48 protein-coding genes and 1 pseudogene (1 of these 49 running past the window's edge) are annotated in these 57,671 nt (G+C 70.7%); 28 read left to right on the forward strand and 21 right to left on the reverse strand.

The features are described 5' to 3' along the window. Window positions 1–615 (forward strand): hypothetical protein (locus tag M0R80_04975; protein ID MCK9458972.1); only part of this gene is annotated, 615 nt, incomplete at its 5' end. A gap of 85 nt (window positions 616–700) precedes the next feature. Next, entirely contained in the window at window positions 701–2,995 is a 2,295-nt protein-coding gene (locus tag M0R80_04980; GenBank protein ID MCK9458973.1) for a YfhO family protein, read from the forward strand. On the opposite strand, the gene M0R80_04985 is transcribed toward M0R80_04980, so the two are convergent. From M0R80_04985 to M0R80_05020, 8 genes are all read right to left on the reverse strand, one after another. Then, entirely contained in the window at window positions 2,992–3,744 is a 753-nt protein-coding gene (locus M0R80_04985) for a class I SAM-dependent methyltransferase (protein ID MCK9458974.1), read from the reverse strand. The genes M0R80_04980 and M0R80_04985 overlap by 4 nt on opposite strands. After that, on the reverse strand, window positions 3,741–4,499 hold the full coding sequence (locus M0R80_04990) for a glycosyltransferase (protein MCK9458975.1): 759 nt from the start codon (window positions 4,497–4,499) through the stop codon (window positions 3,741–3,743). The genes M0R80_04985 and M0R80_04990 overlap by 4 nt, the downstream gene beginning before the upstream one ends. A 75-nt stretch (window positions 4,500–4,574) precedes the next feature. Further along, the gene (locus tag M0R80_04995) at window positions 4,575–6,191 is read right to left on the reverse strand and encodes a hypothetical protein (protein ID MCK9458976.1); all 1,617 of its coding nucleotides are present in this window, start codon (window positions 6,189–6,191) and stop codon (window positions 4,575–4,577) included. Between the two features lie 74 nt (window positions 6,192–6,265). After that, a complete protein-coding gene (locus tag M0R80_05000) occupies window positions 6,266–7,408 on the reverse strand; it encodes an acyl-CoA dehydrogenase family protein (GenBank protein MCK9458977.1) in 1,143 nt (380 codons plus the stop codon). Window positions 7,409–7,421: 13 nt separating this feature from the next. Continuing rightward, window positions 7,422–8,201 carry an enoyl-CoA hydratase-related protein gene (locus M0R80_05005; protein ID MCK9458978.1) on the reverse strand — a complete coding sequence of 260 codons (780 nt, stop codon included), beginning with the start codon at window positions 8,199–8,201 and terminating at the stop codon, window positions 7,422–7,424. A 119-nt stretch (window positions 8,202–8,320) separates the two neighbouring features. Beyond that, window positions 8,321–9,457, reverse strand: a complete 1,137-nt coding sequence (locus M0R80_05010) for an ATP-binding protein (protein MCK9458979.1) — start codon at window positions 9,455–9,457, stop codon at window positions 8,321–8,323. A gap of 375 nt (window positions 9,458–9,832) precedes the next feature. After that, window positions 9,833–10,699 carry a nucleotidyl transferase AbiEii/AbiGii toxin family protein gene (locus M0R80_05015; GenBank protein MCK9458980.1) on the reverse strand — a complete coding sequence of 289 codons (867 nt, stop codon included), beginning with the start codon at window positions 10,697–10,699 and terminating at the stop codon, window positions 9,833–9,835. Then, on the reverse strand, window positions 10,696–11,538 hold the full coding sequence (locus tag M0R80_05020; protein ID MCK9458981.1) for a type IV toxin-antitoxin system AbiEi family antitoxin domain-containing protein: 843 nt from the start codon (window positions 11,536–11,538) through the stop codon (window positions 10,696–10,698). The genes M0R80_05015 and M0R80_05020 overlap by 4 nt, the downstream gene beginning before the upstream one ends. Before the next feature lie 135 nt (window positions 11,539–11,673). On the opposite strand from M0R80_05020, the gene M0R80_05025 reads away from it, so the two are divergent. The 8 genes from M0R80_05025 to M0R80_05060 all read left to right on the forward strand — a co-directional run bounded on the left by M0R80_05025 (window position 11,674) and on the right by M0R80_05060 (window position 25,471). Continuing rightward, window positions 11,674–13,134, forward strand: a complete 1,461-nt coding sequence (locus tag M0R80_05025; GenBank protein ID MCK9458982.1) for a PEGA domain-containing protein — start codon at window positions 11,674–11,676, stop codon at window positions 13,132–13,134. Window positions 13,135–13,149: 15 nt separating this feature from the next. Next, window positions 13,150–14,592, forward strand: coding sequence for an integrin alpha (locus M0R80_05030; protein MCK9458983.1), 1,443 nt, complete (start codon window positions 13,150–13,152; stop codon window positions 14,590–14,592). A 2-nt stretch (window positions 14,593–14,594) separates the two neighbouring features. Further along, a complete protein-coding gene (locus tag M0R80_05035) occupies window positions 14,595–16,025 on the forward strand; it encodes a sigma-54 dependent transcriptional regulator (GenBank protein ID MCK9458984.1) in 1,431 nt (476 codons plus the stop codon). Between the two features lie 202 nt (window positions 16,026–16,227). Continuing rightward, entirely contained in the window at window positions 16,228–17,664 is a 1,437-nt protein-coding gene (locus M0R80_05040; GenBank protein MCK9458985.1) for a glutamine synthetase family protein, read from the forward strand. A gap of 92 nt (window positions 17,665–17,756) precedes the next feature. After that, window positions 17,757–18,614, forward strand: coding sequence for a PEGA domain-containing protein (locus M0R80_05045; GenBank protein MCK9458986.1), 858 nt, complete (start codon window positions 17,757–17,759; stop codon window positions 18,612–18,614). Between the two features lie 115 nt (window positions 18,615–18,729). Next, window positions 18,730–22,086, forward strand: coding sequence for a serine/threonine protein kinase (locus M0R80_05050; protein ID MCK9458987.1), 3,357 nt, complete (start codon window positions 18,730–18,732; stop codon window positions 22,084–22,086). Continuing rightward, window positions 22,083–23,756 carry a phospholipid carrier-dependent glycosyltransferase gene (locus M0R80_05055; protein MCK9458988.1) on the forward strand — a complete coding sequence of 558 codons (1,674 nt, stop codon included), beginning with the start codon at window positions 22,083–22,085 and terminating at the stop codon, window positions 23,754–23,756. The genes M0R80_05050 and M0R80_05055 overlap by 4 nt, the downstream gene beginning before the upstream one ends. Before the next feature lie 155 nt (window positions 23,757–23,911). Then, complete coding sequence (locus tag M0R80_05060) at window positions 23,912–25,471, forward strand: hypothetical protein (GenBank protein ID MCK9458989.1); 1,560 nt, start codon at window positions 23,912–23,914, stop codon at window positions 25,469–25,471. Between the two features lie 33 nt (window positions 25,472–25,504). Here the strand turns inward: M0R80_05060 and M0R80_05065 are convergent, their stop codons facing one another. Next, window positions 25,505–27,085 carry a serine/threonine protein kinase gene (locus M0R80_05065; protein ID MCK9458990.1) on the reverse strand — a complete coding sequence of 527 codons (1,581 nt, stop codon included), beginning with the start codon at window positions 27,083–27,085 and terminating at the stop codon, window positions 25,505–25,507. A 127-nt stretch (window positions 27,086–27,212) separates the two neighbouring features. On the opposite strand from M0R80_05065, the gene M0R80_05070 reads away from it, so the two are divergent. From M0R80_05070 to M0R80_05085, 4 genes are read left to right on the forward strand one after another with little or no spacing between them, the layout of a single operon-like run. After that, window positions 27,213–28,145, forward strand: a complete 933-nt coding sequence (locus tag M0R80_05070; protein ID MCK9458991.1) for a bifunctional riboflavin kinase/FAD synthetase — start codon at window positions 27,213–27,215, stop codon at window positions 28,143–28,145. Beyond that, window positions 28,138–28,665 (forward strand): hypothetical protein, encoded by a 528-nt coding sequence (locus M0R80_05075; protein ID MCK9458992.1) that lies wholly within the window; start codon window positions 28,138–28,140, stop codon window positions 28,663–28,665. The genes M0R80_05070 and M0R80_05075 overlap by 8 nt, the downstream gene beginning before the upstream one ends. Further along, window positions 28,662–29,165 (forward strand): tRNA (cytidine(34)-2'-O)-methyltransferase, encoded by a 504-nt coding sequence (locus M0R80_05080; GenBank protein MCK9458993.1) that lies wholly within the window; start codon window positions 28,662–28,664, stop codon window positions 29,163–29,165. Before M0R80_05075 ends, M0R80_05080 begins: the two co-directional genes overlap by 4 nt. A gap of 3 nt (window positions 29,166–29,168) precedes the next feature. Then, on the forward strand, window positions 29,169–30,161 hold the full coding sequence (locus M0R80_05085) for a hypothetical protein (protein ID MCK9458994.1): 993 nt from the start codon (window positions 29,169–29,171) through the stop codon (window positions 30,159–30,161). Window positions 30,162–30,179: 18 nt separating this feature from the next. Here the strand turns inward: M0R80_05085 and M0R80_05090 are convergent, their stop codons facing one another. Beyond that, window positions 30,180–31,538: a hypothetical protein gene (locus M0R80_05090; GenBank protein MCK9458995.1), complete on the reverse strand. Its 1,359-nt coding sequence runs from the start codon at window positions 31,536–31,538 to the stop codon at window positions 30,180–30,182. 166 nt (window positions 31,539–31,704) lie between these two features. On the opposite strand from M0R80_05090, the gene M0R80_05095 reads away from it, so the two are divergent. Continuing rightward, window positions 31,705–32,883, forward strand: a complete 1,179-nt coding sequence (locus M0R80_05095; protein ID MCK9458996.1) for a DUF1343 domain-containing protein — start codon at window positions 31,705–31,707, stop codon at window positions 32,881–32,883. A gap of 16 nt (window positions 32,884–32,899) precedes the next feature. Next, window positions 32,900–33,658 (forward strand): SDR family NAD(P)-dependent oxidoreductase, encoded by a 759-nt coding sequence (locus tag M0R80_05100; GenBank protein MCK9458997.1) that lies wholly within the window; start codon window positions 32,900–32,902, stop codon window positions 33,656–33,658. A 3-nt stretch (window positions 33,659–33,661) separates the two neighbouring features. Here M0R80_05100 and M0R80_05105 read toward each other — a convergent pair whose 3' ends face one another. The 3 genes from M0R80_05105 to rnc are packed head-to-tail and all read right to left on the reverse strand — an operon-like array spanning window position 33,662 to window position 35,752. Next, entirely contained in the window at window positions 33,662–34,594 is a 933-nt protein-coding gene (locus M0R80_05105; GenBank protein ID MCK9458998.1) for a prolipoprotein diacylglyceryl transferase, read from the reverse strand. 13 nt (window positions 34,595–34,607) lie between these two features. Further along, window positions 34,608–35,036, reverse strand: a complete 429-nt coding sequence (locus M0R80_05110; protein MCK9458999.1) for a hypothetical protein — start codon at window positions 35,034–35,036, stop codon at window positions 34,608–34,610. Beyond that, a complete protein-coding gene (gene rnc, locus M0R80_05115; protein ID MCK9459000.1) occupies window positions 35,033–35,752 on the reverse strand; it encodes a ribonuclease III in 720 nt (239 codons plus the stop codon). The genes M0R80_05110 and rnc overlap by 4 nt, the downstream gene beginning before the upstream one ends. Window positions 35,753–35,854: 102 nt before the next feature. Here rnc and M0R80_05120 point away from each other — a divergent pair, with 102 nt between their 5' ends. After that, on the forward strand, window positions 35,855–37,057 hold the full coding sequence (locus tag M0R80_05120; protein ID MCK9459001.1) for a thioredoxin domain-containing protein: 1,203 nt from the start codon (window positions 35,855–35,857) through the stop codon (window positions 37,055–37,057). A gap of 12 nt (window positions 37,058–37,069) precedes the next feature. On the opposite strand, the gene M0R80_05125 is transcribed toward M0R80_05120, so the two are convergent. Beyond that, a complete protein-coding gene (locus M0R80_05125) occupies window positions 37,070–37,825 on the reverse strand; it encodes a hypothetical protein (GenBank protein ID MCK9459002.1) in 756 nt (251 codons plus the stop codon). A 98-nt stretch (window positions 37,826–37,923) separates the two neighbouring features. Here M0R80_05125 and M0R80_05130 point away from each other — a divergent pair, with 98 nt between their 5' ends. The 3 genes from M0R80_05130 to M0R80_05140 are packed head-to-tail and all read left to right on the forward strand — an operon-like array spanning window position 37,924 to window position 41,072. Further along, window positions 37,924–39,165, forward strand: a complete 1,242-nt coding sequence (locus M0R80_05130; protein ID MCK9459003.1) for an aspartate kinase — start codon at window positions 37,924–37,926, stop codon at window positions 39,163–39,165. Window positions 39,166–39,179: 14 nt separating this feature from the next. Then, on the forward strand, window positions 39,180–40,580 hold the full coding sequence (locus M0R80_05135; protein MCK9459004.1) for a sigma-54 dependent transcriptional regulator: 1,401 nt from the start codon (window positions 39,180–39,182) through the stop codon (window positions 40,578–40,580). Between the two features lie 9 nt (window positions 40,581–40,589). Beyond that, window positions 40,590–41,072: an isoprenylcysteine carboxylmethyltransferase family protein gene (locus M0R80_05140; protein MCK9459005.1), complete on the forward strand. Its 483-nt coding sequence runs from the start codon at window positions 40,590–40,592 to the stop codon at window positions 41,070–41,072. Here M0R80_05140 and M0R80_05145 read toward each other — a convergent pair whose 3' ends face one another. Genes M0R80_05145 through yedF form a run of 3 tightly spaced genes read right to left on the reverse strand, consistent with a single transcriptional unit; the run spans window position 41,073 to window position 43,415 of the window. Further along, window positions 41,073–41,744: a hypothetical protein gene (locus M0R80_05145; protein ID MCK9459006.1), complete on the reverse strand. Its 672-nt coding sequence runs from the start codon at window positions 41,742–41,744 to the stop codon at window positions 41,073–41,075. Then, the gene (selD, locus tag M0R80_05150; protein ID MCK9459007.1) at window positions 41,741–42,787 is read right to left on the reverse strand and encodes a selenide, water dikinase SelD; all 1,047 of its coding nucleotides are present in this window, start codon (window positions 42,785–42,787) and stop codon (window positions 41,741–41,743) included. Before selD ends, M0R80_05145 begins: the two co-directional genes overlap by 4 nt. Window positions 42,788–42,806: 19 nt before the next feature. Beyond that, a complete protein-coding gene (yedF, locus tag M0R80_05155) occupies window positions 42,807–43,415 on the reverse strand; it encodes a sulfurtransferase-like selenium metabolism protein YedF (protein ID MCK9459008.1) in 609 nt (202 codons plus the stop codon). A 118-nt stretch (window positions 43,416–43,533) separates the two neighbouring features. Between yedF and M0R80_05160 the strand changes: the two are divergent. Further along, a pseudogene (locus M0R80_05160) lies at window positions 43,534–44,397 on the forward strand (DUF4846 domain-containing protein). A gap of 3 nt (window positions 44,398–44,400) precedes the next feature. Here the strand turns inward: M0R80_05160 and M0R80_05165 are convergent. Further along, window positions 44,401–45,318, reverse strand: a complete 918-nt coding sequence (locus M0R80_05165; GenBank protein MCK9459009.1) for a zinc dependent phospholipase C family protein — start codon at window positions 45,316–45,318, stop codon at window positions 44,401–44,403. 114 nt (window positions 45,319–45,432) lie between these two features. Here M0R80_05165 and M0R80_05170 point away from each other — a divergent pair, with 114 nt between their 5' ends. The 4 genes from M0R80_05170 to M0R80_05185 all read left to right on the forward strand — a co-directional run bounded on the left by M0R80_05170 (window position 45,433) and on the right by M0R80_05185 (window position 49,873). After that, the gene (locus M0R80_05170) at window positions 45,433–45,777 is read left to right on the forward strand and encodes a hypothetical protein (protein ID MCK9459010.1); all 345 of its coding nucleotides are present in this window, start codon (window positions 45,433–45,435) and stop codon (window positions 45,775–45,777) included. Between the two features lie 36 nt (window positions 45,778–45,813). Beyond that, complete coding sequence (locus M0R80_05175; GenBank protein MCK9459011.1) at window positions 45,814–46,083, forward strand: hypothetical protein; 270 nt, start codon at window positions 45,814–45,816, stop codon at window positions 46,081–46,083. A gap of 145 nt (window positions 46,084–46,228) precedes the next feature. Next, complete coding sequence (locus M0R80_05180) at window positions 46,229–47,170, forward strand: DUF4388 domain-containing protein (protein ID MCK9459012.1); 942 nt, start codon at window positions 46,229–46,231, stop codon at window positions 47,168–47,170. Between the two features lie 72 nt (window positions 47,171–47,242). Further along, entirely contained in the window at window positions 47,243–49,873 is a 2,631-nt protein-coding gene (locus tag M0R80_05185) for a TonB-dependent receptor (protein ID MCK9459013.1), read from the forward strand. On the opposite strand, the gene M0R80_05190 is transcribed toward M0R80_05185, so the two are convergent. From M0R80_05190 to M0R80_05200, 3 genes are read right to left on the reverse strand one after another with little or no spacing between them, the layout of a single operon-like run. After that, complete coding sequence (locus tag M0R80_05190) at window positions 49,874–50,203, reverse strand: type II toxin-antitoxin system RelE/ParE family toxin (protein ID MCK9459014.1); 330 nt, start codon at window positions 50,201–50,203, stop codon at window positions 49,874–49,876. Continuing rightward, entirely contained in the window at window positions 50,200–50,466 is a 267-nt protein-coding gene (locus M0R80_05195; GenBank protein ID MCK9459015.1) for a type II toxin-antitoxin system Phd/YefM family antitoxin, read from the reverse strand. The genes M0R80_05190 and M0R80_05195 overlap by 4 nt, the downstream gene beginning before the upstream one ends. A gap of 58 nt (window positions 50,467–50,524) precedes the next feature. Then, the gene (locus tag M0R80_05200) at window positions 50,525–55,336 is read right to left on the reverse strand and encodes an ATP-binding cassette domain-containing protein (protein MCK9459016.1); all 4,812 of its coding nucleotides are present in this window, start codon (window positions 55,334–55,336) and stop codon (window positions 50,525–50,527) included. A gap of 80 nt (window positions 55,337–55,416) precedes the next feature. On the opposite strand from M0R80_05200, the gene M0R80_05205 reads away from it, so the two are divergent. The 3 genes in view from M0R80_05205 to rimO are tightly spaced (at most 31 nt apart) and all read left to right on the forward strand, a layout consistent with a single transcriptional unit that may run on beyond the window. Then, window positions 55,417–56,139, forward strand: a complete 723-nt coding sequence (locus M0R80_05205) for a glycosyltransferase family 2 protein (GenBank protein MCK9459017.1) — start codon at window positions 55,417–55,419, stop codon at window positions 56,137–56,139. Then, on the forward strand, window positions 56,130–56,498 hold the full coding sequence (locus M0R80_05210; GenBank protein MCK9459018.1) for a DUF2304 domain-containing protein: 369 nt from the start codon (window positions 56,130–56,132) through the stop codon (window positions 56,496–56,498). The genes M0R80_05205 and M0R80_05210 overlap by 10 nt, the downstream gene beginning before the upstream one ends. Before the next feature lie 31 nt (window positions 56,499–56,529). Further along, window positions 56,530–57,671, forward strand: the 5' portion of a protein-coding gene (gene rimO, locus M0R80_05215) for a 30S ribosomal protein S12 methylthiotransferase RimO (GenBank protein ID MCK9459019.1). Its footprint extends 196 nt past the window's final position; the window shows 1,142 of its 1,338 coding nt (coding positions 1–1,142); the start codon lies at window positions 56,530–56,532; its stop codon lies beyond the right edge, outside the window.

Genomic DNA, 57,671 nt, shown 5'->3' on the forward strand with positions numbered 1-57,671 from the left:
GACGCGGACACGGACACGGACACGGACACGGACACCGATACCGACACCGACACCGACACCGACACGGATACCGATGTCGACGACATGATCGAGGACTTCGAGACGGGGACGTGGCCTTGGTCACCGTGGGTCGTCGAGACCGCGGGAGGGACCGTGGGCACGACCTACGCCCACGACGGCAGCCGGGGCATCACCGACCCCGACTGGCACTACCGGACCGACACCTCCTTCGGAACGACCACCGGCGATATCCTCTCGACGTGGGTCATGGCTTCCTCGATCGGGCGCGCGTACATCGGCTTCTGCGCCTCCTCGGCGGGCGCCTACTCTCTCGTCGTCGCCCCGAACACGAGCGCGCTCATGTTCCAGAACAACGCCTCCTGGGACTACGCCGATGTGGCGACGGCCGCGCATTCCTACACCGGCGGCGCCTGGCACAAGGTCGAGATCGAGGTCACGGGTGCGGGCCAGTTCCAGGGGAGGCTCTACTCCTCGGACGGCGCCACGCTCCTGACCGCGGTGAGCTACTCCTTCGGAAGCTGCGCCCTGACCGGGGTGGCGATCCGTTCTTTCGACGGCATGTACATCGACACGATCGTCCACACGCACTTCTGAGGCGGGCCGCCCGTCTATTGCGGCACCGCGCGCGGCCGATGGCGCGGCCTTGAACGCGCGGCGGTTTTCGTGCGAGGCTCCGGTCGTGTCGATCATCAGAACGAGACCATGGGCCGGCATCGTCGGCGCGCTGTGTCTCGGCCGGCCGAGGCTCTTTTCGCGCTACCGAGTGGATTGGATCGTCCCCGCCGCCCTGTACTCGGCGTTCATCCTCTTCGTCTTCCGCCGCGTGTTCTTCCCGGGCGACGCGAGCCAGGTCTTCTTCGGATGGGACACGCTCAACTCCTATTGGCCCGACTTCGCCTACCGTTTTCGAGCTGTCTGGCGCGGCGAGTTTCCGCTCTGGAACCCGTACGAGCTCGGAGGCATGCCGTTCGCGCTGAACACCCAGACCATGCTCTTCTACCCGCCGAGCTGGCTCCTGGCGGCGTTCGCGCTGCCGGACGGGAGGCTCTCGGTGTGGGGCCCGCAGCTCTTCGTCGCCTTCCATTTCCTCGTCGCCGCGCTCGGCGCGCATTTCCTGGCGCGCCGGATGGGGGCCGGCCGGATCGCCGCCTTCGTCGCCGGCGTGACGGTGGTCCTGTGTGCGCCCGTGCTCACGCACCGCAACTCCAATTTCCTGTACCCGCTGGTGTGGCTGCCGTGGCTCGTCATCGCGATCGATCGCCTGCTGCGGTGGCCGAGCAGGAAGGCCGCGCTCGGCGTCGCCGTCGCCGGGATCCTGGCCGGATCCGCGGCGAACCCGCCCGGCGTGTTCGACGTCGTCTGGGCGTGCGGGCTGTTCGCGGTTGCGAGCCTCTCGTGGCTCGCTCTGAGGCGCGCGCTCGAGAAGGACCGCCGCGAGGCCCTCCGCCACGGCAGGTGGCTCGTCGTGTGGGGCGCCGTCGCGATCGCCCTCGTGCTCTCCTACCTGGCGATCACCTACCTGCCGGTGCTCGACCTCCTCGGGCAGAGCGGGCGTGCCCAGCGCGGGATGGCCTATTCCCTCGACAGGGCGCTGCGGTTCGAGCACCTGCCCGGCCTCTTCAACGCGCGCCACCCCCAGACCTGGTGGTTCGATCTGTTCGTGGGGATCGTTCCCCTCGTGGCGCTGGGTCCGGCGCTGCTCATCAAGCCCGACAGGCGGGCGTGGATCCTCGCGGCGCTCTCCGCGCTCTCCGTGTGGGTCGCGATCGGCGAGGAGGGCGGGCTGCTGCGGCCGGCCCTCGATCACCTGCCGGGGTTCACGTTGAACCGGAAGGCGTACCGCTACGCGGCGGTGCTCGGGATCTTCGCGGGCCCACTGGCGGCGCGGGGCTTGAGCATGGTCTTCGAGGTGGTGAGGACCCGTGGCAAGGTCGGGCCGTTCGCGTCGCGCGCCCGGAACCGAATCTACGCGGCGGCGACCGTCGCCCTGGCGGCGGGGCTCGTCCTCTGGTTCGCCCCCGGCGTTCCCGAGAAGGGACCGCAGGACGCGATCCTGGGAGCCAGGCTGGTCCGTTGGGAGGCGCTCGGCGTCTGCGCCCTGCTCGGCCTGGGGCTCGCGGCGCCGCGGCTGGGTGCGCGACTCGCCGTCGCGTTCCTGGTCGTGATCGGGGCGACGCAGGCCGCGCATCTGTACTGGTCCGCTGCCGACCGCTTGGCGCTCACCCAGCCCTTCGAATCGGCGTCGGAGCGCCGGCACATGCGGGAGCTGCCGACGACGAGCCCGAGCTGGCGCCTGGGCGTCCAGGGGCCCCCGCGCGTCGGGTTCGGGAGCCGCGAGCTCCTGCGCTACGCCGGCGGCTACCAGATCCCCATGCAGATCGACCGCCACAAGTCGTTCATGAGGTGGGCGAAGACGACCCCCGAGCGGCTCCGGCTGTTCAACGTCCGCTACCTCTTTTCGAAGAGACCGCCGGGCAGGGGCGCGAGGCCGATCGGCGGGGGGCTCTGGGAGATCGACGGCGCCGTGCCGCTCGTCGCCGTCTACGGTGCTGTGGAGCGCATCCCCGACGGCCAGGCGCTCGGGAGGTGGGAGGCGGCCGAGCGGCGAGGCCTCGCGCTGGTGGAGGAGCGCGACTGGATCGCGCCCCTCGACGGGCTGACAGGAGAGGGCGGAAAACGCACCGCGGGCGGCTTGGAGAAGTACTCGTCGAACGAGATCGTCGCGACCGTCGACTCCGGGGCGCGCGGGCTCGCGGTGTTCAACGAGGTCTACTTCCGGGGATGGCGGGCGTTCGTCGACGGCCGCGAGTCGCCCGTCGTCCGCTGCAACCACCTGCTCCGCGGGGTCGCCGTCGACCGCGGGAAGCACACCGTCGTCCTGCGCTACTGGCCCGAGCGCTACGGGTGGCTCGTCGGCCTGCTGATCCTCTCCGTGCTCGGACTGGGGGCGCTCGCCGTCGTCCGGCGGGTCTAGCCTTCGGCTCTTTCGAACGACGCGATCAGGAGGCAACCGAAGGGGACGGCGACGCGCCGTTCCATCCTCTCGATCGCGCTCGCGAGCCGCCAGCTCACCCCCGCGACCCACGGCGAGAGCAGCAGGACGGTGCGGCTCTCCAGCTGCCTGAACCCTCGGCCCTCGCACAGCCGCCTGAGCGACGACGGCGCGTAGCCTGCGACGTGCTGCTCGCCCGCCATTCGCGGGGCCAGCCGCAACATGTCCATCGCCTTCTCCACGAGCGGCCACGGGCTGCGCGCGTTGGGCGTCGAGACGACCAGCCGCCCGCCGGGCACGAGCAGGCCGCGGAACAGTTCGAGCGCCCGCTCCGCCTGGTGCCCGTAGATGTGCTCGACGACCTCCAGGAAGGATATCCTGTCGAACCGCCGCGCGCCGAAGTCGATCTCGTCGAGCGCGCTCCGGGTGAAGCGGAGGCCGGGGTTCGAGTACCTCTTCTTGCAGAACTCAATCGCGGCCTCGTTGGCGTCGACCCCGGTCACCTCGATCCCGCCGCGCTCGGCGACGAGGTTCGCGAACACCCCCGAGCCGCAGCCCACGTCGAGGACCCTGTCCCCGCGCTCCGGCGCCAGGAGCTCCATGGAATGCGCGAAGCGCGTCTGGTGCCAGAACCTCTGCGGCGCCACCGCGCGATACGTCGCGTTGTCCTGGTAGCCGCCCTCGATGGTGACCGTGTCCCCTATCCTGCGCCCGGCGGAGCGGCCGCTCATGATCTCACCCTCTGCCTGTACCTGCCCCTGAGCTGGTTGAGCCAGATGGTCCCGACGTCCCGCACCATGACCAGCCCGTCCGAGAGGACGTTCACGCTCGACGTGTCGTTGCACTCGAGGGTGACGGGGACGCGCTTGATGTCGTAGTTACGCTTCAGCGCGACGTAGAACAGCTCGACGTCGAAGGCGAACCTGTCGATCCGGGCCACGCCGAACAGATCCTCGGCGACGGCCGCGCGGAACCCCTTGATGCCGCACTGCGTGTCGTACCAGCCGCCGACGGTGAAGCGGCCGACGAAGCCGGAGTAGAGGTGGCTCGCCGCGTTCCGGAGCGCGGAGACCTTCGCGTAGTACGAGGACCCGTCCAAGGTCCGATCGCCCGCGACGACGTGGAACTCCTTGACGTCCAGGTACCACAGCATCTTCTCGATGATCTCGTGCCCGTACGGGACGTCCGCGTCGGTGAAGATGCGGTACGCGCCCCGCGCCGCCAGCATCCCGGCGCGAACGGCGGCCCCCTTGCCGCGATTTTTCGGAAGCGCGACGCACCGCGCACCGAGCTTTTCTGCGACGGCCGCCGTCCGTCCGCCGTCGTCGCTCCCGTCGTCGACGACGACGATCTCGTACGCGAGCCCGAGCCGGTCCAGGTAGCGCATCAGGTCCGGGACCCGTCTCTCGATCACGTCCGCGCTCTTGAAGGACGGCAGGACGAGGCTCAGCGCGACGCCGTCGCCGGGCGGGCTCATCTCAGGCATGCCGCATCATAGCAACAGATGAGGTCATAGCACCACTCCGAGAGGGCCGAAGAGCGCCGGCGGACCCTCCGATCCTCAAGGCGCCAGGTGCATCACGACGGGGTTCAGCATGGCCTTCTCCTCGGCCGGAACCCGGAACGGCTGGTTCCACATGATCTCCGAGAGATCCGCCCCTTCGGGCGAGATGGTGCCCAGGAAGTTGACCACCTCGCGGTCGCCGAAGAAGCCCTCCACCGCCGCACGCGCGTCGTCGTCGTCGATCTCTTCCAGCGCGCTGGGCAGGATCAGGGCCGCCTGCACCTCGGCGGCGATGCTCTGTTTCCAGAAGGCGACGGGACGCGTGGTGTCGACCATCGTGTTCACGTGATGGAACTCCAACAGCAGCTCCTCGCCGCCCACGGTGACGATCTCCCCCTGCCAGAACAGCCGCGCCCGGGCGGGGGAACAGACCATGTTCAGGTCGAGCAGCTCCAGGCCCAGCTCTGTGCCGCTGACCGAGAGCGTGCCGGCGAGGGGGAAGTCGGCCGGCTCTCGCGGATTGGAAACGCCGCCCTCGTCGAGGAAGGGCCCCTGGATCACATTTCCCGTCTCGTGGAAGATCCAATTCTCGTCGTAGATGCGCTTCTCGAAATAGCCGTCGATCTCGCCCATCGTGCCTTCCACCCGCAGGACACGGGCGGCGTTGCCCTGCCCGTCCTGGAAGATGGTGATGCGCGGCGTGATGCGGCCGGGCGGATCCGGCTGCGGGCGCCAGCTTTCCGCCGGCAGCTTGCGGGTCGTGCCCGAGGCGCCCTCGATGACGTAGGAGTACGTGAGGAGGCTGTTTTCGCCGCCGGTGTCGAAGTCGTACAGGCGGGTGTAGAGCCGGCCCTGCTCGCCCACCAGGAACATGGTGGAGGCGCTGGCGGAGATGTTGACGGCCCGGAAGGTGCCCCGCTCGGGGCCGCAGATCTGGCGGCTCCAGTCCTCCGGCAGCCACCAGTCGTTGAAGTGGATGTCGTAACCGTCCTCGGACAACCTGTAGAGGTGGGCGACACCCGCCCCGACGCCGTGCTGGGTGCCGTTGGTGTCCTCGTAGTGATCCACTCCGAAGGGGTGCGAGTCCGCCACCGACCATCCGCAGCGGGTGGAGAACTCGGCGCTCAGGCCCGGGCCGTTCCCGAGCAGGCCGCCCCAGGCGTCGGTCCAAATGATGTCGGACGAGATGTCGGTGGTCATGTCGGTGCCGCGGTAGAAGTGCTCCGCGTCGGACAGGGCCGTCAGGTGCACGCCGTCGCAGGTGATCTCCTCCACGGCGACGGGGACACCGAAGTTGTCGAGGTCTCCGCCTTCGGGCTTGCCGCCACCGCTCGTCAGGATCCAATCCCCCGGCGGTTGGCCCTGCTCGTCGTTGGGCTTGACCCAGATGGCGCCGTCCCGCAGGACGACATACCAGCGGAGATTGAACGACCTCTTCTTCTCCCGGAAGATCACCCGGTCGGGGAGCTCTCCCGGCTCCTCCTGGATCAGATCGCCGCAACCTACGACCGGCGGTTCGTCGGTGCTCGAATCCGAATCCGTGTCGGTGTCTGTGTCCGCGTCCGAGGAGCCGGTGCCTCCATCGGGCTGCTCCCCCGTCCCCGCGGGATCGCCCTGGCAGCCGCACAGCGTGACCAGCGCCAAGGACAGCGAGATGAGGTGCGTCAGCCGCATCGCCGCTCCCCCTCCTCGTCGGATCGTCACGTCGCGTTCACCGCGACGGCTCGCGCCGCCATCGAGCACGCCCTCTACTTCTTCAAACAGTTGCTCGCGATGACGATGCGCTGGATCTCGCTCGTGCCCTCGTAGATCTCGCAGATGCGCGCGTCGCGGTAGTGGCGCTCGGCGGCGTACTCGGTGGTGTAGCCGTAGCCGCCGTGGATCTGCATCGACTGGTGCGCGACGAAGGTCGCGGTCTCGGCCGCGAACACCTTCGCCATCGCCGACGCCTGCGAGAACGGCTTGTGCGCGTCCTTGAGGTACGCCGCGTGCAGCGTGAGCAGCCGCGCCGCGTCGAGCCGGGTCGCCATGTCCGCGATCTTGAACTGGATCGCCTGGAGCTTCGCGATGGGCTGGCCGAACGCCTGCCGCTCGTTCGCGAACGCGATCGCCTCCTCGAGCGCCGCGCGCGCGATGCCGAGCGCCTGCGACGCGATCCCGATGCGCCCCGCGTCGAGCGTGGTCATCGCGATCGTGAACCCCTGGCCCTCGGCGCCGAGCAGGTTCCCCGCCGGGATGTGCGCGTCCTCCATGAAGATCGAGCTCGAGTGCGACGCGCGGATGCCGAGCTTGTGCTCCTTGGGCCCGGCCGAGACGCCCTTGCCGTCCATCGGCACGATGAACGCCGAGATCCCCTTGTGCTTCTTCGCCTTGTCCGTGAACGCGAAGATGATCGCGGTCTGGGAGTTCGGCGCGTTCGTGATGAAGTTCTTCTCGCCGTTCAGCACCCACTCTTCGCCGTTCCGCACCGCGGTCGTCTTCATCGACGACACGTCGGAGCCCGCGCCGGGCTCGGTGAGCCCGAAGCAGCCGAGCTTCTTCCCCGACGCGAGCGGGACGAGGAACTCCTTCTTCTGCTCCGGCGTGCCGTACTTCGAGAGCGGGTCGCAGACGAGCGAGTTGTTGACGCTCATGATCACGCCGGTGCCGGCGCACGCCCGGGAGATCTCCTCCATGGCGACCACGTACGACACGTAGTCCATGGCGCCGCCGCCGTCCTCCTCCGGGATGGCGATGCCCATGAACCCCATCTCGGCGAGCATCGCGATCTTCTCGGCCGGGAACGTGCAGTCGGCGTCGAGCTGCTTGGCGATCGGATCGAGCTCGCGCACCGCGAAGTCGCGCGCCGTGTCGCGGACCATGATCTGCTCTTCGGTGTATTCGAACTTCATGGCCGATCCCTCCTCACGCGTTCTTGAACGCCGGCTTGCGCTTCTCGACGAACGCCTTCATGCCTTCTTTCTGATCCCCGGTGCCGAACAGCGCGGCGAACGCCTGCTTCTCGAGCTCGAGCGCCGCGTCCAACGAGAGATCCACGCCCTTGTTCATGACGCGCTTGGCCGTCGCGATCGCGAGCGGGCCCTTCGAGATGAGCAGCTGCGCCTTCTCGCGCACCTTCGCCATCAGCTCGTCGGGCTCGTAGAGCTCGGCCACGAGGCCGATCCGCTTCGCCTCCTCGGCGTTGATGACGTCGCCCGTGTAGATGAGCTCGCGCGCCTTGTTCATGCCCACGGTCCGCGCGAGCCGCTGCGTGCCGCCGAACCCCGGGATGATCCCGAGGCTGACCTCGGGCTGGCCGAACTTCGCCTTGGTCGACGCGTAGACGAAGTCGCAGGCGAGGGAGATTTCGGTGCCGCCGCCGAGCGCGAACCCGTTGACCGCCGCGATGACCGGCTTGTCGAGCGCCTCGAGGCCGTTCAGCACCGCGTGGCCGAGATCGCCGAACTTCATCCCGTCGCGCACGGAGAACCCGCTCATCTGCGCGATGTCGGCCCCGGCGACGAACGACCGGCCGGCGCCCGTGAGGATGACGACCTTCGCGGCCGCGTCCTCCCGGATCCGCGCGATCGCGTCGGCCATCTCGACGAGCACCTGCATGTTGAGCGCGTTCAGGACGTCGGGCCTGTTGATGGTGATCGTCGCGATCCCCTCGCTCACCTCGTACAGGATGGTTTCGTACTTCATGGCGGCTTCCTCCTTGGGGCGTGCGGTTTTCCTGGACGGCGCCGAGCGTATCGCCGAACCCGGGCGCGGAACATGGGGAAGATCATGTGCCCCGCCGCGCCACCGCCTCTCGAAAACCGTCAACCCGGGACGAGGCCGCCGACGGACGCGGGCGAGCCGATCCTCCACTCGTCGGTCAGCGCCGGCAGCTCGGGGCCGCGGTGCGCGAGCGACACGACGACCCCCGGCTTCCAGTTCGCGCCGCGGATCTTCTCGAGGCGCGGCAGCTCCCGCGCCGAGGGCTGTCCCATCTTGACCTCGATTGGTTGGACCGCGCCCCGGGCCTCGACGAGGAAATCGATTTCGCTCCCGTCCTTGGTTCGGAAGAAGTGGATCTCGCCATCGACGAGGCGATTCGAAAACGATCGGAGAAGGTTCGCGAACACGTGCGTCTCGAACAAGGCGCCGCCCATCGGCCCGAGCCGCGCCATCTCCGGATCGCGCCACCCGGCGAGGTACGCGGCGAGCCCGGCGTCGAGGAAGTACAGCTTCGGGCTCTTCACGAGGCGCTTCGACCGGTTCTCGTGGTAGGGCCGGGCCAGCCTGACGACGAAGCTGTCCTCCAGCAGCCCGAGCCACTCCTTGGCGGTGACCGCGCTCACGCCGCTCGCCCGACCGAGCTCGTCGTAGTTCACCAGCTGCCCGGTCCGCAGCGCGCACACCTTGAGGAACAGCTCGAACTCGCGCCGCTTCTGGATGCCGAGGAGCTCCCGGACGTCGCGCTCGACGTACGTGGCGACATAACTCGAGAGATAGAGCGACCGGCTCTGCTCGTCCGAGGCGCCGTGGAGCGCGGGAAACGCGGAGCCGCACAGCGCCTCGAAGTAGGGCGCCGGGGCGGCGGACTCGACCCCTTTCTCCGCGTCGGTGAGGCCGTGGAGGCTCAGGATGGCGACGCGGCCGGCGAGCGTCTCGCGCACGCCGTGCATCACCTCGAACGACTGCGATCCGGTGATCCAGATCGAGCCGGGCGCGGCCCCCTTGTCCGCAATCGACTTCACCGCGCTGAGGAGCGAAGGCGCGTACTGGATCTCGTCGACGGCGAGCGGCGGCTCGAGCTCGCGGCCGAACAGGATGGGATCGGCGTTCGCGCGCTGCCGCGTCGCGAGGTCGTCCAGGTCGACGAAACGCCGTTCCGGCTCCGCGTGCCGACGCAGGAGAGAGCTCTTGCCGACCTGCCTCGGCCCGAGCAGGAGCCAGACCGGAAACAGCCGCAACGCAGGCGGTGTTTCCGTGAAAAGACGCGATATTTCTCTTTCAATCCATTTGGTTGGCATTTCCAAACCTTAGTTTGGATTAGCCAGAACGTCAAGTTGTCCGCGCGTTGACGAGGAGCTCGAAGAGCGCGTGGACGTCGAGGATGCGGGTCGGCAACCGGCGGGACGTCTACCGCGGCGTTTGAGCGCCGAGTGGTCGTTGTCGAGTGGCCGGGTGGCCTTCATTCCCCTCCGTCGGCCCCGGCGTCGGGCGAGGTGCAGCCGGACTCCGGGCACACGTGCCCGTCGGCATCCATCATGCCCGCTTCGAGCAGGTCGCAGACGATCAGCGAGTCGCCCCACATGCGTGGAGTCGCGTTATGGAAGATGGTGAACTTACAGCGCGAGAAGCGCTTCGAGGCGCTCGCGCGTGTCGGAGAACACCCTCTCGACGTCCGGCAGCTCGGGCACGAACTGGCCGACCGTACGCGCCCATGTCGCGCGCACCTCCTCGAGCAGCTCGGGATTGAAGACGTCGGCAACGGACGCGATCGCCACCTGCCTGTGCGCGCACTTGCGGGGAAGGATCGCGGAGACCTTCGCCCAATCCACGCGCCCGTCTTCCAGGCGCGAGAGGTGCCACAGGTCGAAGAAATCGCGACCGCGCGATCGCGCCCAGCCGCGCGCCGCGAGCTTCGCCTGCGTCTGCCGCGTCGAGCGGAGCTTCTCGGCGCAGATCTCTTCGAGCCCGTACGTGCGGATCGCGACGGCGAGCGGCTCGTCGTAGCCGTGCCGCACGGGCAGCGCTGGGGCGGGGAGCAACACCGGCTCGTCGTGCGTGATCTCGATCTTCACCGGCACGAACGGTTGGCGCTGCCACGGGTACTGCACGCGAACGATGAACGCCTCCTGCCCGCCGGGGTGCGGATCGCGCTCCTCGTACCGCGCGACGCCTATCGCGATCGGCGCGAACTCGCGAGCGGCGCGCTCTGCCGCGCTCACCGCCGCACGGATCGTTCCTTCGAGCGCATCGCCGCGCGGGCCGCTCTCGGCCGAGAAGTCGAGATCCTCGGAGAAGCGGTAGCTCCCGAAGTGGACCTTCTTGAGCGCGGTTCCCCCCTTGAACACGAGCGCGTCGCGCAGCGTAGGGATGCCCGCGATCCCGTGCAGCACGTAGCTCTGCGCGTAGTCGACCTCGACGACGCGCTGGATGACGCCGCCTTGCTTCGCGGCTTCTTGCAGTCGCCGTTCGAGCGTCTTCATCGCTTCTTCCTCGACGTGTTCTCGATGAGCCCCCAACGCGCGTTGCGCTCACCTGTGCGGGGCCGCGTCGGATCGAGCGGACGATACCCCTTCATCGCCAGCGACGCGAGCGGCTCGACGATCGCGGGCGATGCGCCGAACTGTTCGAGCGCGAAGCCGACGCGCTTGGCGACCGAGATCTTGCCGTAGCGCAGCGCGTGGGCGACGAGGCGCTCGACGTCCAGCTCGTGGAGGTGCTCTTCGAGGATGCCGAGCCCCTCCGCGATCCCGCCGAAGCGGCGCGGGAAAGCGAAGCAGTCGAGCAACGCGCGTTCGCGATCGAAGATCCGCACGCGGGAGTCGCCGATCCACTCTTCTTCATCACCGAAGAAGTGGGCGGGGATCACGACGACGATCTCGAACTTCTGCCCTGCGACCTCCCACGTCGAAGGAGCGGCCTTCACCGCGCCGCGCATCGCCGGGGTGACGACGCGCTTGGGCGTGGTGACGGTGACGACGTGCGGGATCTGTTCGGTGAGCCCGTGGTGGTTGAGCGCCGCGTAGCCGCTCACCGAGCACGGATCGACGAGCGCCATCGCCACCGCGAACGGGTGCGCCTGGGCCATGCCGGGCAACCCCGGCGCGAGCGCGTACGAGCCGCGCTTGAGCCGTTGCACGAGCCCGGCGCGCGCCAGGCGGTGAAGCAGAAGCGAGAGGTACGACTCAGAGACCCCGACGCCGCGCCCCGCCTCTCGCGCTTCGTCGATCGTGAACGTCGACCGACCTTGTTCCGCGAGCGCGCGAAGCAACGCGACGCCCAGGCCCCCATAAGCGTTTTCGTTCGCAATCGACGCAGTCACTATTTTTTATTACTGCGTTAATTATCTTTAAGCAACCTAAAAAAGAAGATAAGCATAGACGGCGAAGCCGCCGTTTTTCCGTCGACAGAGGTGCCCCCGGTTGTCGAAACCGTCGGTTCGACGTAAGAACAGGGGATGATCGTGAGGATGACCTTCAAGCTCGCCGCGGTCGCGGCGCTCGCCGTGGCGCTCGCCGCACCGGCCGCGCTGGGCCAGCCGCGCGACAACCCGATCGAGCGGGCGCGCCACTGCATGGAGCTCGGCCAGGCCTCCTTCGCCGCGGGCGACTTCGCCGCCGCCGGGCGGCACTTCCTCGACGCCTACGCCGCCTCGCCGTTCCCGGCGTTCGTCTACAACGCCGGGCTCGCGGCCGAGAAGGGCGGCGACGGCGAAAAGGCGGTCGAGCTCTACCGGCGCTACCTCGCCGAGGAGCCGGGCGCGAGCGACGCGGCCGAGATCGAGCTGAAGATCCGCGCCCTCACCGCCGAGGCGCCCACGCCGATAGAGGCGGGCGAGGTGTCGCCGGGCGTGCAGGAGCCGCCGCCGGAGAAGCCGGAGGAGATGAAGTCGCTCATCACGGTGCGGACGAACCCGCCCGAGGCGAGGATCCGGATCCTCGACGAGGCGGGCGCCGAGGTGTCGTCGTTCGAGGGCACGTCGGCGAAGACCGTGGTCCGCGGCACCTACACCGTCGAGGCGAGCCACCCGGACTACCGGACCGTGCAGACGAGCCTGTCGGTCGCCCCGGGGCAGGTGTACATCGTGGTCGTCGAGATGAGCCAGGGGGCGTTCCTCGGGTTCCTGCAGGTCACGACCGACGAGCCGGGCGCCCAGGTGTTCGTCGACGACAAGGCGGCGGGCGCGGTCGGCACGACGCCGTGGGGCAACGTCCTGCCGCCCGGGAAGCACCGGATCTGGATCGAGAAGCCGGGGTTCGTGCCGGTCGAGCAGGAGGTCGAGGTCGCGGTCGCGGACAAGAAGACCGTGGAGATCGCGCTCGAGCGGCTGCCGTTCGGCGTGCTGCTCGTCAAGGCCAACGTCCCGGAGACGATGGTGTACTTCGACGGGCGGCTCCTCGGCCCCGCGCCGGTGGAGGAGGAGCTGCCGCCCGGCGATCACGCGCTGCGCGTCACCTCCGAGGGGATGAAGGACTACACGACGGTGGTGAGGATCGAGCGGGGCGCCACGACCAAGGCGCTCGTGCGGCTCAATCCGGAGCCGAGCCGCACGCCGGCGTGGGTCTCGCTCGGCTTCGCGGCGGCGCTGTACATCGGCGGCGGCGTGTTCGGCGGCATCGCGCTGCACCTCGACAAGGAGCTCGACGCGGATCGCAAGCGCGGCCGGCTCGCGGACGACGATCCGCGCATCACGAGAGGCTTCCTGTGGGCGCTCGGCTCCGACATCTCGTTCGGCCTGGGGCTGATCGTCACCGGCATGTGCGTGTACTACTTCGTGCGGGATTCGCTGCCGCCCTCCGAGGGCAAGGTCTTCGATCCCGTGGATCTGGGCGCGACCGCGCGATCGGGCCCGCGGCTCGCCGTGGCGCCGATCGTGACGCGCGACGGCGCGGGGCTCGCGCTCGCCGTGGTGTTCTAGCAGGGGAGGGACGCGATGAAGATGCAAATAACCGCCGCGCTCCTCCTCGTCGTCCTCGCGGGCTGCACGGCGCGCGACTTCTTCGGCTACAGGGACGACGCGCCGCTGCACGCGATCGCCCGGCCCGACGGCTACCCGTCGTCGCTGTTCGGCGCCCGGCTCGCGCCGACGTTCCTCCACGACGGCGACGGGTTCGCGGACTTCGTCGCGGCCTCGGCGGGGCGCACGACCCCCACGATCTTCTACAGGCTCTCGTCGAACGGGAACCTCGCGAACGTGAACGAGCCGTGGGACGAGTATCTCATGAACGACAAGGATGCCGCCGAGGACACGGGGAGCGGCGCCGCGCTCGCCGGCCTGCCGACCTGGGCCGATCGCGACGGGGGGGAGCTCGCGCTGATCACCGGGTGCGTCGCGATCGGCGAGGACGAGGCGGACAACGTCCACATCTACTGCATGCAGGACGGGACGGAGATCGATCTCCCGGGCACGGCGACCGGCGAGGTGAACGCCGACGAGTTCGGCCGCGCACTCGCCGCCATCCGACCCACGGGCGGCGCGAGCTGGCTCCTCGCCGCCGCGTCCCGGCGGTTCGTCACCGTGTTCAGCTCGGCCTCCGGGTGGGACAGGAGCGTCCCCATGTACCCGCGGTACGACGGAACGCTGGACTGGCCGATCGTCGCGATCGCGGCCGGGGCGCTCGCGGACGACCGCATCTTCGTCGCCGCCGCAACCCTGGACGCGGAAGAGGGCACGCCACCCCGTGTGCACCTGTTCCTCGAGGGCGCGCCAGCGAGCCGCGACTTCACCGAGGTCGCATGCATCAACCGGAGCGGCGAGGACGGCTTCGGCGGCGTCATGACCACCGGCGACCTCGATCGCGACGGCGACGACGAGCTGATCGTCTCGGCCGGACCGGCGGAAGACCGGACCGACGCCGTGTACGTCTATCGGGTCGGCGAGCTCGCGGCCGCGGCGCCGACCTGCAACAGCGAGGCCGCCGAGCCCGCGGCGATCGCGGTGCCCGGCGACGGGGCGCTCGACGTCTCCTGCCAGCCGGACGCGGCGTGCGAGTTCGGCGCGGCCCTCGCGGTGGGTGACCTCGCGACCGACGACGACGGGCCGGAGCTGATCGTCGGCGCCCCGGGCGCGAAGGTCGACGGGGTGCGCGGCGCGGGCGCGGTGTACGTCTTCCGCGGCGCGGATCTCGCGGCCGACGGGACCGCCGAGGTCGCCGGCCGCGTGGCCGATTCGGCCCCGGAGAAGGACCAGCGGTTCGGCGGCGGCGTGGCGGCGGCGGCGGTGGCGGGGCGGCAGGAGCTGATCGCCGGCGCGACCGGCAAGGGCAAGCTGTTCATCGCGTACTGCACGGGCGTCGGCGAGGACATCGAGGAGGGGGCGGACGTGACCCGCAACGCGAAGGGCAAGGTCGTGTCCACGCGCTGCCGCCCGAGGTGAGCATGCGCAGCGAGCCGTTACAGGTGCTCGTCGCCGACGACGAGCCGAACATGCGGAAGGTGCTCCGGGCGATGCTCGAGCACGACGGGTACGATGTCCACCTCGCGGAGGACGGCGCCGCGGCGCTCGGGATCCTCGCCGACCACCACGTCGACGTGCTCATCACCGACCTGCGCATGCCCGAGATCGACGGCATGGAGCTGCTCAAGCGCGTGCACGGCACGCGCGAGTCGATGCCGGTCATCATGATCACCGCGCACGGCACCGTCGACACCGCGGTCGAGGCGATCAAGCTCGGCGCGTTCGACTACATCACGAAGCCGTTCGACCGCAAGGCGCTGCGCGAGATCGTCGCCAAGGCCGCGAAGACGTGCGAGCTGCAGGAGAAGGAGGCGAGCCTCGAGCGCGATCTCACGGGCCGGTTCCGGATCATCGGGCGATCCAAGCCGATGGAGGAGATCTTCCAGATGATCGACCGCGTCGCCGCGACGCCGTCCACCGTGCTCATCACCGGCGAGAGCGGCACGGGCAAGGAGCTGATCGCCCGCGCCCTGCACGAGAACTCGGATCGCAAGGAGAAGCCGTACATCCGCGTCAACTGCGCGGCGATCCCGCCGACGCTCATCGAGAGCGAGCTGTTCGGCTACGAGAAGGGCGCGTTCACCGGCGCCGAGAGCCCGAAGCCCGGCCGGTTCGAGCTCGCGGACGGCGGCACGCTGTTCCTCGACGAGATCGGCGAGGTGTCGCTCGAGATGCAGGTGAAGCTGCTGCGCGCGATCCAGGAGGGCGAGTTCGAGCGCGTGGGCGGCGTGACGACGACCCGCGTCAACGTGCGGCTCATCACGGCGACGAACCAGGATCTGCGGGCGCGGATCGCCTCCGGCCAGTTCCGCGAGGATCTGTACTACCGCCTGAACGTCGTGCACATCCACCTGCCCCCGCTGCGGGAGCGCCAGGAGGACATCGGGCTGCTCGCCGAGCACTTCCTCGGCAAGTACAACGAGCGGCTGGGCAAGAAGATCGAGGCGATCGACGAGCCCGCGATGCGGTTCCTCGCCGGGTACCCGTGGCCGGGCAACATCCGCGAGCTCGAGAACGTGCTCGAGAGGTGCGTGCTCTTCTGCGACGACGAGGAGATCCGCACCGAGCACCTGCCGCCCGACGTGCGCGGCGCCGACGCCGTCGCGGGCGCGCCGGGCACGGCCTCGACGGAGGAGGAGCTGCGGATCGAGGGCGGGCTCAAGGATCAGGTCAAGGCCGCCACCGCCAGCCTCGAGAAGCAGTTCATCGTCCGCGCGCTCGAGCAGACCGCCCGCAACGTCACGCGCGCGGCGCAGCTCCTCAAGATCAGCCGCAAGTCGCTGCAGACCAAGATGAAGGAGTTCGGCCTGCGCGACGAGCCGACCGGCCCCTCGGCGGACCAGAAGAAGTAGGGATCCCGACCGCGTCACCCCGACCGCGATCAGCGGCTGAAGCGGCGGGCCGCGCGGGCGCCGTCGCGGCAGGGCGGCCCATGGTTGACCTTGAATTAATTGTTGCGACAGGTATTATGAATCTCGCACGAGATAATCTAAATGTTGCCCAAATTAACCTAAAAAGACTTCGGCGATACATACCGCCGATCGAGGTGTCGCCATGAACGAGCCGGTCCTTCGACGCTTCCTGGAGATCCCGTACAACGAGCTCGAGGAGCTGAACCTCGCGGCGAAGCAGCAGCGCCTGGATCGCGTGCCGATCGATGGGATCCGGGAGGAGCGGACCAGGTACCTGACCGACGAGAAGCGCATCAAGGCGGTCACCGTGTGCTTCACCGACCTCGAGGGGCGGCTGCACATGCTGGACTACGACAAGAAGTTCCTGCTCGGCTCGGTGGACAACCTGACGTTCGACGGATCCTCGATCCGGGGCTTCTCGCGGCAGAGCGAGTCGGACCTCCGGCTCCGGGTCGACTGGCGCTCGTTCTACTGGCTGCCCGCGGACATCTTCGGCCCCGGCAAGGTGCTGGCCTTCGGCGACGTCTTGTCCCGGGACGGGAGCCCGTACCCGGCCGACTTCCGCAGCACGCTGCGCCAGTACACCGAGACCCTCCTCGCGAAGAAGAAGCTCGTCTGCAACGCCGCGCCCGAGATCGAGGGCTTCCTCTTCAGGGGCCACGACGCCGAGCGGCGCTACCGCGAGACCGGCGGCTTCGAGTTCATCTCCACCGGGGGGTACTACCACTCGCTGCCGAACGCCCCGCTCCGGCGCTTCATCGACACCGCGGCCGAGGCGCAGCGCGCCATGGCGTTCGCGAACGAGAAGGACCACCCGGAGGTGGCGCCGTCGCAGTTCGAGATGAACTACGCGCACACCGAGGTGAACGTCGCCGCGGATCAGATCCAGATCTACAAGCTCCTCTGCCGGCAGGCGGCGCACAACCTCGAGATGACCGCCAGCTTCCTGCCCAAGCCCGTGGCCGGCGTCAACGGCAGCGGCATGCACTGCAACCTGTCGCTCGCCAAGGGCGGGAAGAACCTGTTCCATGACGGCAAGGGCCGGGACGGGCTGTCGGCGCTCGGCCACGACTTCACCCGGCGGATCCTCTCGAGCGGGCAGGAGATCTGCCTGATCCTCAACTCGAGCGTGAACGCGTACCGGCGGCTCGACCCGCGCTTCGAGGCGCCGAACCAGATCCGGGCGAGCGCCGTCGACCGCGGCTCCATGGTGCGCATCCCCCTCGGAAACGGCGGCTCGACGCGGATCGAGGTGCGCTCCGTGGGGCCGGACGGCAACCCCTACCTCGTGCTCTATGCGCTGCTGCGCACCGGGATCGAGGGCCCGTCGCTCGAGGAGCGCGACACGAAGCGGCCGCGCACGCGATTCCTGCCGGACAACATCTACGACGCGCTCCGGTACTTCAAGACGAGCGCGTGGATCAAGGAGCTCCTCGGCGGGGACGTCGCGGAGAGGTTCGCGGGCATCAAGCAGGAGGCGGCCGACAGGTGCCCGCGCGCCCTCGGGTCCATCGTGAAGGTGGCCGAGATCCAGTTCCACCACGAGGTGACGAACCAGTACCTCTGGAACCAGTTCTGAATCCGGGCCGCCGGCGCCCGGTTTAGAGCTTTTGGGCGGTCCGTCCGTATCGTCCTGGTGTTAAAATCACCGACAGCCGGAAAGGAGCTCCCATGAAAACTGCGCGCGCCATCGGGTTGGCCCTCGCGTCGCTGGCCCTCGTGTCGTTCGGATGTCGAGACGGGGCGCCGACGCTCGTCCTCAAGACCGCGCCGCCGGACGCGACGGTCGTCGTCGACGGGTACGTGCACCCGGGCGGGACGCCGCACGAGATCCGGTTCAAGGCGCCCGGGCGGTACCGACTCGAGGTGAGCCGCGACGGGTTCACGCCGATCGAGATGTTCGTCACGCTGGGCTCGGCCGAGCGGCGCGAGCAGGTCGTGGAGCTCATCGCGGACGACGCGCGCGTCGTGGACGACCGGCCGCTGCCGCCGCTCGATCTGCCGCCGTCGACCGCGGCGTTCACCGTGCGGATCACGTCGTCGCCGTCCGGGGCGGCCGTCGCGCTCCGCGATCCCGGAAGCCCGACCGTGCGCCGCGCCGGGGTCACGCCGCTCGCGGTCGACCTCCCGGTGATCGGTGCGACCGAGGTGACGCTGAGCTTGGCCGGCTACTCGACGCACCGCCGCCTCGTCGTGCCTCCCGCGGGGGGCGGCGAGGTGCAGCTCGACGTCGTGCTCGCGCGCGACGGCAGCGGGCTGAAGCCGCCCGTGTTCGACGATCCGCTGCCGCCGTACGCGCTCGATCCTCCGGACGCGAAGGGGTACGGCTACCTGTCGGTGCAGACCAACCCGTGGACCGCGGTGTACGTGGACGGCAAGGCGATCGGGAACACGCCGATCGCGGACTTCCGCGTCGCGACCGGGAGCCACGGCGTGCTCATGGAGAACCGCGACCTGGGCGTGCGCCGCAAGATCGAGGTGTTCGTCCGCGCGAACGAGCACGTCCGGCTGAGCGAGAACCTGAAGTAGAGCCCGAGTCCGTTTCCTCAGAACAGCATCCACAGGATCCCGCCGCGGCTCCCGATTGCGCGTTTTTCCCGCAGACGCTACCGTGGCTCGAAGCAGCCGCTCGCAGAGGAGGAACGTGACGGACGAGAGCGACAGGCCCGCGCGCGACCGCGCCGAGATCGCGACCGCGCCGACCGTCTCCTACGCGCCGGGCGACGCGCCGACGATCTCCATCGCGCCGGACACGAACGCGCCGACGATCTCGGCCAGCGTGGCGGCGGGCGTGCCGGGCGCCCCGGACGAGGAGGTGAGCGCCGAGATCCCCGGCCGGTACCTGATCAAGGGCGAGCACGCGCGCGGCGGGCAGGCGCGGGTGATGCTCGCCTTCGACGCCCACGTGGGGCGCGACGTGGCGTGGAAGGAGCTCCTGCCGGAGTGGCACGCGGACGACGTCGGCCAGACCGCGGCCGCGGTGTTCGCCCGCCGCTTCCTGCGCGAGGCGCGCATCACCGCCCGCCTCGAGCACCCGAACATCTGCCCGGTGCACGAGATAGGCCAGCGCGCGGACGGCCGCTACTACTACACGATGCGGCTCGTGCACGGCGAGACGCTCGCCCAGAAGCTCGAGCGCTGCGAGACGCTCGCGGATCGCCAGAAGCTGCTCGGACCGTTCTGGGACGTGTGCAACGCGATGGCGTTCGCCCACGAGCACGGGATCATCCACCGCGATCTCAAGCCGGGCAACATCATGGTCGGCGAGTTCGGCGAGACCGTCGTGCTCGACTGGGGGCTCGCCAAGGCCCGCGGCGTGGACGACGTCCGCAACACGGAGCTCAGGCCGCCCGTCGACGACCGGCGGCCCGAACCGGCGCGGACCACCTCCGGGTCGTGCGACGCGACGATCGACGGCTCGGCGCTCGGGACGCCCTGGTACATGAGCCCGGAGCAGGCGCGGGGTGCGGTCGAGGAGATGGACGAGCGCTCGGACGTCTGGGGCCTCGGCGCGGTCTTGTACGAGATCCTGACCGGGAAGCCGCCGTTCGACGGCGCCAACGTGATGGCGGTGGTGGCCAAGGTGCTCGCGGACACGGTGCGGCCGGTGCGCGAGCTGTGCCCGACCGCGCCGCCCGAGCTCGTCGGGATCGCGCAGAAGTGCCTGCAGCGCGACAAGGCCTTGCGCTACGGCTCGGCGCGGGAGATGGCGGAGGACGTCACGGCGTTCATGACCGGCGGCCGCGTCCGGGCGCACTCGTACACGTCGTGGGAGCTGCTCAAGCGGTTCGCGGCGCGCAACAAGCCGGCGCTCGTGGCGGCGGTCGCGATCCTCGCGGTGATCGTCGCCGCGCTCGTGGTGGTCGCCTTCGCCTGGCGGGGCGAGGCGGCGTCCCGTGATCGCGAGCGGGAGGCGCACCTGGCCTCGGAGTACAACCTCGCGCGGGCACACGTCCAGCAGGCGCAGCGCCTCGTCGGCGAGCAGCAGTTCCTCGCCGCCAGGGTCCACGCCCTGGCCGCGTTGCTGCACAACCCGATCCACCCCGGGAGCGCGAGCGCCGACCCGGAGTTCGGCGGCGGCGATCCGGCCGCGGATCGGCCGCGGATGGAGGCGCTCTCCGCGATCCACCGCACCTCGTACCGGCACATCCAGGAGCTCGAGCGCACGCTGCGCGCGCCCGGGGCGGTGCTCGGCGCCGCGCTCTCGCCGGACGGCGGCCGCGTGGCCGCGTGCGATCAGGACGGCTGGCTCACGGTCTGGAAGGTGGCCGGCGGCGAGGTGATCTTCCAGGAGCACGTCCTGCCCCAGCGCGCCAACGCCGTCGCGTACTCTCCGGACGGCGCGCGGATCGCCGTGGGCGGCGCGGCGGAGGCGATCCTGATCCGGGACGCGGCCACCGGGCGCGCGGCGGCCGAGATCCCCGCGGGCGGCGGCATCATCACCGCGCTCGCGTACTCTCCGGACGGCGGCCGGATCGTCTCGGGCCACGACTCGGGCGCGGTGCGGCTGTGGGACGCCGCGACCGGCGCGGCCGGGATCGCGATGCCCGCGCACACGGACGAGGTGCGCGGCATCTCCTTCTCGCCGGACGGGCGGCTCGTCGCGACGGGCAGCTGGGACAAGACCGTCAAGGTCGTCGATCTGGCCACGGGAGAGGCGCGCGTGACGCTCCCGGTGCCGGGCGACAGCGTCTACGCGGTGGCGTTCTCGCCCGACGGAAAGAAGATCGCCACCGGATCGTACGACGGCGCCACGCGCCTGTGGGACGCCGCCACCGGCGCGCCGATCTCGGCCATGGAGGCCGGGCGGGACGGCGTGATCGCGGTCGCCTTCTCCCACGACGGCCGGCTGCTCCTGAGCGGCGGGTTCGACCGCAGCCTGCGGCTGTGGGACGTCGAGAGCGGCTCGCTGCTCATGTCGGTCGAGGGCCACAAGGACGCGATCTACATGGTGGGGTTCACGCGGGACGGGAAGCGCCTGATCTCCGCGTCGCAGGACGGCACGGTCCAGGTGTGGGGGGCCAACGCGAGCGACGGGATCGTGCGCCTCCAGCACCCGGACGGCGTGTACGCGATGGCGTGGTCGCCGGACGGCCGCCGCATCGCCACCGGCGGCTGGGACCGCACCGTGCGCCTGTGGGACGCGAGGACCGGCTCCGAGCAGCGCGTCCTCGAGGGGCACACGGACGGCGTGACCGGCGCCGCGTTCTCGCCGGACAGCGCGCTCGTCGCGACGTGCGGCTACGACATGACGGCGCGCATCTGGGACGCGGCGACCGGGGAGCTGCGGCACGTCCTCGCCGGGCACACGGGACCGGTCGTGCAGGTCGTCTTCTCGCCGGACGGCGCGATCCTCGCGAGCGTGTCCCACGACAGGCGGGCGCGGCTGTGGGACGCCCGGACCGGCGGGATGATCGCGCTGCTCGACGACCACGGGGGGTTCGCCTACGGCACCGCGTTCTCGCCGGACGGCAGATGGCTCGCCACGACGAGCTTCGACCGCAAGGTGCGGCTGTTCGACGTGGCGGCGCGCAAGCTCGCGCGCGTGCTCGACGGGCACACGGACTGGGTCTCGGACGTGGCGTTCTCACCGGACGGCCGCCTCTTGATCAGCACGAGCAAGGACCGGACCGGCATCGTGTGGGACACCGCGACGTGGCGCCCGCTGCGGCGCCTCGTGGGCCACAAGCAGTGGGTCAACCGGGTCATCTTCGTGCCCCCCGACGGGCGGCGCGCGATCACGGCCGGCGACGACGGCTACGCGTTCCTGTGGGACGTCGAGACCGGGAACCCGCTGCTGCGGATCGATCCGGGGAGCGCGGTGGCGGACGTGGCGTTGAGCCCGGACGGGCGCGAGGTCGCGCTCGGCTACCCCGGCACCGCGTCGATCTACCCGCTCGTGCTCCCCGAGACCGGCGGCGACGTCGCGGCGCAGCTCGCCGCGGCGGAGCGGGAGGCCGGCGCCCAGCTCGACGGGTTCGAGCTGGTGGTGAAGGAGTGATCGTGCTCGGGGGTTCGGCTTCGAACCGCGTGATCGCCGCGGTCGAGATCGCCGTGTGCGTCATCGTCTTGGCCCTCGTCGTCCTTCTCGTCGGCGAAATGGCCTACGCGAGCTCGTTCTCCGTCGACAGCCTCGACGTCATGAGGGTGTTCAGCGACGACGAAACCGTGGCCGTTTCCCGCCTTATGAAGAATCTACACGAAGGCGATCTGGACCCTCGCGGGTTCTACAACTACGGATACGTTTACAACAGCCTCGGTTTCCTGGCGCTCAAGCTCACGTCTTCGCTTGGGCTCGCGGGCATCAGCGTTCCCTCGGTCGCGATCTGCCTTCGGCTGATCTCAATCGCGGCTTTCGCCATGTGCGGTGTCATCCTGTTCCTCACCGTGAAGGAGCTGGGGATGAGGAAGCACGTCGCCTTTGCGTTCTCCTTCCTTTTCCTCATTTTCAACGACTTCGTTCATTGGGGCTGGCACATCCACCCGGACGTGTTGCAGACGCTGTTCATCTTGCTGTCGGTCTACTCTTTGGTGAGGATCCGGGGTTACTGGCGCTCCATCGTCGTCTCCTCGCTGTTTCTCGGCTTGGCGTTCGGCACCAAGTACTCGGGGATTTTCGCCCTCCTCGTCCCGTTGGGTGTCGTCGTGTTGAGATCGCTGGACGCTTCGGCCGAGAGAGGGAAGTCGAAGGTGGTCGGGAGGATTCTGTTTTCGATCCTCCTGATCTGCGCCGTCTTCGTCGCGGCTTGGCTGTTGGCGAACCCTCATGTCGTAGAGAACCGCAGCGAGCTCATCAAAGATCTGCTCTACGAGAAAGGCCATATTTCGAGGGGACACAACGCGTCGTCGTCGACGGACGGGCTTCTCTGGCTCGGGGTGCTGGTCGGCGAGTCCTCCATTTGGGCCATTCTGCTTCTGGCGCTCGGATCGTTCGCCACCGTGTTCGTTTTGTCGCGCGCGGCTTACCGGCGAGCGAGGGATGACGTCGCGCGTGTCGAATCCAAAATGGATCGAGGGCAGGGATTCGTTTTCGTTCTGCTGATCTATTGCGTCGCCGCGATCGCTTATCTGTTCTTCTCGGTGAACATGCGGGCACCTCGATTCCTTTTTCACGTTTGGCCGGCGATCGTGGTGGTCAGCGCCTGGGGAACATCGAAATTATTGATGAATTACGGGGGGGGGGGGCGGTTCGTCGGTGCGGCCCTCTCGGTTCTCGTGCTTGTGGTCTGCGTTCCAATCTACGGGAAGGCTCTCAGACAGCTGGGTGATGAAGTCGATGGGAAGCAGCACAGCCAGTACATCGATGCCGGTCGATGGATGGAAGATCACTACGACCCGAACACGAAGATCTTGGCCGGCTTCTACAGCTACGTCCCGAAGGATCGCTTTCGGCGTGGAATCGTTTCCTATGTCGTGGACTTGAAAATGATCGAGAGAATCAAGCCCGACGTTATTGTGTACAACAAAGACATTCCCGGGAGATTCATCTGGAAAAAGGAGGGAACCGCGCTGGCGGACAGGGAGTTCGTCGAGCGGAAAATGGACAAGTCCGAGTCGCACCAGAAGGCGATGGCCTATCTCTTGTCCGAAGAGAGCGAATACCAGATAGTTTACGAGAAACCGGACATCATGATTTTCGAAAAGAAGAATTCCAACAGGCGCCTCCCTTGAGTCCCTTCCGTCCCTTGGGTCCCTTTGGTCCCTTGCAGCGGCGCAACAAAGAGAAGCGACACAAGCGACCCAAGGGACGGAAGCGCCCGCCGCCTTGCGCGAGCTCCCCGCGAAAGATACCTTCCTGGAAACGGCCTATTGCTCGGGGGAACCGAATGAACAACGGCGACGAGAACAACTTTTGCGGATCGCGGGATCGCGTTTCTCTAGTGTTCGCAGCGCTGCTCCTCGCGTGCGGCTGTTCCGGCGAAGGCGGCGCGGGGAGCGATCTCCCGACGACCGACACCATCGAGCAGTGGGGGATCACATGGACGTTCGATGACCCGGTCCCGTACGGGCAGTTCGCGAACGGCGACTACTGGGTCATCGGCCCGCTGACCGTCGAATCCGTGACGCCCGCGTTCGACGGCGCGCACCACGGGCTCGAGGTGAACCCCGCGGACATCGTCGCCCAGGGGTTCGACGCGCGCGTCGCGGACTTCGACGCGGCCCGCGTGCCCGCGCTGCCGTACGAGGCGCAGCCCGGCGAGTCGCTCGTCAAGGCGATCTCCCTCGAGCCGCTCGACGACGCGGCGTGCCGCCCGTGCCTGCGGACCGCGGCCGTGCTCACGGTGCTCGCCGAGGCGCCACCGGATCTCGGGGCGACGGTGTTCCGGCCGCCGTACTTCGGCGCGGGCAAGCCGCTCTACTCGACGAACGATCTGCGCCGGGAGATCTTGCCCGCGTACGCGCCCACGCCGAGCGCGCCGGCGCTGGCGGACGTCCTCGCCCGGTTCGCGCGCGTGCACCTCGAGCACAAGCAGGGGTGGACCGGCGCGTTCCTGCACCCGACCGAGAACATGGCCGAGTACGGCTCGAGCGTCTCGATCGAGAACGCGGAGGGCGCGCTCCGCCTCATGCTCGACGATCCGCCCGCGGACAAGACCGAGCTGCTCGTCGCGTACGTGCAGCTCGGCATCGACCTCTTCCACATGCTCGAGGGCGGGCAGACGTGGCCCGCGAACGGCGGCCACGGAGAGGGGCGCAAGCTGCCCGTCGCGTTCGCGGCCGCGCTCCTCGACGACGCGGCGATCCGGGACGCCGTGTCCGGCGCGGGCCCGGAGGCGTTCGGCGAGAACGGCGGGATGTACGACTCGGACGCCGCGGGCGGCGTGCTGTGGGGCCAGGGCGACTACAGCGAGGAGATGTACTGGCAGAACCTCGTGTTCGACACCGGCTCGCGCACCCTCTCGGACCCGTACCGCATGATCGACGGCGGCCACCGCCCGGGGTGGGGCTACCAGTTCTGCTGCACGACGATGCCTTACAAGGCGAATGCGACGGCCGCGATCCTCATGCCCGAGATCGAGGCGATGTGGAGCTTCGACCCGTTCTTCGGGTACGTCGACAGGTGGGTCGCCGCGGGAGCGTGGTCGCAGCCGGATCCGTGCGCGCCGCCGCGGGGCGTTTGCGCGGGCGGCGACAACCCGGGCGCCGCGTGCACCACCGCCACGGAGCCGCTCGTCTGCACCGGCGAGGAGGCGTTCTGCGACGCGTCCGCGAGCTGGGAGGCGGAGTACGGCGTGCTCTGGGGCCCGGACGGGGAGGGCGGCTGCATCCTCGACACGGACGAGAGCGACGGCACGGGCCGCTTCCCGCACCTGCACGGCACGAACGTGGACGACGGCTACTACCAGAGCGCCCTCGCCGAGGAGCTGTGGGACGCGTACCGCTGAGCGCCGCGGAGGCTACCCGCGAGCCCCGCCCCGTCACTCGAACGAGTCGCCGAACTTGGTGCCGCGCTTGCCTTCCTTGAGCGTCGCGCCGGCCGCGTCCTTGGGCGCGGGCGCCGCCGCGGTCGCGGGGGCGGGAGCGGCCTCCGCCTTCTTCGCGTGGGATCCCTTGGAGCCCTTCTTGGAGCCGGGCTTCTCCTCGGGCTGGAGCGAGACGGCGACCTCGCGATCCTCGGACGGCGCGATCATCGTGGCGAACGCCGCGTACCCCGGCGCCCGGACCTCGAGCTTCACGAGCGCGGCCTTCGGCTCCACGGAGAAGGGGTTCATCGGGACCGCGGCGCCGTCGAACAGGATCTCGGCGCCCTCGGGCGCGCCGACGACGTGGATGCTGACGACCCGCGACAGGGCGGGCTCGGCCGGGGGCGGCGCGGCGGGAGCCTCTGCGGGCGCCCCGACGGGAGCCGCGGGGAGGGCGACCGGCACGACCGGCGCGTCGGTCCCTTTGAGGAGGAAGAACGCCACGGCGGCCACGACGAGGAGCGCCGCCGCGACGAGCGTGCCGACAAGGGCCGGGCGGGGCCCCTTCTTCGCCGCGGTCCCGGACCAGGCGCCGGGTGTCGCCTTGGCCATCTGCGACAGCACGCGGGACGCGGACGAACCGCCCCCGCCGCCGACCGCGCCTCCGAGATCACCGCTCGCCACGCCGCCGTGCAGCTGCGTGCCGAGCACCGACATCCCGCTCTCGCGCTCCCGGTACGCCGCCAGCCCCTTGAACGCCTCGAGCATCTCGATCGCGGTCTGGCTCCGCGCGGCCGGGTCCTTCTCGAGCTCCTTGAGCACGAGCGCCTCGGCGTCGGCCGGGATCTCCGGGTTCAGCTCGCGCAGCGGCCTCGGTGCCTCCGTGAGCACGTGGATGAGCAGCGTGTTGTAGTTGTCGCCCGTGAAGGGGAGCGCGCCGGTCAGCATCTGGTACAGGATCACGCCCATCGAGTAGATGTCGGTGCGGTGATCCACGGCCTGATCGCCGCGCGCCTGCTCGGGCGACATGTACGCCGGCGTGCCGAGGAGCGACCCGGTCTGGGTGAGCTTGGTGCTCCCGGTCGTGCCGGAGAACTTCGAGATGCCGAAGTCGATCAGCTTGACCGTCGGCAGGCCTCCCGGATCGCGGCACAGGAAGATGTTCGCCGGCTTCAGATCCCGGTGGACGATCCCCTTCCCGTGCGCCGCGAAGAGGGCGTTGAGCGCGGGCTCCAGGATGCCGCACGCGGCCGCGAGGCTCAAGGGGCCGGTGCGCGCGAGCATGCCTTCGAGGTCCTCGCCCTCGAGGTACTCCATGACGATGTACGGCTCGTTCGCCGGCGTCACGCCGACGTCCATGATGTCGATGATGTTCTTGTGCCCGATCGCCGCCGCGGCCTGCGCCTCGCGATAGAAGCGCTTCAGCACCTCCTCGTTGGCGGCGAACTCGGCGTGCAGCATCTTGATCGCGACGCGCTTGCCGACGATCGCGTGGCGACCCTCGTACACCGCGCCCATGCCGCCGCGCCCGAGCAGCCGGTCCACCCGATACCTGCCGTCGAGCACCCGACCGGAGTAGTCTTCGTGTTCCGTCATCGCCTGCACGCTCGCTTCGAGGATACGGGTCGCGGGCCCGCTCCGCAAGGCGATCGTCGCGGATCCGCCCGGGCCACGCGGCCACGGCGGCGTTGACCGCGCCGGGGTCGGACCGTATGGTGGGCCGATGCGGCTCGCCCGACACTACCTCGATCTCGCCGGTCTCGGCGCCGCGAAGCGCGTCGTGTCGATCGGCAACTTCGACGGCGTCCACGTCGGCCACCGCGCGGTGCTCGCCGCGGCGCGGGCGGAGGCCGAGAGGAGGGGCGTCGAGCTCGCGGTGCTCACCTTCGAGCCGCACCCGGCCGAGCTGTTCGGCAGGGCGAAGCCGCGCATGCGGCTCGCGGATCCCGAGCAGAAGACCGCGCTGCTCGCCGCGTGCGGCGTCGATCTCGCCCTCTTCCAGAGGTTCGACGCGGAGTTCGCGGCGCTCTCCCCGGACGCCTTCACGGCCGAGGTGCTGGTGGGGGCGCTCGGCGCGGTGTGCGTCGTGATCGGCGCGGGGTTCCGGTTCGGCGCCGGGCGCGGCGGCGACTTCGCGTCGCTGCGGGCGGCGGGCGCGAGGCTCGGGTTCGAGGTGATCGCGGCGCCGCTCGTGACCGACGGGGGAGAGGGCGTCTCCTCGACGCGAATCCGCGCGGCGCTGCTCGCGGGAGAGGTCGCTTCGGCGCGCCGGCTCCTCGGGCGGCCCTACGCGGTGGAGGGCGACGTCGTGCACGGGCGCGGCGAGGGGGAGGGGCTCGGCTTCCCGACGGCGAACGTGGGCGGCGTCCGCGTGCTCTTGCCGCGGTCCGGGATCTACGCCGCCCGCTGCACGGTGCGCGGGGCGGTCCGGCCGGCGGCGGTGTACCTCGGCGATCGCCCCACGCTGGGGCACGGGCTCTCGCTCGAGGCGCACCTCCTCGACTTCGACGGCGATCTCTACGGGGACCGGATCACGATCGCGTTCGTGGATCGGGTGCGCGGCGACATGCGGTTCGACGACGTGGACGCCCTGCGCGCGCAGATGACGATCGACGTCTCGCGGATCCGTTCCATCTTGGAGGCCGACCGTGGCTGACCTGCTCGACGCGCGGGCGCCGTTCGACACCGCGGCGATGGCCGAGATCCTGCTCGGGCAGGGGCTCGTGCGCGAGGCCGCGGAGGTGATCGAGCGGCTCGGGCGCGGCCGCGGGGAGGATCCCCGCGTGGCGCTCCTCCGGGGGAGGCTCGCGGAGAAGCTGGCGCGGGGCGAGGCGGCGCAGGTGCGGATCCCGGAGACGGGCTCGGATCTCGTGGTGCTCGCCCCCGTGGCGGGGACGCTGCGCGTGACCTGGGAGCTCGGGGACGCGGGGCTCGCGATCGCCAAGCGCCGCGTGCGCTACTCCGGGCACGCGGTGATCCGCCTGTTCACGGCGACCGTGGGTCCGCGCGGCGTGCGCAGGGCGCTCGTCGACTTCGAGATCGAGCACAAGGCCGGGCGCGTCGATCTCGGCGGGCTGCCGCGGCCGGCGGTCCACGTCGCGGCGGTCGGGTTCCTCGGGCGCAACGGCGCGTTCGTGCCGCTCGCGCGCTCGGCGCCCGTCTCGGTGGCGCCGTGAAGATCCGCTTCGACCCCCCGGGCGATCCGTTCCACGTCGTGCTCGTGAACCCCGAGATCCCGCAGAACACGGGCAACATCGCGCGGATGTGCGCCGCGACCGGAGCCGTGCTGCACCTGGTCGGCGAGCTCGGCTTCGACACCGACGAGAAGGCCGTGCGCCGCGCGGGGCTCGACTACTGGCACCTCGTCCGCGTCGTCGAGCACGTCGACTTCGACGCGTGTCTCGCCGCGCTCGGCGGGCCGGCGCCGCTCCTCTTCGCCACCTCCGCGACGCGGAGCTACCTGGAGGCACCGTACGCGCCGGGCGCGGTGCTCGTGTTCGGCCGGGAGAGCGTCGGCCTGCCCGACGACCTGCTCGAAAGGTACGCGGAGCGGCAGTACGGCATCCCGATGCGCCGGGGGTCGGTGCGCTCCTTGAACCTCGCCAACGCGGTCGCGATCACCCTCTTCCGGGGGCTCGAGGCCGTCGGCGCGTTCCGCGCGCCGTTCCTGGAGTGAGCCGTGCGGCGGCTGTGCGCGCTCGTCGCTCTCACGCTCCAACCCGCGGGCTGCGGCGACCGGGCGCCCGCGCCCGTCGTGATCGCGCAGACGGCGCCCGCGGAGGCGTCGAACGGCGCGGCCGGGGGAGCGGTGGAGGTGCTCGTGGCCCGCGACGCGGCCGCGGCGCTCGCGGCGCTCCACGACGCGATCTCGGGCGGCGGCGATCCGTCCTCCCTCGCGGCGGCATACGCGCTCCGGCTCGGCGTCAAGCACGACCCCGACGCGGTCGCGGCCGCGATCCGGCGCGGCGCGGGCAGCGAGGACGATCTCGTCGCGGCGCTCTGCTGGCGCTGGCTCGCGAGGGGCGATCTCGGCGCGCCGCCGGCGTTCCGCGGCGGGAAGGACGCGGATCCCGCGGTCGCGGCGCTCGCGGCGGCCGCGTTCGTTCGGCTCGGGCTCACGCCCCCTCCGCCGCTCGCGGGGGCGCTCGGCCTGCCCGAGGGGGTGCCGGCGGATCGGGATCCGCCGCCGCCCGAGGCGCGCGTCGAGCTCTACACCCGCGCCGCGCTCCCGTACGACGACGGGCCGCTCGCGCTCGCGGTCGCGTTCGTCGAGGCGCGGCGGGAGCGGTGGGCGGAGCGCGGACCGGGGCGGGATCCCCGGTTCGCCGCGGCGGGGCTTCGCGCCGCGCTCGTCACTGCGATAGACGGCGACGCGGCCGCGCTCGCGCGCCTCGAGGCGACACCGCGGGTCGCCGATCCCCTGTACAGCGGGCTCGCCGCGCGGCTCGCGTCGCCGCTCGCGGGGACGCCGCTGCCGCTCCTGCGCGGCGCGATCGTCCAGGGGGATCCGCGGATCCGGATCGACGCCCTCCGGGCGCTCGCGATCGCGGCGCGGCCGCCGGAGGCCGGGGATCTCGGCGCGGCCGCGTCGGCGCTCTCGAGCGGCGATCCGGCGACGCGCGTCGAGGCGGCGCGGACGTACCTGCTGCTCGCGGCGCGCGCTACGGAGTGACGGGGTTCAGGGGTTCGATCAGTCGATCGGGGGCGGGTTGCAGCCGAACGACGCGCTCACCGTGGACCAGTTCAGATCCTTCAGCATGGCGCACGCCTCGGGGCACAGCTCGATCTCGGTGCACTGTTCGAGGGTGTATTCGTCGAGATCCTCGAGCTCCGCGTCGATCCCCAGCCAGCGCCAGCCGAACGGGCCGGTCACCGGGACCTCGCCCGTGCAGTCCGGGGCGTACATGAGCTGCACGTCGTCGCCCACCTCGACCGGGATGCCCTTCACGGTCACCTTGTCGCACGCCTTGGCCACGGGCGTGTACGGCGGCTCGGGCGAGCTCTCGGGGATGTCTTCCCAGGTGACCGTGAACGTACACGCGATCGCCTCGCCGGTGATCTCCTCGAGGGCGGTCGTCAGCGACGTCGAGTCCGTGGCCGGGTACCAGAGCTCCGGCGTCGCCGGGATGTCGATGGGGGCCTCGAGGCCCCCGCTCGCGTAGTAGGCGATCCCCTGCATGACGTCCTCGAACTCCGCCACGCCCGTGCCGACGCCGATGACGAACGTCTTGATGCCCTCCGCCGCGAGGTGGAGCGCGGCGTTGTACGCGCACACGTCGTCCAGGCACTGCTCGGGGAAGTAGACCTCGCCGCCGATGTCGGACGAATCGCACGAGCCGATGTCGCCGTCGGGGTTGCAGTTCGGCGCGCCGTCGGTCGCGAGCAGCACGAACTTCGGCTGGTCGTCGAGCTCCGCCGGGAAGCCGTCGGTGTAGTACTCGAGCGCCCACTCGAGCGACTTGCACGCCGGCGTGCCGCCGCACTGGCCCACCGCGCTGAGCGCCGCGTCGATCGAGTCGTAGTTGTCCGGGCCGACCGGGACGATCGGCGCGTCGAAGGAAGGCGTCGACTCCTCGTCGTTGGCCGGGACGCACTCGTTCTCGTGCCCCACGCCGCCGCCGGCCGGGCACGACATCGACGGGAACACCGCGAGGCCGAAGTTGATGAGCCCGGTTTCGGTCTCGGTCTCGACGATGTCGCGCAGCGCGAGCGCCGTGACCTCGGCGTAGGTCGCGTCGCCGATCTCCGACGAGAACATCGAGTGCGACCTGTCGAGCAGGATGAGCATGTTGATAGGGTTGTACTCGACCTCCCACGGGAGCTCGGCGCACTCGTCGGTGTCGCCGTCGGAGTCGCCGTCGGTGTCCGAGTCCGAATCGGAATCGGTATCCGAGTCGGTGTCCGAATCGGAGTCGGTGTCGGAATCGGTGTCGGAGTCGGTGTCCGAGTCCCCGTCCAGGGTTCCGCCGCCGCCGCCGTCGTCGCTGCAGGCGGGCGCGAGCGCCACGACGCAAAGCAACAAGCTCATGACCGTCAATGTTTTTGCCATTCTGTGACCTCCCTTGGACCCGAGCGCCGTTTCCGCGCGAACCGCGACGCGCCGCGCACCTTTGATCGAGAGTGTGCAGCCGTGCTGGATTTCGCTCACTTCGACATTTTAGTTTAAACTCATTGTCGGTTTTACGACAATCACAGAAAAAAAGGTCGGGCACCCGATGTCGCGCGTAACTCTCGGTATCGAAACGCTTCTTTCCCAGAAGAAATCCTGGATCGCCGGGCGTCGCCTCGGGCTGGTCGCGCACCCCGCGAGCGTGGACGGGCGGCTCGAGCACACCCTCGAGCTGCTCGCGGCGGCCGGGGCGGACGTCCGCGCGCTCTTCGGACCGGAGCACGGCTTCGCCGGCGAGGCGCAGGACATGGTCCCCGTGGGCGGCGAGAGCCGCGGGCCGAAGGGGCTGCCGCTCACGAGCCTCTACGGCGCGACCGAGGCGACGCTTTCGCCCGCGCCCGACAGGCTCGCTCGGCTCGACGCGCTCCTGATCGATCTCGCCGACGTCGGCGCCCGCTACTACACGTTCGCCTGGACCGCGGTGCTCTGCGTGCGCGCCTGCCACCGCGCCGGGATCGACGCCGTCGTGCTCGATCGCCCGAACCCGCTCGGCGGCGAGGCGATCGAGGGGGCGCCTCAGCGCGACGGGTTCCTCTCCTTCGTCGGCCTCGCGCCGATCCCGAACCGCCACGGCATGACGATCGGCGAGATCGCGCGGTTCGCGTCGCGCGCGGAGGGGACGTCGGATGCGCTCACGGTGGTCGAGATGGCGGGCTGGCGGCGCGGGATGTGGCTCGAGGACACGGGCGCGCCGTGGGTGATGCCGTCGCCGAACATGCCGACCCCGGACACGGCGCTCGTCTACCCCGGTGCCTGCCTGCTCGAGGCGACGTGGGCCTCGGAGGGCCGGGGCACGACGCGCCCGTTCGAGCTCGTCGGCGCGCCGGGGATCGCGCCCGAGGATCTCGCCCGGCGCCTCGAGGCGGAGCGGCTCCCCGGCGTGCGCTTCCGGCCGACCTCGTTCCGACCCACGTTCCACAAGCACGCGGGGCGCTCGTGCGGCGGCGTGCAGATCCACGTCACCGACCGGCGCGCGTTCCTCCCGTACAGGACCGGCGTCGCGCTGCTCGTGGCGCTGAAGGCCGTCGCCGGCGACGCCTTCGCGTGGCGGCGCGAGGCGTACGAGTTCGTCGCGGACGTGCCGGCGATCGACCTGCTCGCCGGGGGCGAAGAGATTCGGCTGGGCGTGGAGGCGGGCCTGTCGACCCGCGAGCTCGCCGCCACGTGGGAGGCGGGCGAGCGGCGCTTCGCGGACGAACGACGCGAATTCCTTTTTTACGCGTAACGGATACACTGGGGCCATGTCGGCGCCGAACCCCCTCAAGGACAAGGTCGCGGTCGTCACCGGCGCGTCGTCCGGGATCGGCCGGGCCGTCTCGTTCGCGCTCGCCAAGGAGGGGATGAAGCTCGCGATGGTGGCGCGGCGCCTGGACGCGCTCGTCGAGATGGAGCACGAGGTCGAGGCGCGCGGCGGCTCGGCGTTGGCGCTCGCGGTGGATCTGCGCGACGAGTCGCAGATCCAGTTCGCGTTCTCGGCCATCAAGCGCGAGCTCGGCGGGGTCGACGTGCTCGTCAACGCGGCCGGCCTCGGCCACAAGGCGCCGCTCGTGAGCGGATCGACGGAGCACTTCCGCGAGATGCTCGAGGTGAACGTGCTCGCGCTCGCCGTCGTGACGCGCGAGGCGGTCCGCGACATGCGCGAGCGGAAGGTCGCGGGCCAGATCGTCCACGTCTCGTCGCTCTCCGCCCAGCGCGTGCAGGCCGGCGCGGGGATGTACGCCGCTACGAAGCACGCGGTGCGCGCTCTCACCGAGGGGCTCCGGCAGGAGCTGCGCGCGCTCGACCTGCCGATCCGCGTCGCGTCGGTCAGCCCGGGCGACACGGAGACGGAGTTCGTGGCGCGGATGCTGCGATCGAAGCAGGCGGCCGCGGACGCGAGGCCCGCGTACAGGCAGCTCGACGCGGACGACGTCGCTGAGGCGGTGCTCTACATCCTCAGGACGCCGCCGCACGTCGCGGTGCACGACGTCCTGCTCCGCCCGATAGGCCAGCCGGACTGAGCGTCACGCCGCGCGGGACGCCGCGCGCTTGAAGTGGATCCAGAACCAGGCGCACAGCGCGAGCATGCCGAGCGCCACGAGCTGGCTCGTCGACAGCCCGAGCAGCCCGCCCCGCTCGTCGCGGCGGATGAACTCCACCGCGAACCGCGCGATCGCGTAGAGCGACATCGCGACGACGAACACCTGCCCGTCGAACCGCTTGCGGGGGTGGACCACGAAGTAGACGAACGCGGCGATGGCGAGCGCCGAGAGCGCCTCGTAGAGCTGGGTCGGGTGCACGGCGAGCGACTCGACGCGGTAGGTGTCGAGCAGCCCCTCCTGCCACTGCGCCCGCGACGCCGCGGAGCCGGGCGGGAAGCGCACCGCGAAGGGCAGCTCCGAGCGCGCGCCGAAGCAGCACGACGCGAGGAAGCACCCCATGCGGCCCCACACGAGGCCGAGCGAGATCGTGAACCCCGCCATGTCGCAGATCTTTCCGGCCGGCCAGCGGTGGCGCCGGATGAACCAGATCGAGAAGAGCGCCGCGGCGATGAAGCCGCCGTAGTACGCGAAGCCGCCGGCGGTGACGTCGAGCGCCGCGAGGCAGTTGCTCTGAACGGGGTGGCACACGCCCTCGGCCGCGTCCCACGCGCCGCGCAGGACCGCGGTGCACTCCCGCTCGTCCACGTGCCAGTCGACCTTCGACGGATCGAGGCAGACGTTGACGTAGTCCCAGAAGTGGCCGTCCGCGAAGATGTGGAGCAGGCGCGAGCCGACGATCCCCCAAAGGAACATCAGGATGCCGAAGTCGACCATCTTGCCGCCGTCGAGCCCGTTGCGCACGGCCCACCGCCGCGCGAGGAAGATGACGATGACGAAGCCGGCGACGAGCATGGTCGTGTAGGCCGGGAGCCTCAAGTCCAGGCCGAAAAGCGCGATGTCGAAGCCGGAGTGCATGCGGGACCGCTGCTCAGCAGCCGCGCCCGAGGCGGTAGAGGTCGAGCCCCGCGCGATCCGCGAGCTCCTCGAGCAGCTGCAGCTCCTTGCGCACGAGCTTCTGGAAGTGCCGGTACCGCTCCATCTTGCCCTCGGCGGCGTAGAACAGGGAGCGCTCGATGTTCTCGAGCACGAGCAGGAAGTGCGGGTGGAGCGTCGCGTACTCCTTCGAGGGGGTCATCTGCTCGGCCTCGGCCGCGTTCGCCGCCGCCATGGTGTGGGCGTACCTGATCAGCGCCCGATCCCCGAGGTGCTTGCGCGCGAGGTCGTCGATCCGCTCGGCGATCTCCATCATCGCGACGAACCGCGCCTCATACTCACGCTTCGTCTCCGCCCGCGCACCGGCGACCCAGGCGCCCGTGATCGCCAGCGCCAGCACCGCCGCAACCGCATGCCGCGTCATCGCTCGCCTCCCTCGGCCGCCGCTTCGCGCAGGGCGTTGCGCGCCGCGTCCTTCTCGGCCTCCTTCTTGCTGCGCCCCCGGCCGCGCGCGACCACCGCGTCGTCGAGCAGGATCTCCACCTCGAACTCCTTCTCGTGCTCCGGGCCGCTCGTGGCGACCACGTGGTACGACGGGGTCCCGCCGCCGCCCGCCTGCAGCCGCTCCTGCAGCACGGTCTTCACGTCCGGCCCCACCGCGCCGCTCGCCGCGTCCTCGAGCGCCTCGCCGAGCAGGCCGCGCACCGCTTCCTGCGCCGCGCCGAGCCCGCCGTCGAGGTACACCGCGCCGACCATCGCCTCGACCGCGTCCGCGAGGATAGACGGTTTCTCGCGGCCGTTGTTCTTTTCCTCGCCCCGGCCGAGCCGGAGCGCCTCCCCGAGGCCGAGCTCTCGGGCGACGCCCGCGAGCGTCGCCTCGTTGACGAGCGCGGCCCGCCACCGCGTGAGCTGGCCCTCGGACGCGCCCGGCGCGAGCCGCATGAGCGCGTCGGCCACGATCATCCCGAGCACCGCGTCGCCGAGGAACTCGAGCCGCTCGTTGTGCGACGCCGCCTCCGGGTGCTCGTTCTGGTACGACCGGTGCGTCAGCGCCTCCTCGACCAGGTGCGGGTCGCGGAAGGCGTGGCCGATCCTCGGGATCCCCGTTACGACCGGGTGCTCTTCTTCGTGCGTCGTCACCGCGCCGTCCCTCCGTCTCGTCGCACGGGAATACCCCAAACGAAACGATGTTTACAGAGTGTACGCCATCTACTATGGATTTGGCGCGATTTGGGACACGTCATGACCACGAACCCCGCCGAAGGCGGCGGCGCGACGGCGCCGCGCGGAAAGCCCCTCCTCGTCGCGATGCTCGTGCTCGCGGTGATCGGGACAGGAGTCGCCGCGCACCTGACGCAGATCCACTACTACACGCACACCGATCCGGCGTACCACTCGGTCTGCGCCGTGAGCGAGACCGTGAATTGCGAGACCGTGGCCGAGTCGACGTACTCGGTGTTCCTGGGCCTCCCGATTTCCGTCTGGGGGCTCTTCTGCTACGCGCTCGCCGCGGCGCTCGCGATCCTCGGCCTCGCGACGAGATCGCGCCTCCACCCGGCCTGGCCGCGGGGTGCGCTCTTCTGCCTGGCGGCTGCTGCGCTCGCGGGGTCGGCGATCCTCGCGTATCTCTCGTTCTTCCGGATCGACTCGATGTGCATCTTCTGCATGACGCTGTACGGCGTGAACTCCGCGCTGTTCGCGGTGGCGACCGCTCTCGCGGTGAAGAGCGGACGCTCGCCGGTCGCGCTCGTCGCCGCGGATCTCGCGGCTGCGCTCCGCCGCCCCGCCCAGGCGCTCGCCCTCGTCGCGATCTTCGGCGCCGGCGTCGCCGTGGCCGAGCTGCTCGTGCCGCCGTACTGGGTCCACCTCGGCTGGAGCGATCTGCCGGCGCTGCCGACCGGCGTCGACGCGGAGGGCCACCACTGGATCGGCACCGAGAAGCCGACCGTCATCGTGACCGAGTTCAGCGACTACGAGTGCCCGCACTGCCGCCGCGCGCACAGGAACGCCCGCCAGATGGCCGCGCGGTACCCGGACGCGGTCCAGCTCGTGCACCGCCACCAGCCGCTCGACCAGGCGTGCAACCCGGCGCTGGCCAAGCCGTTCCACAGGCGGGCGTGCGAGTTCGCTCGCGCGGCCGAGTGTGCCGGCGAGCAGGGCGAGTTCTGGGCGATGAACGATGCGCTCTTCTCGGTGCAGGACCAGGTGCGCGCGGCCGACGTCGAGCTCGACCGTCTCGCCGTGGGGATCGGGCTCGACCGCTCGAGGTTCCGGGAGTGCCTCGACTCCGAGGCGCCGCGCCGCAGGATCGCCGCCGACGTCGCCGATGCCAAGCGGCGACACGTGTCGGGCACGCCGACGTTCTTCATCGGCGCGCAGGCCTACCCGGGCGGGTTCCCGCAAGAGATCCTGGACGCCGCGGTGGAGGCCCGGGCGAAGAGGTAGGGTTCACCTCGATCAGATGCACTCGCCGTCGGTGCAGGTGCCGGTCGTGCACAGGGGGCCCGCGCCGCAGCCGCGCGAGCAGATGCAGATCGCCGACGTGTAGTTGTCCAGGTCGCAGCTGATCTGCTCGTCCCAGGCGATGTCGCACGTCAGCGCATAGCCCTCGTTGTTGTAGGCCAGATAGCACTCGCCGCCGGCGTCCTGGCAGATCTCGGTGCACGTGTTCTGGTACGCGTTGTGAGCGATCGTGCAGGTCGTCGTCGTGCCCCCGCAGTCGAGGTAGTCGCCGATGTCGTCCGTGTACGTGACGTTGCACTCGGGGAGGCCCGGCGCGCAGTTCGTGCCGCACTCGTCGTTCACCGCCGCGAGGCACCAGTAGTCCCACGCCCCGCTACAGCAGTACTCGTCCGCGGCGCAGACCGACGTGACGCACTCGTTGCAGCCGCTGACGAGCGCCTCGCCGAGCTCGCACTCGTCGTGCGTGCACGTGTCGGTATCGGAATCGGAATCGGTGTCGGTATCGGCGTCGGTATCGGTGTCGACATCGGTGTCGGTGTCGACATCGGTGTCGGTGTCGCTATCCACATCCGTATCCGAATCGGAGTCGGTGTCCGAATCCACGTCGGAATCGGTGTCCGAATCCGAGTCCGCGTCGGTGTCGGTGTCGGTCCCGCCGTCGAACGAGTTCGGCGGTGAGTCGCCGCAGGCCTGGACCAGGGCAGCGAGGGCGGCGGACAGCAAGATGACGGTGACCTTCTCGATGTTCATGGCGGTCTCCTTTTCGCGTGTCAGGGCCACATGATACCGCGTACCGGCCCGGCGCGCACGGCGACTTTTGTCGCGCCCTGTGCTAGGGTCGCGGCGACATGGCCGTGATCGTCCAGAAGTACGGCGGCAGCTCGGTGGCCGACGTCGAGAAGCTGCGCAAGGTGGCGCGGAAGGCCTGCGCCTGCCGCGCGGAGGGGAACGATGTCGTCGTCGTCGTTTCCGCCATGGGCAAGACGACGAACCAGCTGCTCGCCCTCGCCAAGGAAGTGGCGGAGAACCCGCCGCGGCGCGAGCTCGACATGCTCCTGACCGCCGGCGAACGGATCACCGCGTCGCTCCTCTCGATCGCGATCCAGGAGCTCGGGCACGAGGCGATCTCGCTCACCGGCTCGCAGTGCGGCATCCTCACGAACGACCGGCACTCGGACGCCCGCATCATCGAGGTGCGGCCGGTCCGCGTCGAGGACGAGCTGGCCCGCGGCCGCATCGTCATCGTCGCGGGGTTTCAGGGCGTGAGCTACAAGCGCGAGATCACGACGCTCGGCCGCGGCGGCTCGGACACGACGGCGGTCGCCATGGCCGCGGCGCTCGGCGCCGTGCGGTGCGAGATCTACTCGGACGTCGACGGCGTGTACTCCGCGGATCCGAACGACGTCGCGGGCGCCCGGCACCTGCCGGAGCTGTCCTACGAGGAGATGCAGGAGATGGCGGTCGCCGGGGCGAAGGTGCTCCAGGAGACCGCGATCGAGTTCGCCAAGCGCGCCGGGATCGCGATCTACGCCCGGTCCGCGTTCGCGCCGGGACGGGAGACGGTCGTGCGGAGGTTCGCGCCGGGCGAGCACCACGGCGTTCGCGCTGTCGTCTCCGAGCGGGGCGTCGCGCTCGTGTCCTTCATCGCCGAGGCGGCGACCGAGTGCTTCCTCGACATCCTCGCCGCGACCGAGAGCGCGTACACGCCTATCAAGGAGCTCAGGCTGCAGTGCCCGGCGGGCCACCCGACCTGGGCCCGCGGCTCGTTCGTCGTCTCGACCGCGACGCTGCCGGACTGGGGCAGGACCAGGGCCGCGCTGCTCGCCGCGGGCGGCGGCAAGCTGGAGGTCGAGGAGGAGCTCGGCGCCGTGTCGCTCATCGGCGTGGGGATCAACCCGAACGCGTCGAACGTGAGCCGCGCCGCGCGGATCCTGGGCGAGATCGGCGCGCCGATCCTCGCGCTCTCGACGTCGGGCTTCCGCATCTCGTTCATCACGGAGAGCGGCCGGCTCGACGGCGCGGTCCGCGCACTGCACGCTGCGTTCATCGACGGCGATCACCCGGCGGCGTTCGTCGAGGCGGGCGCCTAGGAGGAGGGATCGGCATGCTCCCGCCGACAATTCTCATCGTCGACGACGAAAAGAACATCCGGCGCACGCTCGGGCTCGTGCTCGAGGGCGAGGGCTACGAGGTCCAGTCGTTCGGCACGGCCGAGGAGGGGATCGCGTTCCTCGAGGCCGAGGCCGCGGATCTCGTCATCCTGGACATCAAGCTGCCGGGCATGAGCGGCGTGGACGCGCTGCGCAAGATCCGCGAGTCCAAGGGTGCGTACCACGAGATCCCCGTCATCATGATCTCCGGACACGCGTCGCTCGCCGAGGCCGTCGACGCCGTGAAGATCGGGGCCACCGACTTCTTCGAGAAGCCGCTCGATCGCGACGGGATCCTCATCCGCGTGGCGAACTGCCTCAAGCAGCGGCGGCTCGTTCGCGAGGTCGAGGAGCTGCGCGCCGCGGTGGGCGAGCGCCATGAGATGATCGGCGAGTCGACCGTGATGCAGGAGCTGCTCGCGCAGATCCGCAAGGTCGCTCCGACCAAGAGCCGCGTGCTGATCACCGGCGAGTCGGGCACGGGCAAGGAGCTGATCGCCCGCGCCCTGCACCAGATGTCGCCGCGCGCGACTACGACGTTCATCAAGGTGAACTGCGCGGCGATTCCCGCCGAGCTCATCGAGAGCGAGCTGTTCGGCTACGAGAAGGGCGCGTTCACCGGGGCGCACGGCCGCAAGGCGGGCCAGTTCGAGCTCGCCGACGGCGGCACGCTGTTCCTCGACGAGATCGGCGACATGAGCCTGTCGGCCCAGGCGAAGGTGCTCCGCGTGCTCCAGTCCGGGGAGCTGACGCGCGTCGGCGGCCAGCGGCCGATCACCGTCGACGTCCGCGTGCTCGCGGCGACGAACCGCGATCTCGAGAGGGCCGTCGCGTCCGGCGCGTTCCGCGACGATCTCTTCTTCCGGCTCAACGTCGTGCCGCTCCGGGCGCCCGCGCTGCGCGAGCGCCTCACGGACGTCCCGCTCCTGCTCGACGCGTTCATCCGGCGGTTCTGCAAGGAGAACGGCTACAAGGACAAGCGGCTCGACGCCGAGGTGGTCCGCAGGCTCGCGGGCTATCCGTGGCCCGGCAACGTGCGCGAGCTGAAGAACGTCGCGGAGCGGCTCGTCATCATGAGCGGCGAGGCGATCACCGTCGCGGACCTGCCGGAGGCGATCGCCGGCACGAGACCCACGCCCGCCGTGCTCAAGATCGAGGGGTTGCGCCCGTCGTTGCGCGACTTCCGCGAGGCGGCGGAGCGCCAGTTCGTGCTCGAGACGCTCGAGGAGAGCGACTGGAACATCTCGCGGGCCGCCCAGATCCTCGGCATCGAGCGCACGAACCTGCACAAGAAGATCAAGATACACGGCCTGCGCCGCCGCGACGAATCCACGGTCATCCGGCTCGAGGACTAGGCGGAGGCCGTGGCGCGGGATCCCTGGTGGCGGGGCCGGCGCGGGGAGTGGTGGGTCGTCGCCCAGTTCGCCCTGTTCGCGCTGGTGGCGCTCGGGCCGCGGACGCTGCCCGGGTGGTTGCGGATCCCGGACGCGCTCGGCGTGCGCGCGGCGGGCGTCGCCCTCCTGGCGGCGGGGTTCCTCCTGATGCTCGCGGGGATCCTCAAGATCGGCGCGAAGCTCACCGCGCTGCCGCGCCCGGTCGACGGGGCGGTTCTCATCGTGAAAGGTCCGTATCGGATCGTGCGCCACCCCATGTACGCCGGCGCGATCCTGATGGCGTTCGGCTGGGCGCCGCTGTCGGGCGGCTGGCTGACGCTCGGCTACGCGGCGATCCTGTTCGTCTTCTTCGACCTCAAGACCCGTCGCGAGGAGAGGTGGCTCTGCGAGCGCTTCCCCGACTACGCCGCGTACCGCGAGCGGGTGCGCAAGCTGATCCCGTTCATTTACTGATCAGAACGCCGCGGACAGCGCGAGGGCCGCGCTACCCGTCCGCGGATCGACGTGCAACGTCGCAGTGATCTCGAACGGATCGAACGGCGCGCGGATCTCGTCCGCCCTGCGGAGCACCTTCTGCCGTTTCTTGCCGCGGAACCCGGAGATCAGGATGGGCACGCCGATGGCGATCGACGCGAGCCCGCCGAAGAACGTCCCGAGCCCCGTGCCCTTGGGGCCGAGATCGTTGTCCTCGTTCGCGTCGCCCTCGCCGTCGTCGTGATCCCCGAAGTCGCTGAAGAAGACGCTCATTCCGTAGGCGATTCCGTAGACGAACCCAGCGGCGCCAACCGCGACGAAGACGGCGCCCCAGACGATCCGACCGACGTACCGCCGGTACTTTCGCTCGGAGTACTCGGGCCCCTCCTCGGCGATCACCTCGTCGAGCAGCCGCAGCTCGTTCTGGTGGCGGCGCCAGCGCCGCTGCACGTCGCGGGGGCACGCGTACTGGCCGGATCGGATCGTGAGATCGCAATCGTAGGTCAGAGAGTCGGATGCGCCGTCTGACGCTCCCCACAGGAATTTCGGCGCGGGAGCCTCGGGGCTCGGCGGAACGATCTCCTGCGCAGCCGCAGACGAAGTCCACGCTACGAGGATCGCCGCAAGCAGCGGCATCGAGAGCCTGGTCATGCCAGCTCGATCCGCTCCTGCGGATCCGCGACGAACTCGCCGATCACGACCGCCGGGACGCCCTCGGCGCGCATCGCGGCGACGAGCGCGTCGGCCTTCTCGGCGTCGATCGCGAGGAGGAGGCCGCCCGAGGTCTGCGGATCGCAGACGAGGTCGATCGCGAACGGATCGACGCCGGGCGCCGGGCGCAGCGTCTCCTTCCAGTGATCGCGGTTGCGCTGGAGCCCGCCGGGGAGGAGCCCCATCGCGGCGTGCTCGCGCGCCTCCGTGAACGCGGGCAGCGCCGCCGCGTCGAGCCGCACGCCGAGGCCGGTCCCGCGGATCATCTCGTCCGCGTGGCCCACGAGGCCGAAGCCGGTCACGTCCGTGCACGCCCGCGTGCCGAAGCGCGCCGCCACGGCCGCCGCGTCCCGGTTCAGGCGCGCCATCGAAGCGACGACCTCGCGGATCGCCGCCGCGCCCGCCGCGCCCGCCTTGATCGCGGTGTTGACGATCCCGGTGCCGAGCGGCTTGGTGAGCACGAGCCGGTCGCCCGAGCGGGCGCCGGCGTTGGTCCAGACGCGATCCGGGTGCACGACGCCGGTCACCGACAGGCCGTACTTGAGCTCCGGATCGGTGACGCTGTGGCCGCCGACGAGCGCCACGCCCGCCTCGCGCAGCTTTTCGAGCCCGCCGCGGAGCGTCTCGCGCAGCACCTCGATCGCCATCTTCCCGGCCGGGAAGGTCACGATGTTCATCGCGCACAGCGGCCGGCCGCCCATGGCGTACACGTCCGAGAGGGAGTTCGCCGCGGCGATGAGGCCGAACTCGTAGGGGTCGTCTACCACCGGCGTGAAGAAGTCGACGGTCTGCACGAGGGCGAGCTCGTCCGTCAACCGGTACACGCCGGCGTCGTCCGAGCGCTCGAACCCGACCAGAACGTCCGGGTGGCGCTCGACGTGGAGACCGCACAACGCCGCGGCCAGGTCCCCTGGCCCGAGCTTGGACGCTCAGCCGGCGCCGGCCACGGTCCGCGTCAGATGGACTTTCTCCTTCTCGGTCATCCTCGTCCCCGCAGCCCGCTCAGGGCCGCACCACGCGATCCGCCGCGACGAGCCGCGACGCGATCTCGAACATGTTGGACACCTTCCCGACGCGCAGCTTCTCCTTGAGCCTGAAGAAGTCGAGGCACGTGCCGCAGACGAGCAGCTCCGCGCCCTCCGCCTCGAGCTCCGCGAGCGCGCCGACGAGCTCCGAGCCCTCGACCGCCAGCCTCACGCCGCCGTTCATGAAAAGGAGCGTCTTCGGCGGTGGCGAGAGGCTCTTCAGCGTCTTCACGAACGCGACCGTGAGCAGCCTCCCGAGATCGTCGTCGCCGTGGCCCACCGTGGCGGACGCGAAGAGCACCGCGACGTTCGCCGCCCCGCAGCAGGCCGGCGCCGCCGGAGGATCGCCGGGCGCCGCGGCCGCGCGCGCGTCCCGTTTCAGGATCACGCCGAAGTGGCCGCCGCGCTCCTCGAGCGCGACCTCGCAGCCGGTCATCCGCGCCATGCGCGCCACGTTCTCGGCTGACGCGTCGCTATCGACGAGCACCGTGATCTCCGCCGCGCCGGACTCGATGAGCGCCTTGCGCGCCCGCACCACCGGCTCCGGGCAGGCGAGGCCCCGGGCATCGATGATCTGCTGCTTCATGATGTCCACCTCCGAGCGAGGGATAGCATAGGACAGAAGGGACGGAAGGGACAGAAGGGACCGAAGGGGCGGTGGAACAAACCGCCCCTCGACCTCGTCTGTTCTCCAGGAGACTACGATGCCCGGACGCGCCATCACCCTCGCCCTCGCGCTGCTCGCCGTCGCGATTGCGCCGCTCGCGGTGCGGGGCGACGGGCCGAGCCCGTACCCGTGGCTCGAGGGCGCGCCCGGAGCGGACACGATCGCGACGCGGTTCGCGCCGCCCGAGGGCTCCGCACGGATCGCGGTTCCCGACGGGAGCTTCGGCGCGTGGCTGCGGAACCTCCCGCTCCTGCCCGGCAGGCCCGACGTGCTGCTCCACGACGGCACGCCCAAGGGGAACCAGCGCGCGCAGATCGCCGTCATCGACCTCGACGTCGGGAAGCGCGACCTGCAGCAGTGCGCCGACGCCGTGATCCGGCTGCGCGCGGAGTACCTGCGCCAAGCGGGCCGAGACCGCGACGTCTGCTTCCGCTTCACGAACGGCTCGCCGGCGTCCTGGTCGCGGTGGGCCGATGGGTATAGGCCCAGGAACGAGGGGAACCGGACGGCGTGGGCGAGGACCGCGAGGCCGGGCAGCGGCTACGCCTCGTTCCGCGGCTACCTGACCGCGGTCTTCCGGTAGGCGGGCACCGCGTCGCTCGAGCGGGAGCTCCGGCCCGTCGATCGCGTCGAGCCCGGCGACGTCTTCATCGAGGGCGGCTATCCGGGGCACGCCGTGATCGCGGTCGATGTCGTCGAGTCGCCGTCGGGCCGCGCCGTGCTCCTCGCCCAGAGCTACATGCCGGCGCAGCAGGTGCACGTGCTCGTGAACCCCGGCGATCCGGCGTCGAGCCCGTGGTACCGTTACGATCCGTCGTCGGCGCTGGAGACGCCCGAGTGGCGGTTCGACTCCGGCCGCGCCGCGCGGTTCTCGGATTCGGGCTGTCCGCTGCCACGCTGAAGCTCAGTCGTCCGGCTCGAACAGGTTGACGTCCACGACCCGCATGCGGGCCATGGCGAGGCGGTGCGCCTCCTCGACTTCCCCGACCGGGGCACCGCGCATGAGCTTGCGCAGCGCGCGTCTTTCCGCCGCCGCGCGGCGGAGCGCGTCCCGGCCGGTGGGATCGAGGTGGGCGAGCCGCTCGCTCCACGGGTTGTTGAGCGCCTTGCGCGACGCCTCGAGCGCCAGGGAGCGCCACCGCAGGAGCTCCTCCTGCGGGAGCGCGAGCCTGGACCGCTCGTCCACTCGGGAGATCGCCCGTTGCCAGGTGCCGCGCCTGAGGACGTCGAGCGTGTGTCGGTACAGCCGCGCGGAGACGCGGTTCGGGAACAGGGTCGGCGTGAGGTGCGCGGCGAGGAAGCGATCGTGCTCCTTGAACCTGCGGCGCGCGAGCGCGTTCCAGAGCTCCTTGAGCTCGGGCCGAAGCTCGAGGAGCCGCTGATCGGTCCGCGCCTCCCAATAGACGTGCCCGGCGCGCTGCACCCGGAAGTGGGCGACGAGGAGCTGCGGGACGACGTGGTTGTGCGCGACCACGTCCGCGCCGAGGTGTGCGATGTACCCGAGGACGAACGCCTCTCTGTCGTCGCCCTCCTCGTTCGCCGCACGGAGCAGCGATCGCGCCACGTCCCACGAGTGGCTGTGCTCTCCCTTGCGGGCGAGGTTCTTGGCGACGACGGCGTCGGCCGCGAGCGCGCCGTAGAGGAAGTCGTCGCGGTGGCGCGCGAGGAGCCGGAGCAGCACGGGCGCCACGGCCACCGCGCCCTCGAGGATCAGCGAGGCGGCGTCGAGGTGTGCGACCGGCCCCCATGCCGCGGCCGCGGCCGGGATGAGCAAGAGAGTCGCTGCGGCGAGCGCGCCGAAGCCCCTGGAGCATGACCGCATCGCCGCCACATTACCCCCGGCGGGCCGGCCTGTCGAACGGGGCAGCGGCGCCCCATTCATATGGGGCCGCGGAACGCGGGTTGGGGTATAATGGCGACGAACAAAGGAGGAGACATGCGCTCCCAAAACCGGATTGTCTGGATGATCGTCGCCGGTCTCGCCGCGCTCTTCGCGACGGCCGCGTGCGACGACGAGGGCGGGAACTCGCGGCTCGACGACGGCACGCCGCCCGACGCCGACAGCGACGGCGACTCGGACGGCGACGCGGACGAGTGCACCGACGTCGCCTGGGGCTCGGGCCTCGCGGTCGGTGAGCCGGTGGCCAACTGGACGCAGGTCGGCTACCTCGACGCCAACGGCGACGGCCTCGTGGAGGAGGAGGAGGTCGAGTTCTCTCTCCAGGACATCAACTGCGACGGCGTGGACTCGATCGTCTTGATGATCGGGAGCACGACGTGACCCTCCTGCCCTGACTGGTTCAGTCAGGTCGGAGCGGTGGAAGACCAGATCAACGACGCGGGCGGCGCGGTGTTCGCGGTGTACACCAACGGCGGGGCGCCGATGCCGATCGCGGACGCCTTTCCCTACATCTCTCCGTACTTCGCCGGGGGCTACTTCACCGGGGCGATGCCGCCGATCTCGATCGCGTTCACGCCGTACTCGGCGGTGATCGACATGCGCACCGGCGAGGTGATCGCGGTGGACACGGCATCGGCGTACCTGTCCGTCAGCGACATCCTCGCGGCGGTCGGTTCGGGCGGCTGATCGCGCCCTTCGCGCGCGCGCGTGCGGCTCCTGGCCACTCGTGAATTGACTTGACCGTGTGAGCGCTGCAAAATAACACGCCATTTGGAACCAGTTTGGCGTGGGCACGACGCGCCGTCGCCCCGCCGGAGGACCTGCTGAGTCGATGCCGAAGCTCGCGCTGCGCTTCATCTCCGGAAAGTACAAGGGGGGCGAGTTCCTCCTGAAGGAGGGCAAGGAGGTCGTCGTCGGGCGCTCCTCCGAGCTCGACATCGTGCTCATGGAGGACATGGTCTCGCGCCGCCACGCGGTGCTCGTCCAGCGCGGCGACAAGATCCACGTCGAGGATCGGGGCAGCACGAACGGCACGTTCGTCAACGGCGAGAAGATCTCCGCGGCGATCGTCGGCAAGGGCGATCGCGTCCTCATCGGCACCTCGATCATGAAGGTGGTGGACGCGAGCGAGGACGCGGCGATCGTCACCGGGGCGGCCACCGCGGAGCGCCGGCCGCGGTACCAGGACATGGGGCGCACGACGATGCACAGCGGCGCGCGCTCGATGACCGGGACGATCGCCGAGGTGCCGCTCCCGGATCTGATCCAGCTCTTCAGCTCGAGCAAGAAGACCGGCACGCTCGTCGTGATCCTGGGGTCGACCATCGCCCGGATCCACCTCGACCACGGGAAGATCGTCCACGCCAGCCTGAGCGACACGCCGGGGCTGCCGTCCATGAAGGCGATCGCGCGCGTGCTGTCCTGGGAGGACGGCACGTTCGAGCTCGTCGGCCCGGAGCCGCACGCGAGCGCGGAGCTGCTCAACCTGCCGACCGAGCACATCCTGATGGAGGGGCTGCGCCAGCTCGACGAGATGCGGCACAAGCAGACCAAGCTGCCGCCGCCGCAGACTCGGATCGACGTCGTCCGCCCGCTCGAGGCCAGGCTCTCGGAGCTCACGCCGGCCGAGCTCGACGTGTTCCAGCTCGCGCTCTGTGCGCCGATCACAGTGCAGGGCGTCTTCGACCGCGCCGCCGCGAACGACAGCGAGGCCGCGGCGATCCTCGACAAGCTGCTCAAGAAGAAGTACCTGACCGCCGAAGCCGCGAAGTAGCCGCGCGCCCGAAGGCCGCCCGCGGGTCCAACGTCTCGTACGACGCGAGCATCCGTGCTATCCATGGCTGAAATGTCGCGACCCGCGCACCTTCTCTCGCTCCTCGTCCCCCTCGCCGCCGCCCTCGCGGAGCGCGGGGCGCTCGCGCAGGACGACGCGGCCGCGGCGGCGTTCACCCCACCGAAGCTCCTCGAGTACGTGCGGGCCGACTACCCGGCCGAGGCGTTCGCGCGAGGGCTCGAGGCGGCGGTGCCGGCGCGCCTGGACGTCGACGAGAACGGCCTCGTCACGGAGGTGGAGATCCTCGAGCCCGCGGGCCACGGGTTCGACGAGGCGGCGCGCGACGCGATGCTGCAGTTCGTGTTCTCCCCGGCCGAGCAGGGCGGCGTGCCGATCCCCTCGCGGGTCGACTACCGGTACACGTTCTTCATCGAGAAGGCCGAGCCCGTCCCGGCGGCGGCGGCGCCCCCGGCCGCGACGCTCGCGGGCGTCGTTTCGGACATGGGCGGCCTCCCGATCCCGGGCGCGTCGATCGTGCTGACGCCGCTCGGGGGCGCGGCGGGGGGAGCGGACGGCGGGGCTGGTCCCGAGGAGATCCCGCTCGCGAGCGCGGGCGACGAGGGCGCCTTCTCGTTCGCAGGGATCCCGCCCGGCGGCTACCAGGTCGACGTCGTGGCCTCAGGCTACAAGCCGCTCGCGGCGACCGAGGAGCTCGAGGACGGCGAGACGCGCGAGGTGATCTACAGGCTCGAGCGCGAGGCCGCGATGTACGAGACCGTGGTCCGGGGACGCAGGCCGCCGCGTGAGGTGACCCGCCGGGAGATCACGCGCCGGGAGATCACGCGCATCCCGGGCACCGGCGGCGACGCGCTGCGGTCGGTGCAGAACATGCCGGGCATGGCGCGGGCGTCGTTCATGGGTGGCGCCCTGATCGTGCGCGGGTCGTCCCCCGGCGACACCGACGTCTACTTCGACGAGATGCCGGTGCCGCTCCTCTACCACTTCGGCGGGCTCACCTCGGTGATCAACTCGGATCTGCTCGAGCGGATCGACTTCTACCCGGGCAACTACTCGGTGCGCTACGGCGGCGCCACCGGCGGCGTGGTCGACGTCTACCCGCGCGCGCCCAAGAACGATCGGTTCCACGCGTCGATCGACGCCGACATCTGGGACGCGAGCGCGCTCGTCGAGACGCCGATCGGCGAGGACTGGTCCGCGGCCGCGTCGTTCCGCCGCAGCTACATCGACGCGATCCTGACCGCCGTGCTGCCCGACGACGGCGGCTTCCAGTTCACGATGGCGCCGCGCTACTACGACTACCAGCTCATCGTCGACTACCACCCCTCCTTGAAGGACAACCTGCGCCTGTTCGTGTTCGGCTCGGACGACAAGATGATCTTCCTGTTCGGCGAGGACATGGTGGGCAACCCGAACTTCAGCGGTGACATGGGGATGCAGCTGTCGTTTCACCAGCTCCAGCTCAGGTACGATCACGAGTTCTCCAAGGCGATCTCCAACCACGTGAACGTCGGCGTCGGCCTCTGGCTGCAGGACATGTCCGCCGGCGGCATGTACGAGCTCCAGATGACCCAGGTGCCGATCTTCCTGCGCGACGAGGTGGCGATCGACACCGGCCCGTGGTTCGGCCTGCGCACCGGGATCGACGCCGAGGTGGGCTGGGCCAAGTGGAACGTGATCACGCCGATGCTGATCCCGACCGAGGGCGAGCAGATCGACCCGCTCACGGCGAACGAGACGGTGCTCGCGACCTCCGGCAGGCAGTGGTACTTCCGGCCCGCGTGGTACGCCGAGCTCGAGATGAAGGCGATCGAGGATCTGCGGCTCATCTACGGCCTGCGGGTCGAGTACTACGCGCTCGTCCAGCAGATCGGGATCGATCCGCGGTTCGTGGCGCGCTACGAGATCGTCGACGGCACGACGCTCAAGGGCGGCATCGGGATGTTCCACCAGCCGCCGAGCGTGGACCAGTCGGAGGCGGACTGGGGCAACCCGAATCTCGATCTCACCGAGGCCGTGCATTACAGCCTCGGCGCCGAGCAGCTCCTGTTCGAGAACGTCGAGATCGGCCTCGAGGGGTTCTTCAAGCAGCTGTCCCGGCTCGTCGTCTCGTCGGACGAGATGGTCGAGCGCGGCGGCGAGATGGTCGCGGAGCGCTACAACAACGACGGCCGCGGCAAGGTCTACGGGCTCGAGCTCATGGTCAAGCACAACGACAACGGCCGCTTCTTCGGGTGGATCGCGTACACGCTCATGAGGAGCAGCCGCGTCGATCATCCCGGCGAGGCCGCGCGGCTGTTCGACTACGACCAGACGCACATCCTCACGGTCGTCGCGAGCGCCGTGCTCGGCCGCGGCTGGGAGGCGGGCGCGCGCTTCCGGCTCGTGAGCGGCAACCCGCAGACGCCGGTGACGGGCTCGATCTACGACGCGGACTCGGACATCTACTGGCCGATCTACGGCCGGACGAACTCCGTCCGCATGCCCATGTTCCACCAGCTCGACCTGCGCGTGGACAAGAACTGGACGTTCAAGTACCTGAAGTTCGGGGTCTACGTGGACGTGCAGAACGTCTACAACCACAAGAACGTCGAGGGGATCAACTACTCCTACGACTACCGCCAGAAGGCGTACCTCGTCGGCCTGCCGCTCCTGCCGAGCCTGGGGCTGAAGCTCGAGTACTGATCACTTCCCCAGCAGCCCCAGCTTCACGAGCCTCTTCGCGAGCGCGTAGACGTCGCCCCGATCGCCGTCCCTGCGCAGCCCGACGGCGAGGACGATCACGATGACCCGGCCGCGCTCGACACGGTAGACGATCCTATAGCGCTGCCCGACGGCGCGGACGCTCCGGCACCCGGCGAGCGGGCCGACGAGCGCCTTGCCCTGGCTCTCCGGTTCCATCGCGAGCGCCTCGGCGCGCTCGAAGATCTTGCGCTGCACCCGCCTGTCCGCGATCCCGGCGAGCGCGCGCGTCGCGGTCGGCGCCCACTCGACCCCGAACCGCTTCCCGCTCACAGTCCGAGATCCTTGGCGACCTTGGCCGACGGCACGGTCCGCCCCTGGGCGACCTCGCGCAGGCTCGCCCGCAGCGCCGCCGCCATCTCGTCGTCCGCCATCACCTCGAGCGTCTCGACGATCGACTCGTACAGCTCCCAGTTCATCACCGCGAGCACCGGCTTGCCGCGGCGCGTGATCGCCACCGCCGGCGAGCGCGTCGTCATCTCATCGGTCAGCGTCGCCAGCGCCTTGCGCGCCTCGGACATCGACATCTCGTTCATGGGCCCTCCATTCTGTACAAACATTTGTAACACTCGATGTACAGTTCCGCAACTCGGGTCACGGGCCCGAAATCCGCTCGGCGAGCGCGCGGCCGGTGTGCGAGGCGGCGACCTGCGCGAGCTCGGCGGGCGGGCACGCGGCGACGATCGTCCCGCCGCCGGGACCGCCCTCGGGGCCGAGATCGATCGCCCAGTCCGCGGCGGCGATGAGCTCGAGGTTGTGCTCCACGGTGACGACGAGGTTTCCAGCGCGCGCGAGCGCCCGCATCGCGTCGACGAGGCGATCCACGTCGGCCGCGCCCAGGCCGCGCGTCGGCTCGTCGAGCAGGATCGCGGCGCGGCGATCCTGCCGCTCGCACAGGAGCGCCGCGATCTTCATCCGCTGGAGCTCGCCCGCCGAGAGGGCGCGCGCCTCCTGACCGAGCGGAAGGTAGCCGAGGCCGATGTCGCAAAGCGCGCGCAGCGGCCGGGAGATCCGCTCGTCTTTCGAGAAGGCGTCCGCGAGCTCGGCGGCCGAGGCGTCGAGCAGCTCGGCGACGGAGCGCCCCTCGAGTCGGCACGCGAGCGCCTCTGGCCCGAAGCGCGCGCCGCCGCACGCCTCGCAGCCGACGGTGACGTCCGGGAGCAGATCCATCGCGACCGTCACGACGCCGCGCCCCTCGCACGCCTCGCAGCGGCCGCCCGGCGACGCGGTGGAGAAGTGCTTCGCCTTGAACCCGCGCTCCTTCGCCTCGGGCGTAGCCGCGAGCCGCCGGCGGAGCGGCTCCGCGACGCCCGCGAGCGTCGCCACGGAGCTCTGCGCGCCCGCGAACGCGGCGTCCTGATCCAGCGTCAGCACCGCGTCGAGCGGCTCGTGGACGAGGAGCCGCGCGCAGCCGATCGGCGCCCGGGCGCGCAGCGACGCGCCGAGCACGTCGAGCACGAGCGTCGACTTGCCGCTCCCGGAGACGCCCGTGACCGCGGTGAGCGCGCCGGCGGGGAAGGTCACCTCGAGGTCGCGCAGGTTGTGCAGCCGCGCGCCGCGGAGCGTGACCCCGGGGGCATACGCGAACGCCTCGTCCGCGGGACCGGTGCGATGCCCGACCGCGCGCCGCCCGTGCGCGCCGCCCTCCACGATCCGCCCGCCCTCCTTCCCGGCGCCCGGACCGAGCTCGATCACGCAATCCGCACGCGCGACGAGCTCCGCGTCGTGCTCCACGACGACCACCGCGTTGCCCGCGTCCGCGACGCGGCGGAGCACCGCGGCGAGCCGCGCCGTGTCCCGGGGGTGCAGCCCCTGCGTGGGCTCGTCGAGGGCGTAGGCCACGCCGGTGAGGCCGCCGCCCAGCGCCGCGGCCAGCCGGACACGCTGCGTCTCGCCGCCCGAGAGCGCCGCGATCTCGCGATCCAGGGAGAGGTAGCCCAGCCCGGCGTCGCAGAGCGCCCCGAGGCGCCGCAGGACGTCCCCCCGGAGCTCCTCCATCGGGGCCTTCTCCGCGTCGAGGCGCTCGAACCAGGCGCGCGCCTCGTCGAGCGTCATCGCCGCGAGCCGCGGGAGGCGCAGTCCCCCGAGCGTCACGGCGCGGGCGGCGTCCGCGAGCCGCTCCCCGCCGCACCGCGGGCACGGCTCGTCGCGCAGCAGCTCCTCGAGCGCCTCCCCCTCGCTGTCCGGCCCGGTCTTCAGGTGCACGCGCTCGTACTCGCGATCCACGAGCGCGGCGAACCCCTCCCACGGCGCCGAGAGCCGGTGCACGCCCTCGCTGCGCCCCCGCTTGTAGCGCCACTCGACGTCGAAAACGCGCTCGCCGGCCCCGCGCATCGCGATCTCCCGCGCCCGCGGCGGGAGCTCCTCCCAGGGCTTCGAGAAGTCGAGATCCAGGGCCGCGCCGACGGTCCGCAGCGTCGCGACGAACCGCCCGTCCGGCTCGCCGAGGTACGCGCCGAAGCGGGTCCCGTCCATGGCGCCGCCGTCGAGCGGCCGCTCGGGGCGGCCCGCGAGCCGCGCGGGATCGCAGAGCTGGACGAAGCCGAGCCCCTTGCAGCCGGGGCAGGCGCCGGCCTCTGAGTTGGGCGAGAACGCGGAGGAGAGGAGCGGCGGGTGAACCGCGCCGCAGGCGCACCGATCGCGGGTGAAGGTCCCGCCGCACGCGGGGCAGCGCCTCGAGCCGGCGCGCGAGTAGAGCATGCGCAGGAGCTCGTCGAGCTCCGTGAGCGTCCCGACGCGGGAGCGCGGGTTGCGCCGGCCCGTCCGCTGGGGCACCGCGACCGCGGCCCGGAGCCCGCGCGCCTCGGCGAGCTCGGCGCCGCCGCGCCGCGGCAGGAGGCGGCGCGCCCACGGCGAGACGAGATCGTTGAAGCGCGCCTGCGCCTCCGCGAGCAGCGTGTCGAACACGAGCGAGGACTTGCCGCTCCCGGACGGACCGGTCACCACCGTCAGGCCGCGGGCCGGGATGGAGACGTCGATCGACCGGAGGTTGTTCGTCGTGACGCCCCAAAGCTCCATGGGCGGATCGTCCCCGAGGACCGCGTCGGCCGTGGGCTCCTCGGGCGCCTCCTCGGGCATCGCGCGGCGCGCGACCGCCGCGTCGACCGCCACGATCCGACCGCCGTCCGGGCCGCTCCCGGGCCCGAGCTCGATCGCGCGATCCGCGGCGCCCACGACGAGCGGATCGTTGTCCACGACGAGCAGCGTGTGCCCGGCGCGGATCAGCCGATCCCACGCCTCGAGCAAAAGCTCCACGTCCGCCGCGTGCAGCCCGGTGGACGGCTCGTCCAGGGCGACGAGGGTGTCGCCCTTCTCGGCCCGCGCGAGCTCGGCCGCGAGCTTCACGCGCTGCGCCTCACCGCCGGAGAGCTGGGTCGCGGGTTGGCCGAGCGGGAGGTAGCCGAGCCCGCAGTCGAGCAGCGCGCCGAGGATGCGGGCGAGCCGGGGCACGGCCACGAAGAGGCCCGCCGCGTCGGCGATGCTCCCCTCGAGCACGTCGGCGATGCTCCGCCCGCGCCAGGGGACCTCGAGCACGTCGGCGTGGAAGCGCCTCCCGCCGCAGGCCTCGCACGGGAGATCGACGTTGCCGAGGTGGCGCATGCCGACCTCGATCACGCCCGCGCCCTCGCACGCCTCGCAGCGCCCGCCGGCCTTGTTGAAGGTGAAGCAGCCCTTGTCGAGCCCCCGGGCCTTCGCCTCCTCCGTCGCCGCGAAGAGGTCGCGGATGAGGTCGAAGGCGCCGGTGTACGTCGCCGCGTTCGAGCGCGGCGTCCGACCGATCGGTGCCGCGTCCACGAAGACGATCCGCGCGAACGATCCGCGTTCGCGGATCCCGGCGACCGCCTCGTCGAGGAGGGAGCTCTTGCCCGCGCCCGACACGCCGGCGACGACGTTGAGCGCGCGGCGCCGGAGATCGAACGCGACGTCCTGCAGGTTGTGGCGCCGCAGGTGCTCGATCCGGAGCTCGCCGTCGCCGGGCCTCGGCTCGTGCAAAGCCGTCTTGCCCCCGCCCGCGAGCCACCGCCTCGTCGGCGTGTCGATTCCGGAGGCGACGAGAGAAGCCGGGGGGCCGCTCCACAGGAGCCCGCCGCCGCTGGCGCCGGGGCCGGGACCCAGGTCGACGAGCCAGTCCGCGGCCCGCGCGAGGATCGCGTCGTGCTCCACAACCACCACGGTCTGCCCGTGATCCCGCAGCCGGCGGAGCACGCGCAGGAGGCGGAGCACGTCCTCGGCGTGCAGCCCGGCGGACGGCTCGTCGAGCACCACGACGAGCCCGCGCAGGTCGCCCGAGGCGAGCGACAGGAGGCGCAGGCGCTGCGCCTCCCCGAGCGAGAGCGTCGGCGCCGGGCGATCGAACGCGAGGTAGGAGAGCCCGAGCTCCGCCATGAGCGCGCAGCGCGCGGCGATCTCGTCGCGGATCGGATCGATCACCGCGTCGCCCGCGGGGATCGCCGCGAGGAAGCGATCGAGCTCGGAGGCGGTCATCGCCGCGAGCTCGGCGATGGAAAGCTCGCGGAAGGTCACGGATCGCGCCTCGGGGCGGAGCCGCGTCCCGCCGCACGCGCCGCACGGCGAGCTGCGCACGAACCGGAGGATGGAGTCGTTGCGCTTGCCGCGGAGGATCTCCTCCATGACCGGGACCAGCCCTCGGTAGAGCCCCTCCTGCCGCGGCCGCGGCGTGATCCCGGTCCACTTGAGCCGCGACTCGAGCGGGTGCTTGCCGTACGGCACGTGCAGCCGATCCGAGCCGTGGAGCACGACCTGCCGCACCTCCTCGGCCAGCTCGCGCCACGGGACGTCGACCGAGCCGCCGTGCGCGCGGAGCACGTCGTCGAGTACCTGCAGCGTGACCTGCGAGTACATCAGGTAGCCGTTCGGCGTGCTGACGCGCAGGGCGCCCCCCCGCAGCGTCTTCGAGGCGTCGGCGACGATCAGCTCCGGATCGAGGCGATCCTCGACGCCGAGCCCCCGGCAGGCCGGGCACGCCCCCTCGCCGTTGAACGAGAAGAGGCCGCGGGTCAAGAGGACGCCCGCAGGCGCGTCGCCGCGCCGCGCGTAGAGGACGCGCAGGAGATCCCACACCTCGGTCAGCGTGCCCACGGTGGAGCGCGGGTTCGAGAGCGAGGCGCGCTGGCTCACCGCCACCGCGGGGCCGAGGCCGTCTATCGATGTCACCGCAGGCCGCGCGAACCGGCCCGCGAACTGGCGCGAGAACGACGGCAGCATCTCGAGGAAGCGCCGCTGCCCCTCCCGGAAGATCGTGTCGAACGCGAGCGACGACTTGCCCGATCCGGACACGCCGGTGATCATCGTGAGCCGCCCGCGCGGGATCTCGACGTCGAACCCCTTGAGGTTGTGCTCCCGCGCGCCCCTGATGACGATCGACCTGTCCCTGCGTCCTTCCACGGATCACCTCGTCGCGAGATCGCCCCGCGGTTTTAGACCGGTCCGCTCGGCTGTGCTAGTGTCCCGACACGGTCAGCGAGATGGATGAGCTGAAGATCCTAGCCGTCGTCCCGGCCCACGACGAGGCCGGTAACATCGAGGGCGTCGTCCGCGAGATCCTCGCGCTGCCCTTCGCGGTGGTCCCGCTCGTCGTCGACGACGGCTCCTCCGACGACACCGCGGCGAGGGCCCGCGCGGCCGGCGCGCGCGTCGTGCCGCTGCCGTTCAACCTCGGGATCGGCGGCGCGGTCCAGGCCGGCTACCGCTACGCCGCCGCGCACGGGTTCGACGTCGCGGTCCAGGTGGACGGCGACGGGCAGCACGACCCGTCGTACCTGCGCGCGCTGATCGAGCCCATCGCGCGGGGGCGGGCGGATCTCGTGATCGGCAGCCGGTTCCTCACGAACGAGGGGTACAGGTCGTCGTTCGTCCGCCGCATCGGCATCGCGTTCTTCTGCTTCCTCATCCGCGCCCTGACCGGGTTCCCGGTGACCGATCCCACCTCCGGCTTCCGGGCGTGCGGCCGCCGGCTCATCGGGATCTTCGCGGAGTACTACCCCGGCGACTTCCCGGAGCCCGAGGCGTTCGTCGTGGCGCGGCGGCTCGGCGCGGCCGTCGAGGAGGTGCCGGTCGCGATGCGCTCCCGCCAGGCGGGCAGGAGCTCGATCGGGAAGCTGAAGTCGCCGTACTACATGATCAAGGTGACGGTCGCGATCCTGCTGCACATGCTCAAGAGCAAGGAGGTGTACGGAACATGGAAGTAAAGACCATCTCCCTCGCGCTCCTCGCGATCCTGTTCATCACGGTGCTGGAGCTCGTGCGCAGGGAGAAGCTGACGTTCAAGTACGCCTTCGCGTGGCTCCTCTTCTCCGCGCTCGGGATCGCCGCCGCCGTCTACCCGCCGTGGGTCTACGCGCTCGCCGCGCTCGCCGGCTTCAAGCTCCCGAGCAACTTCCTCTTTTCGGGGCTCCTGTGCGCGCTCGTGTTCCTAAGCCTCCTCCTCACGGTGTTCCTGTGCCAGCAGAGCCGGCGGAACGACCGCATGGCCCAGAAGATCGGGCTGCTCGCGCTGGAGATCGACGAGCTGAAGGGGAACCGGCCCGGCCCGGACCCGCGGTCGTAGCGCGCGGCGCCGCGATCTGGTAGACGGCGTCATGGCTCGAAGACGCGCGCAGCGCACCGTCCACTTCGTCTCCCTCGGCTGCCCGAAGAACAGGGTCGACACAGAGGTGCTCGCCGGCCTCGCCGCGCGCGCCGGGCTCGCGATCGTCGGCGCGCCTTCGGCCGCGGACGTCATCGTCGTCAACACCTGCGGCTTCATCGAGAGCGCCCGTGAGGAGTCGGTCGCCGCCCTGCTCGACATGGCGCGCTTCAAGGAGGGCGGGCGCTGTCGCCTGCTCGTCGCCGCCGGGTGCCTCGCCCAGCGCTACGGCGCCGAGCTAGCCGCCCAGCTGCCCGAGGTCGACGCGTTCCTCGGCACGTCCGAGCTCGAGCGGCTCGGCGACGTGCTCGCTGGCGAGGCGGATCGCGTGCTCGTCGGCCCGGCGGCGCACCACCTCCAGGCCGCGGGCACGCCGCGCTTCCTCGAGCCGGGCGCGCCGTCGGCGTACGTGAAGATCGCGGACGGCTGCTCGCGCCGCTGCGCCTTCTGCGCCATCCCCGGGATCCGCGGCCCGGCGCGTTCGAGGCCGACAGCCGAGATCTTCGCCGAGGCCTCGCGGCTCGCGGAGCGCGGCGTCGTGGAGCTGAACCTCGTGGCGCAGGACACCTCGGCGTACGGCCGCGATCTCGGCGGCGGCGCGGATCTCGTCGCGCTCGTTCGCGCGCTCGAGGCGGTCGAGGGCGTGCGGTGGATCCGGCTCCTCTACCTCTACCCGGACGGCGTGCCCGACGCGCTGCTCGAGGTGATGGCGGGCTCGCCCAAGCTCGTCCCGTACCTCGACGTCCCGATCCAGCACGCGAGCGCCGCCGTGCTGCGCCGCATGCGCCGCGGCCACGGTCCGGTCGCGCTCCGCAGGCTCGTCGCCCGCGCGCGCCGGATCGTCCCGGGAGTCTTCCTGCGCACCGCGGTGCTCGTCGGCCACCCGGGCGAGACCGCCGCCGACTTCGACGAGCTGCTCGCGTTCGTGCGCTCGGCCGCGTTCCACCACTTGGGCGCGTTCCGGTACAGCGCCGAGGAGGGAACGGCGGCGGCCCGATTCGGCGATCCGGTCCCGCGGCGCACGGCCTACGACCGCTGGCGCCGCGTCATGGGCGCGCAGCGGGCGATCGCGCGGCGGCTCAACCGCGCGATGAT

The organism is Pseudomonadota bacterium, from assembly GCA_023229365.1.
GTDB lineage: Bacteria > Myxococcota_A > Polyangia > JAAYKL01 > JAAYKL01 > JALNZK01.

Excerpts from the sequence above, each read along its gene's own strand:
- M0R80_04985 (MCK9458974.1), bottom strand. The coding sequence starts at position 3,744 with ATGAGCGGCCGCTCCGCCGGGCGCAGGATAGGGGACACGGTCACCATC.
- M0R80_04990 (MCK9458975.1), bottom strand. The coding sequence starts at position 4,499 with ATGCCTGAGATGAGCCCGCCCGGCGACGGCGTCGCGCTGAGCCTCGTC.
- M0R80_04995 (MCK9458976.1), bottom strand. The coding sequence starts at position 6,191 with ATGCGGCTGACGCACCTCATCTCGCTGTCCTTGGCGCTGGTCACGCTG.
- M0R80_05000 (MCK9458977.1), bottom strand. The coding sequence starts at position 7,408 with ATGAAGTTCGAATACACCGAAGAGCAGATCATGGTCCGCGACACGGCG.
- M0R80_05005 (MCK9458978.1), bottom strand. The coding sequence starts at position 8,201 with ATGAAGTACGAAACCATCCTGTACGAGGTGAGCGAGGGGATCGCGACG.
- M0R80_05015 (MCK9458980.1), bottom strand. The coding sequence starts at position 10,699 with ATGAAGACGCTCGAACGGCGACTGCAAGAAGCCGCGAAGCAAGGCGGC.
- M0R80_05025 (MCK9458982.1), top strand. The coding sequence starts at position 11,674 with ATGATCGTGAGGATGACCTTCAAGCTCGCCGCGGTCGCGGCGCTCGCC.
- M0R80_05030 (MCK9458983.1), top strand. The coding sequence starts at position 13,150 with ATGAAGATGCAAATAACCGCCGCGCTCCTCCTCGTCGTCCTCGCGGGC.
- M0R80_05035 (MCK9458984.1), top strand. The coding sequence starts at position 14,595 with ATGCGCAGCGAGCCGTTACAGGTGCTCGTCGCCGACGACGAGCCGAAC.
- M0R80_05040 (MCK9458985.1), top strand. The coding sequence starts at position 16,228 with ATGAACGAGCCGGTCCTTCGACGCTTCCTGGAGATCCCGTACAACGAG.
- M0R80_05045 (MCK9458986.1), top strand. The coding sequence starts at position 17,757 with ATGAAAACTGCGCGCGCCATCGGGTTGGCCCTCGCGTCGCTGGCCCTC.
- M0R80_05060 (MCK9458989.1), top strand. The coding sequence starts at position 23,912 with ATGAACAACGGCGACGAGAACAACTTTTGCGGATCGCGGGATCGCGTT.
- M0R80_05065 (MCK9458990.1), bottom strand. The coding sequence starts at position 27,085 with ATGACGGAACACGAAGACTACTCCGGTCGGGTGCTCGACGGCAGGTAT.
- M0R80_05070 (MCK9458991.1), top strand. The coding sequence starts at position 27,213 with ATGCGGCTCGCCCGACACTACCTCGATCTCGCCGGTCTCGGCGCCGCG.
- M0R80_05090 (MCK9458995.1), bottom strand. The coding sequence starts at position 31,538 with ATGGCAAAAACATTGACGGTCATGAGCTTGTTGCTTTGCGTCGTGGCG.
- M0R80_05095 (MCK9458996.1), top strand. The coding sequence starts at position 31,705 with ATGTCGCGCGTAACTCTCGGTATCGAAACGCTTCTTTCCCAGAAGAAA.
- M0R80_05100 (MCK9458997.1), top strand. The coding sequence starts at position 32,900 with ATGTCGGCGCCGAACCCCCTCAAGGACAAGGTCGCGGTCGTCACCGGC.
- M0R80_05105 (MCK9458998.1), bottom strand. The coding sequence starts at position 34,594 with ATGCACTCCGGCTTCGACATCGCGCTTTTCGGCCTGGACTTGAGGCTC.
- M0R80_05110 (MCK9458999.1), bottom strand. The coding sequence starts at position 35,036 with ATGACGCGGCATGCGGTTGCGGCGGTGCTGGCGCTGGCGATCACGGGC.
- M0R80_05120 (MCK9459001.1), top strand. The coding sequence starts at position 35,855 with ATGACCACGAACCCCGCCGAAGGCGGCGGCGCGACGGCGCCGCGCGGA.
- M0R80_05125 (MCK9459002.1), bottom strand. The coding sequence starts at position 37,825 with ATGAACATCGAGAAGGTCACCGTCATCTTGCTGTCCGCCGCCCTCGCT.
- M0R80_05130 (MCK9459003.1), top strand. The coding sequence starts at position 37,924 with ATGGCCGTGATCGTCCAGAAGTACGGCGGCAGCTCGGTGGCCGACGTC.
- M0R80_05135 (MCK9459004.1), top strand. The coding sequence starts at position 39,180 with ATGCTCCCGCCGACAATTCTCATCGTCGACGACGAAAAGAACATCCGG.
- M0R80_05145 (MCK9459006.1), bottom strand. The coding sequence starts at position 41,744 with ATGACCAGGCTCTCGATGCCGCTGCTTGCGGCGATCCTCGTAGCGTGG.
- yedF (MCK9459008.1), bottom strand. The coding sequence starts at position 43,415 with ATGAAGCAGCAGATCATCGATGCCCGGGGCCTCGCCTGCCCGGAGCCG.
- M0R80_05165 (MCK9459009.1), bottom strand. The coding sequence starts at position 45,318 with ATGCGGTCATGCTCCAGGGGCTTCGGCGCGCTCGCCGCAGCGACTCTC.
- M0R80_05170 (MCK9459010.1), top strand. The coding sequence starts at position 45,433 with ATGCGCTCCCAAAACCGGATTGTCTGGATGATCGTCGCCGGTCTCGCC.
- M0R80_05180 (MCK9459012.1), top strand. The coding sequence starts at position 46,229 with ATGCCGAAGCTCGCGCTGCGCTTCATCTCCGGAAAGTACAAGGGGGGC.
- M0R80_05185 (MCK9459013.1), top strand. The coding sequence starts at position 47,243 with ATGTCGCGACCCGCGCACCTTCTCTCGCTCCTCGTCCCCCTCGCCGCC.
- M0R80_05195 (MCK9459015.1), bottom strand. The coding sequence starts at position 50,466 with ATGAACGAGATGTCGATGTCCGAGGCGCGCAAGGCGCTGGCGACGCTG.
- M0R80_05205 (MCK9459017.1), top strand. The coding sequence starts at position 55,417 with ATGGATGAGCTGAAGATCCTAGCCGTCGTCCCGGCCCACGACGAGGCC.
- M0R80_05210 (MCK9459018.1), top strand. The coding sequence starts at position 56,130 with ATGGAAGTAAAGACCATCTCCCTCGCGCTCCTCGCGATCCTGTTCATC.